The 57,272-nt window shown below is 62.5% G+C and carries 49 protein-coding genes, 1 tRNA gene and 2 pseudogenes (1 of these 52 only partly in view); 17 read left to right on the top strand and 35 right to left on the bottom strand.

The genetic code is table 11. The features are described from left to right. Positions 1-44: 44 nt before the first annotated feature. Entirely contained in the window at positions 45-425 is a 381-nt protein-coding gene (gene secG, locus LDB26_RS03320) for a preprotein translocase subunit SecG (RefSeq protein ID WP_021245624.1), read from the bottom strand. 253 nt (positions 426-678) lie between these two features. Beyond that, positions 679-1,419, bottom strand: a complete 741-nt coding sequence (gene tpiA, locus LDB26_RS03315) for a triose-phosphate isomerase (RefSeq protein WP_257540316.1) — start codon at positions 1,417-1,419, stop codon at positions 679-681. 157 nt (positions 1,420-1,576) lie between these two features. Between tpiA and LDB26_RS03310 the strand changes: the two genes are divergently transcribed. Both LDB26_RS03310 and trpE read left to right on the top strand, forming a co-directional pair. Further along, a complete protein-coding gene (locus tag LDB26_RS03310) occupies positions 1,577-3,532 on the top strand; it encodes a peptidylprolyl isomerase (protein WP_257540314.1) in 1,956 nt (651 codons plus the stop codon). Between the two features lies 1 nt (position 3,533). Next, positions 3,534-5,063: an anthranilate synthase component I gene (gene trpE, locus LDB26_RS03305; RefSeq protein ID WP_257540312.1), complete on the top strand. Its 1,530-nt coding sequence runs from the start codon at positions 3,534-3,536 to the stop codon at positions 5,061-5,063. A 13-nt stretch (positions 5,064-5,076) separates the two neighbouring features. On the opposite strand, the gene LDB26_RS03300 is transcribed toward trpE, so the two are convergent. Both LDB26_RS03300 and LDB26_RS03295 read right to left on the bottom strand, forming a co-directional pair. Then, positions 5,077-5,802 (bottom strand): extensin family protein, encoded by a 726-nt coding sequence (locus LDB26_RS03300; RefSeq protein ID WP_062064109.1) that lies wholly within the window; start codon positions 5,800-5,802, stop codon positions 5,077-5,079. Positions 5,803-5,804: 2 nt separating this feature from the next. Then, the gene (locus tag LDB26_RS03295; protein WP_062064107.1) at positions 5,805-6,569 is read right to left on the bottom strand and encodes an NUDIX domain-containing protein; all 765 of its coding nucleotides are present in this window, start codon (positions 6,567-6,569) and stop codon (positions 5,805-5,807) included. Positions 6,570-7,023: 454 nt separating this feature from the next. On the opposite strand from LDB26_RS03295, the gene LDB26_RS03290 reads away from it, so the two are divergent. After that, on the top strand, positions 7,024-8,037 hold the full coding sequence (locus LDB26_RS03290; protein ID WP_062064105.1) for a transglutaminase-like cysteine peptidase: 1,014 nt from the start codon (positions 7,024-7,026) through the stop codon (positions 8,035-8,037). A gap of 6 nt (positions 8,038-8,043) precedes the next feature. On the opposite strand, the gene LDB26_RS03285 is transcribed toward LDB26_RS03290, so the two are convergent. From LDB26_RS03285 to LDB26_RS03260, 6 genes are all read right to left on the bottom strand, one after another. Further along, complete coding sequence (locus tag LDB26_RS03285; RefSeq protein ID WP_062064103.1) at positions 8,044-9,333, bottom strand: HlyD family type I secretion periplasmic adaptor subunit; 1,290 nt, start codon at positions 9,331-9,333, stop codon at positions 8,044-8,046. Further along, complete coding sequence (locus tag LDB26_RS03280) at positions 9,330-10,355, bottom strand: cell wall hydrolase (protein WP_257540310.1); 1,026 nt, start codon at positions 10,353-10,355, stop codon at positions 9,330-9,332. The genes LDB26_RS03285 and LDB26_RS03280 overlap by 4 nt, the downstream gene beginning before the upstream one ends. Continuing rightward, positions 10,352-12,523, bottom strand: coding sequence for a type I secretion system permease/ATPase (locus LDB26_RS03275; protein ID WP_257540308.1), 2,172 nt, complete (start codon positions 12,521-12,523; stop codon positions 10,352-10,354). The genes LDB26_RS03280 and LDB26_RS03275 overlap by 4 nt, the downstream gene beginning before the upstream one ends. 37 nt (positions 12,524-12,560) lie before the next feature. Beyond that, positions 12,561-13,949, bottom strand: a complete 1,389-nt coding sequence (locus LDB26_RS03270; protein ID WP_257540306.1) for a TolC family protein — start codon at positions 13,947-13,949, stop codon at positions 12,561-12,563. Positions 13,950-13,965: 16 nt separating this feature from the next. Further along, positions 13,966-14,661: an OmpA family protein gene (locus LDB26_RS03265; protein WP_257540304.1), complete on the bottom strand. Its 696-nt coding sequence runs from the start codon at positions 14,659-14,661 to the stop codon at positions 13,966-13,968. Positions 14,662-14,729: 68 nt separating this feature from the next. Beyond that, a complete protein-coding gene (locus LDB26_RS03260; protein ID WP_257540302.1) occupies positions 14,730-23,582 on the bottom strand; it encodes a DUF5801 repeats-in-toxin domain-containing protein in 8,853 nt (2,950 codons plus the stop codon). Between the two features lie 488 nt (positions 23,583-24,070). On the opposite strand from LDB26_RS03260, the gene LDB26_RS03255 reads away from it, so the two are divergent. Further along, the gene (locus LDB26_RS03255; RefSeq protein WP_062064096.1) at positions 24,071-25,723 is read left to right on the top strand and encodes a sensor histidine kinase; all 1,653 of its coding nucleotides are present in this window, start codon (positions 24,071-24,073) and stop codon (positions 25,721-25,723) included. After that, positions 25,723-26,355 carry a response regulator transcription factor gene (locus tag LDB26_RS03250; protein ID WP_231746432.1) on the top strand — a complete coding sequence of 211 codons (633 nt, stop codon included), beginning with the start codon at positions 25,723-25,725 and terminating at the stop codon, positions 26,353-26,355. Before LDB26_RS03255 ends, LDB26_RS03250 begins: the two co-directional genes overlap by 1 nt. Before the next feature lie 37 nt (positions 26,356-26,392). Here LDB26_RS03250 and LDB26_RS03245 read toward each other — a convergent pair whose 3' ends face one another. From LDB26_RS03245 to LDB26_RS03215, 7 genes are all read right to left on the bottom strand, one after another. Then, entirely contained in the window at positions 26,393-26,908 is a 516-nt protein-coding gene (locus tag LDB26_RS03245) for a prepilin peptidase (protein WP_062064092.1), read from the bottom strand. Then, a complete protein-coding gene (locus tag LDB26_RS03240) occupies positions 26,905-27,264 on the bottom strand; it encodes a hypothetical protein (protein WP_257540300.1) in 360 nt (119 codons plus the stop codon). The genes LDB26_RS03245 and LDB26_RS03240 overlap by 4 nt, the downstream gene beginning before the upstream one ends. Positions 27,265-27,359: 95 nt before the next feature. Beyond that, positions 27,360-28,127: an IS21-like element helper ATPase IstB gene (istB, locus tag LDB26_RS03235; protein WP_213500153.1), complete on the bottom strand. Its 768-nt coding sequence runs from the start codon at positions 28,125-28,127 to the stop codon at positions 27,360-27,362. Then, a complete protein-coding gene (gene istA, locus LDB26_RS03230; protein ID WP_257541944.1) occupies positions 28,124-29,617 on the bottom strand; it encodes an IS21 family transposase in 1,494 nt (497 codons plus the stop codon). The genes istB and istA overlap by 4 nt, the downstream gene beginning before the upstream one ends. 401 nt (positions 29,618-30,018) lie before the next feature. Then, on the bottom strand, positions 30,019-30,813 hold the full coding sequence (locus tag LDB26_RS03225; protein ID WP_257540298.1) for a DUF2569 family protein: 795 nt from the start codon (positions 30,811-30,813) through the stop codon (positions 30,019-30,021). A 242-nt stretch (positions 30,814-31,055) separates the two neighbouring features. Further along, positions 31,056-31,613, bottom strand: coding sequence for a tetratricopeptide repeat protein (locus tag LDB26_RS03220; protein ID WP_062064071.1), 558 nt, complete (start codon positions 31,611-31,613; stop codon positions 31,056-31,058). 524 nt (positions 31,614-32,137) lie between these two features. Next, entirely contained in the window at positions 32,138-32,371 is a 234-nt protein-coding gene (locus tag LDB26_RS03215) for a hypothetical protein (RefSeq protein WP_257540296.1), read from the bottom strand. A 114-nt stretch (positions 32,372-32,485) separates the two neighbouring features. Between LDB26_RS03215 and LDB26_RS03210 the strand changes: the two are divergent. Then, positions 32,486-33,048, top strand: a pseudogene (locus LDB26_RS03210) (DUF899 family protein). Between the two features lie 167 nt (positions 33,049-33,215). Here the strand turns inward: LDB26_RS03210 and LDB26_RS03200 are convergent. Continuing rightward, positions 33,216-34,586, bottom strand: coding sequence for a FadR/GntR family transcriptional regulator (locus LDB26_RS03200; RefSeq protein ID WP_257540291.1), 1,371 nt, complete (start codon positions 34,584-34,586; stop codon positions 33,216-33,218). 231 nt (positions 34,587-34,817) lie between these two features. Here LDB26_RS03200 and LDB26_RS03195 point away from each other — a divergent pair, with 231 nt between their 5' ends. Further along, on the top strand, positions 34,818-36,398 hold the full coding sequence (locus LDB26_RS03195) for an amidase (protein ID WP_257540289.1): 1,581 nt from the start codon (positions 34,818-34,820) through the stop codon (positions 36,396-36,398). A gap of 13 nt (positions 36,399-36,411) precedes the next feature. Here the strand turns inward: LDB26_RS03195 and LDB26_RS21585 are convergent. Together LDB26_RS21585 and LDB26_RS03190 are read right to left on the bottom strand one after the other, a co-directional pair. Beyond that, positions 36,412-36,591, bottom strand: a pseudogene (locus tag LDB26_RS21585) (DUF6538 domain-containing protein); the annotation flags it as partial. A 129-nt stretch (positions 36,592-36,720) separates the two neighbouring features. Beyond that, a tRNA-Ala gene (locus LDB26_RS03190) sits at positions 36,721-36,796 on the bottom strand. A gap of 253 nt (positions 36,797-37,049) precedes the next feature. On the opposite strand from LDB26_RS03190, the gene LDB26_RS03185 reads away from it, so the two are divergent. Then, the gene (locus LDB26_RS03185; RefSeq protein ID WP_257540287.1) at positions 37,050-37,973 is read left to right on the top strand and encodes a DUF2171 domain-containing protein; all 924 of its coding nucleotides are present in this window, start codon (positions 37,050-37,052) and stop codon (positions 37,971-37,973) included. A gap of 114 nt (positions 37,974-38,087) precedes the next feature. On the opposite strand, the gene LDB26_RS03180 is transcribed toward LDB26_RS03185, so the two are convergent. From LDB26_RS03180 to LDB26_RS03155, 6 genes are all read right to left on the bottom strand, one after another. After that, positions 38,088-38,297 (bottom strand): dodecin, encoded by a 210-nt coding sequence (locus tag LDB26_RS03180; protein ID WP_062063986.1) that lies wholly within the window; start codon positions 38,295-38,297, stop codon positions 38,088-38,090. Between the two features lie 104 nt (positions 38,298-38,401). Next, complete coding sequence (gene queA / locus LDB26_RS03175) at positions 38,402-39,436, bottom strand: tRNA preQ1(34) S-adenosylmethionine ribosyltransferase-isomerase QueA (RefSeq protein WP_257540285.1); 1,035 nt, start codon at positions 39,434-39,436, stop codon at positions 38,402-38,404. Between the two features lie 24 nt (positions 39,437-39,460). Beyond that, a complete protein-coding gene (locus LDB26_RS03170) occupies positions 39,461-40,234 on the bottom strand; it encodes a peptidylprolyl isomerase (protein WP_062063982.1) in 774 nt (257 codons plus the stop codon). Between the two features lie 98 nt (positions 40,235-40,332). Further along, a complete protein-coding gene (gene coaD, locus LDB26_RS03165) occupies positions 40,333-40,839 on the bottom strand; it encodes a pantetheine-phosphate adenylyltransferase (RefSeq protein ID WP_062063980.1) in 507 nt (168 codons plus the stop codon). Positions 40,840-40,841: 2 nt separating this feature from the next. Next, the gene (locus LDB26_RS03160) at positions 40,842-41,753 is read right to left on the bottom strand and encodes a polyprenyl synthetase family protein (protein WP_062063978.1); all 912 of its coding nucleotides are present in this window, start codon (positions 41,751-41,753) and stop codon (positions 40,842-40,844) included. A 4-nt stretch (positions 41,754-41,757) separates the two neighbouring features. Beyond that, entirely contained in the window at positions 41,758-42,018 is a 261-nt protein-coding gene (locus tag LDB26_RS03155) for an exodeoxyribonuclease VII small subunit (RefSeq protein WP_257540283.1), read from the bottom strand. Positions 42,019-42,187: 169 nt separating this feature from the next. Here LDB26_RS03155 and LDB26_RS03150 point away from each other — a divergent pair, with 169 nt between their 5' ends. Further along, entirely contained in the window at positions 42,188-42,571 is a 384-nt protein-coding gene (locus tag LDB26_RS03150) for a hypothetical protein (protein WP_062063974.1), read from the top strand. 65 nt (positions 42,572-42,636) lie between these two features. Here the strand turns inward: LDB26_RS03150 and LDB26_RS03145 are convergent, their stop codons facing one another. Further along, positions 42,637-43,074, bottom strand: a complete 438-nt coding sequence (locus LDB26_RS03145) for a DUF805 domain-containing protein (RefSeq protein ID WP_062068579.1) — start codon at positions 43,072-43,074, stop codon at positions 42,637-42,639. A gap of 101 nt (positions 43,075-43,175) precedes the next feature. Here LDB26_RS03145 and purL point away from each other — a divergent pair, with 101 nt between their 5' ends. Beyond that, positions 43,176-45,350: a phosphoribosylformylglycinamidine synthase subunit PurL gene (gene purL, locus LDB26_RS03140; protein ID WP_257540281.1), complete on the top strand. Its 2,175-nt coding sequence runs from the start codon at positions 43,176-43,178 to the stop codon at positions 45,348-45,350. Positions 45,351-45,540: 190 nt separating this feature from the next. On the opposite strand, the gene LDB26_RS03135 is transcribed toward purL, so the two are convergent. Beyond that, positions 45,541-46,311 (bottom strand): methyltransferase domain-containing protein, encoded by a 771-nt coding sequence (locus tag LDB26_RS03135; protein WP_257540279.1) that lies wholly within the window; start codon positions 46,309-46,311, stop codon positions 45,541-45,543. A 74-nt stretch (positions 46,312-46,385) separates the two neighbouring features. Between LDB26_RS03135 and LDB26_RS03130 the strand changes: the two genes are divergently transcribed. The 3 genes from LDB26_RS03130 to bfr all read left to right on the top strand — a co-directional run bounded on the left by LDB26_RS03130 (position 46,386) and on the right by bfr (position 48,498). Continuing rightward, positions 46,386-47,630: a DUF418 domain-containing protein gene (locus tag LDB26_RS03130; protein WP_257540277.1), complete on the top strand. Its 1,245-nt coding sequence runs from the start codon at positions 46,386-46,388 to the stop codon at positions 47,628-47,630. A gap of 57 nt (positions 47,631-47,687) precedes the next feature. Continuing rightward, positions 47,688-47,858 (top strand): bacterioferritin-associated ferredoxin, encoded by a 171-nt coding sequence (locus LDB26_RS03125; protein WP_062063965.1) that lies wholly within the window; start codon positions 47,688-47,690, stop codon positions 47,856-47,858. A gap of 160 nt (positions 47,859-48,018) precedes the next feature. Next, entirely contained in the window at positions 48,019-48,498 is a 480-nt protein-coding gene (gene bfr / locus LDB26_RS03120; RefSeq protein ID WP_062063963.1) for a bacterioferritin, read from the top strand. Positions 48,499-48,651: 153 nt separating this feature from the next. Here the strand turns inward: bfr and LDB26_RS03115 are convergent, their stop codons facing one another. Next, positions 48,652-49,059 carry a (deoxy)nucleoside triphosphate pyrophosphohydrolase gene (locus LDB26_RS03115; protein ID WP_062063961.1) on the bottom strand — a complete coding sequence of 136 codons (408 nt, stop codon included), beginning with the start codon at positions 49,057-49,059 and terminating at the stop codon, positions 48,652-48,654. Between the two features lie 81 nt (positions 49,060-49,140). Here LDB26_RS03115 and LDB26_RS03110 point away from each other — a divergent pair, with 81 nt between their 5' ends. After that, entirely contained in the window at positions 49,141-49,326 is a 186-nt protein-coding gene (locus tag LDB26_RS03110; protein WP_257540275.1) for a Flp family type IVb pilin, read from the top strand. Between the two features lie 136 nt (positions 49,327-49,462). Then, positions 49,463-49,651, top strand: coding sequence for a Flp family type IVb pilin (locus tag LDB26_RS03105; protein ID WP_257540272.1), 189 nt, complete (start codon positions 49,463-49,465; stop codon positions 49,649-49,651). A gap of 72 nt (positions 49,652-49,723) precedes the next feature. Here LDB26_RS03105 and LDB26_RS03100 read toward each other — a convergent pair whose 3' ends face one another. The 5 genes from LDB26_RS03100 to LDB26_RS03080 form a co-directional block, all read right to left on the bottom strand. Then, on the bottom strand, positions 49,724-51,166 hold the full coding sequence (locus tag LDB26_RS03100) for a M48 family metalloprotease (RefSeq protein WP_373886187.1): 1,443 nt from the start codon (positions 51,164-51,166) through the stop codon (positions 49,724-49,726). Between the two features lie 226 nt (positions 51,167-51,392). Continuing rightward, positions 51,393-52,337, bottom strand: coding sequence for an acetyl-CoA carboxylase carboxyltransferase subunit alpha (locus LDB26_RS03095; RefSeq protein WP_257540270.1), 945 nt, complete (start codon positions 52,335-52,337; stop codon positions 51,393-51,395). Positions 52,338-52,348: 11 nt separating this feature from the next. Next, positions 52,349-53,266: a tyrosine recombinase gene (locus LDB26_RS03090; protein ID WP_257540268.1), complete on the bottom strand. Its 918-nt coding sequence runs from the start codon at positions 53,264-53,266 to the stop codon at positions 52,349-52,351. A 3-nt stretch (positions 53,267-53,269) separates the two neighbouring features. After that, complete coding sequence (locus LDB26_RS03085) at positions 53,270-55,084, bottom strand: hypothetical protein (protein ID WP_257540266.1); 1,815 nt, start codon at positions 55,082-55,084, stop codon at positions 53,270-53,272. A gap of 5 nt (positions 55,085-55,089) precedes the next feature. Further along, positions 55,090-55,275, bottom strand: coding sequence for a hypothetical protein (locus tag LDB26_RS03080; protein WP_062063948.1), 186 nt, complete (start codon positions 55,273-55,275; stop codon positions 55,090-55,092). A gap of 85 nt (positions 55,276-55,360) precedes the next feature. Here LDB26_RS03080 and LDB26_RS03075 point away from each other — a divergent pair, with 85 nt between their 5' ends. Together LDB26_RS03075 and aroB are read left to right on the top strand one after the other, a co-directional pair. After that, positions 55,361-55,909, top strand: coding sequence for a shikimate kinase (locus tag LDB26_RS03075; protein WP_257541957.1), 549 nt, complete (start codon positions 55,361-55,363; stop codon positions 55,907-55,909). Next, positions 55,900-57,015 (top strand): 3-dehydroquinate synthase, encoded by a 1,116-nt coding sequence (aroB, locus tag LDB26_RS03070; protein WP_062063946.1) that lies wholly within the window; start codon positions 55,900-55,902, stop codon positions 57,013-57,015. Before LDB26_RS03075 ends, aroB begins: the two co-directional genes overlap by 10 nt. Positions 57,016-57,111: 96 nt before the next feature. Here the strand turns inward: aroB and LDB26_RS03065 are convergent, their stop codons facing one another. After that, positions 57,112-57,272, bottom strand: partial view of a putative quinol monooxygenase gene (locus tag LDB26_RS03065; RefSeq protein WP_231746429.1) — the 3' portion only. 142 nt of this gene lie beyond the right edge of the window; 161 of the gene's 303 nt are visible here — the last part of the coding sequence; the start codon falls outside the window, past its right edge; it ends in the stop codon at positions 57,112-57,114.

The raw sequence follows: 57,272 nt of genomic DNA, 5'->3' as shown, positions 1-57,272 counted from the left end.
GAATCCCCACGCACGCAAAAAAGATCAATCGATCGACGAAAAGGTCAGTTGGCGAGCGGAACCGCGCCGTTGGAGGCGCTGCCGTTGCCGACCGCGCCGGCCGCGCCCGCCAGCGGATCGGCGTTGCCGCCGGCCGCCGGAGCCTGCTGCGGCGTGGCGGGGGCCTGCTTCACCAGCGAGGTGTCGATGCTGCTGGGCGCGTGGCGGACGGAGGCGATGACCGCCAGCGTGATCGACAGCGCGACGAATATAGTCGCGAGAATCGTGGTCGAGCGGGTGAGGAAATCCGCCGCCCCGCGCGCCGACATGAACCCCGCCGGAGAACCGCCGACGCCCAGCCCGCCGCCTTCCGACTTCTGCATCAGGATGACGGTGACGAGGCAGGCGGCGACAATGGCCTGCACGACGAGGAGGAAGGTGAACATGCGGTTGCGTTTCTGTCCGGTGAAGGGTGCGTTGCCGCGCACATAGCGTTGATAAGACGCGGGGGCAACCGGAAGGGTTCGGTTCGGGCGATAATAGGGTTTGCGGAGGAGCGGTTATGGGTGGTTTGCGGGCTCTCAAATCCGTTCGTCCTGAGTAGGAGCGAACGGAGTGAGGAATATCCGAAAATGGCCGTAACCGGTCCAGCGCGAAGCTATGATTTTGCTTCCCCCTCAGCAAGCATGACCCGAAGGTTCAGCCCGCCGCCGCGATCACGGGCGCGAATTTCGCGGCGGTGAGGCTCGCGCCGCCGACGAGGCCGCCGTCCACGTCCGCAATGGCCAACAGTTCGGCCGCATTGTCGCCGTTCATGGAGCCGCCATAGAGGATTCGCATTCCTTCCGCCTCTGCCCCGATCTTCGTGGCGAGCGCGGCGCGCAGGGCGCGGTGCATGGCTTCTACCGCTTCCATGGTGGGGATGCGGCCGGTGCCGATGGCCCAGATGGGTTCATAGGCGATGGCGAGCCAGTCCGCCGCCGCCCCTTCGGGCAGGGAGGCCAGAAGCTGCGCGGAGACAACCGATTCCGCATGGCCCGCGTCGCGCACGTCCAGACTTTCGCCCACGCACAGGATCACATGCAGCCCCGCCGCCTTCGCGGCCAGCGCCTTGGCGGCGACATCGCCGTCGGTTTCCCCCTGATCCTGCCGCCGCTCGCTATGGCCCACGATGGTCCAGCTTGCGCCCGCTTCGGCCAGCATCGCGGCGGACAGGCAGCCGGTATGCGCGCCGCTGTTCTTCATATGACAGTCCTGCGCGCCGATGAAGGCAGCGCCCCTGATAGCCTGCGCCGGAGCGATGAGCGTGGCGGGCAGGCACAGCCCCACCTCGACAACAGGGTGCCGCGCGGCGAGCGCGCCGATGGCTTCCACTTCGCCCAATTGCGCCTTGAGGCCGTTCATCTTCCAGTTGCCGACAACCAGCTTGCGCCTGCCCATCGATCATTTCCCCTTGAATATCCTGCTGCGTGTGGCGTGCGCGATGGACGGCGTGACGGCATTTGTCCAGCCTGCCCCATCCCGCCAGACCTTGCCGCCGCGTCGATCCGCCCTTAAAGCGGGCCGCCTCACCGCTGCTGTTCGGAAGCCTTTATTCATGCTCTCAACTTTCCGCCGCCTCATCCACTCCAAGTTCGGTGCGGTCTTTGCCATCCTGTTTCTGGGTGTGATCGCCGCCGCCTTCATCCTGGGGGATGTCACCAGCGGCAAGTTCGGCACCGGCAGCATGTTGGGCACCGGCGAAACCGTGGCGAAGGTCGGCGGATCGCGACTCACCGCGACGGAGTTGCAGGACCGGGTGCAGCGCGTGTTCGAAAATGCGCGCCGGTCCAATCCGGGGTTGCAGATTTCGGATTTCTTCGCGCAGGGCGGCGCGGCGCAGATCTACGACCAGCTGGTTTCCTCGCTCACCATCAAGGAATATGCGAAGGATCAGGGCGTCCATATCAGTAAGCGGCTGGTCGACGCGCAGATCGCGCAGATTCCCGCCTTTCAGGACGCGGCGGGCAATTTCAGCCAGGACCAGTTCCGCCAGCTTCTCGCCAGCCAGCGCATCACCGAACAGATGCTACGCGACGACATCAGCCGCGAGATTCTGGAAAAGCAGATGCTGGCCCCGCTGGGCCTGGGCGTGAAGCTGCCCGACAGCCTGGTGCTGCCCTATGCCTCGCTGTTGCTGGAAGCGCGTCAGGGCACGGTCGCGGCGATACCGGCCATGGCGTTCCTTGAGGACAAGGAGCCGACCGACGCGCAGCTCAATGAATTTTATAAGGCGAACGCCGCACGCTTCACCATCCCGGAACAACGCCGCATCCGCTACGCCGTGATCGACGCCGAACGCTTCGCGCAGGCGTCGCAGCCGACCGAGGCGGAGATCACAGCCGCCTATAATCAGAACAAAGGCGCTTATGCCGCCAAGGAAAACCGCAGCGTCGAACAGCTTGTGCTGCCGACCGAGGCGGCGGCCAAGGCCATTGCCGATCAGGTGAAGGGCGGCAAATCGCTCGCCATCGCGGCGCAGGGCGCGGGCCTTTCCGTTTCGACGGTCAAGGACCAGAGCCGCGAGGCGCTGACCGCTTCGGCGTCGAAGGCCGTCGCCGACGCCGCATTCGCCGCGAAGCAGGGCGATCTGGTGGGGCCGGTGCGCGGATCGCTGGGCTGGGTTCTGCTGCGCGTCACGGGCGTTCAGAGCGTCCCGGCCAAGGCCTTGGCGGCCGTGAAGGGCGAAATCGTCGAAACGCTGCGGGCGCAAAAGGAAAAACAGCTTCTGACCGATTTCACCGGCAAGATCGAGGACCAGATCGCCGATGGCGGCACCTTCGAGGAAGTGGTGAAGGATAATGGGCTAAAGCTGGAAACCACGCCGCTGCTGCTGGCGGACGGCAAGCAGGCGGAGGACCAGCTCCACGAACCCGCCGCCGACGTGAAGGCGCTGCTGGCGCCGGTCTTCGCCATGAGCGCGGATGACGACGCGCAACTCGTGCCGATCACGCCGGACAAGCGCTATGCGCTCGCCGCGCCGGGCGAGATCGTGGCGGCCGCGCCCCCGCCCCTCGCCAAGGTCAAGGCGCTGGTGGCGGTGCAATATAAGCTCAATCAGGGCAACCAGAAGGCGAAGAAGCTGGCGGAGGACATCCGCGCCAAGGTCGCCAAGGGCGCGAAACTGGCCGACGCCATCGCGCAGGCGGGCGTAAAGCTGCCCGCGCCGCAGGTGCTGGGAGGCCGCCGTGCCGACATCATGCGCGGGGAGCAGCGTCCCCCGGCAGAGGTGGCCATCCTGTTTTCCATGGCGCAAGGCAGCGTGAAGACGCTGCCGATCGGGCAGGACCGCGGCTATTTCATCGTGCAGCTGAACGCGATCAAGAGCGGCGACGCCAAGAGCCAGCCGGAATTACTGGCACAGGTCCGCGACCAACTGGGCAATGCAGTCGGCGAGGAATATGGCCAGCAGTTCGAGCGCGCTGTCGAAAAGGAGATCGGCGTCAGGCGCAACGCCAATGCCGTTGCAGGCGTTCAGCGCGCCCTGACCACGACCAACAGCAGCGCCCAGTAAGATGACGGCAGCGGCGGGGCAGACGGCGACGGACGGCATCGCGACCGCGCGCGAGGCGCTGGCGCAGGGCAAATCCGCTCTGGTGTGGCGGCGGCAGATTGCCGACACCGACACGCCCATTTCCGCTGCCCTCAAGCTGTTCGAGCCGGATCGCGGCGACTTTCTGCTGGAATCGGTGGAAGGCGGCGCGGTGCGGGGACGTTACAGCCTGATCGGGCTTGCCCCCGACCTTGTGTTCCGGGCGCAGGGTCAACAGGCGGAGATCAACCGCCAATGGGCGACCGACCGCGATGCATTCGTCACGCAGAAGGCGGGCGCGCTCGACGCCCTGCGCGCGCTGGTGGCGGAATGCCGGGCGGAGATGGACCCGGCGCTCCCCCCCGCGCTCGCCTGCCTCGTGGGCTATTTCGGCTATGAGACGATCGGACTGGTGGAAAAGCTGCCCCGTCCCGATCCCAATCCCATCGCCATCCCCGACATGCTGTTCGTGCGGCCGACGGTCGTGCTGGTGTTCGATCGCCTCGCCGACGCGCTCTATCTGGTCGCGCCGGTGTGGAAGGAAGATGTGAGCGATACCGACCGCGCGATTGCGGAAGCGCTGGACCGGATCGACGCGGTCGCCGCCCGCCTCGCAGCGCCGATCCCACAACAGGGCGCGTCGGCCGACATCGCCGACATCGCGCTGACCCCGGTGCTGGAGCCGGACCGCTATGCCGCGATGGTCCATCGGGCGAAGGATTATATCGTCGCGGGCGACGTGTTTCAGGTCGTGCTGGCGCAGCGTTTCACCAGCCCCTTCACTCTGCCGCCCATCGCGCTCTATCGCGCCTTGCGGCGGATCAACCCCTCGCCCTTCCTCTATTATCTCGACCTCCCCGGTTTTGCGCTGATCGGCTCCAGCCCGGAAATACTGGTCCGCGCGCGGGACGGGGAAGTCACCATCCGTCCCATTGCGGGCACGCGCCCACGCGGGAAAACGGCGGTGGAGGATGCGGCCAATCGCGAAAGCCTGCTCGCAGATCCCAAGGAGCGAGCGGAGCATCTGATGCTGCTGGACCTGGGCCGCAACGATGTCGGCCGGGTCGCGGCGGCGGGCAGCGTGACGGTCACGGACAGCTATACCGTCGAGTTCTACAGCCATGTCATGCACATCGTGTCGAACGTCGTCGGCCGGATCGCGCCCGGCAAGGATGCGCTCGATGCCCTGTTCGCGGGATTTCCGGCAGGCACCGTCTCCGGCGCGCCCAAGGTCCGCGCCTGCCAGATCATCGCGGAACTGGAACCCGAAACGCGCGGCGCCTATGCCGGATGCGTCGGCTATTTCGCGCCGGACGGCAATATGGACAGCTGCATCGTCCTACGCACCGCCGTGCTCAAGGATGGCGTCATGCATGTGCAGGCGGGCGCGGGCATCGTCGCCGACAGCGAAGCGGCCTATGAACAGCGCGAGTGCGAAGCAAAGGGTGGTGCACTGTTCGCCGCCGCGCGCGAAGCCGTGACGCTGGCCCGCGATTCCGGCTTCGGGCAGTAAAGTCCAGCCCGTCCTAACGGCACGCCCGCCAGCCGGTCGCGCCCCGTTCCGCCTGATCGAGGTGAAGGTGGTCGCGATGCGCCGCATTATAGTCGGGCGACAGCACCGTGGAGAACAAGCCGCAGGCCCCGTCCCGCACCGCGCGCAGGAAGGCCGCGTCCTTTCCCTCCCCGTTCCAGTCCGCCGCCACGGTGATCCTGCGCCCATCGTCCAGTACAAAGCCCGCTATGTCGATGGCGTCGGCAGTCGCATGTTCGCTGAACGCCCCCGTGTCGCGTCCATACATGCGGCGACAGCTATAGGCGCCGAAATGCGTGACCGTTCGCACCGGCTGGCCCAGCAGGCGCAGCGCGGCGGGCTGGACCACATGCCATTCCCATAGCCTGATCGCCGCCGCGACGGGACAGGACGGCGCGACAGACGCGGGCGACAGCGCGATGGCTTCCCGATCAGGGGCAAGGCGCACGCTGTCGCGAAAGGCGCAGCGCCCTTCCCCACCCGGCGGCATGGCGCGATAGGATATTCCAGCTTTGTCCAGCAGCGCCCGGCACAGCGCGGAATCGCGGGTCAACGCGGCCAGCTTGCGCCCGGTGAACAGTCCGACGGGCTGGGCAAGGTCGAGCTTCGTCCAGGGCAGATCCTGCGGCCGCTGGCGGATGAAAGCCCATCCCGCCAGCAACAGCGCAAGCAACAGGAGCAACAGGGCGAGCCGACGCATCAATCGGAATCTGGGACGCATCCCTAATGGCGCAAAGCGGTCGCAACCGGCTCCGACGTTACCGGATAACCCAGATATGTGGGAATGCATAAATGCGGCACGCCGTCACGATCCTCGATCCACGGCCTCACCTTGTCCGGCGGCGTCGCGGCGGCATGGGCCGCCAGCGCGTCAAACGTGTCGAACTGGGCCAGCCTTTCCAGATTGCGGCGAGTGGGAAAGAGGGTGCGGCCTTCCCCTCTCGCGCAGCGCGCCAATGTCGCGCGGGCGCTGCTCCAGAACAGGCGGGTGTTTTCGGTCGCGTCCACGCTTCCTTCCTGATCGTCGGGCGCCTTTGCCAGATAGAAACGGGCGTCAAAAATCCGCGCCGTCCTGACCGTGGGCAGCCAGCGCGTAAAGGGCACGAGCCGGTCCAGCGCCAGTTCCAGCCCATGGGCATCCACCAGCGCGGCCATGTCCGCGCCATCCGCCAGCGCCCGGCGCATCGCGGCCAGCAGGTCCGGTGCGGGTGGCGCGACAAAGCCTATGCCAAGACCGCTTTCCTCCAGCGTTTCGCGAATGGCAGCGATCCGCGCCGCCGCGTCGTCCAGTTCCAGCCCGTTGGCAAGGCGCGCCGCCAATGCCCGGTCCCCGTCGTCCACGGCCCCGCCCGGAAACACCAGCGCGCCCCCTGCAAAAGCCATGCTGCGCGCTCGCTCCATCATCAGGATGTCCGCCGGGCCTTGCGGCCTGTCGCGCACGACCACCACCGTTGCAGCGGGCCGTGCCAGATATTCCACGTCTGTCATGCTGTCCGATCTACGCTCCATCGGCGGCGACGGTAAAGGCCCGCCTGCATTTCCGATGCAGTGAAGATTTGCGAGAATCTTCCCGACTCGTGGAATATTCAAAGGAAAATGGTGGAGCCGAGGGCGGATTAGTCCTCAACCGTCTCTTGTATGAACATCAACCACTCACGCGCTTCGGGCATAACGACAATGCGATAGCCCATGATCAATCGCGTTTGGCGGTGCGCTCTTGGCGAGCCATAAGCCCAGCATCACATCGTCCAGCGGTAGTCCTCGTTGAGGGTCGGCCTTGTAGGCATCATAGGAAGGCCACGCCTTGCGCCATCGTTAACCAAGATGCCTCACCGAATTTTATGCTTCGTTCGCCATATCGAGCAGCATGTCTCGCTTTGTGTTCCTACCGGCGTGCCGCCTTACATGTGGCCTTTTGTTGGTCGCCGCCAGCGGACCTGCTATGGCGCAGAACCCTGCATCATCGTCCCGCATCCTTGCCAATGACATGATGAAGCCGCCGGCCATCGAGACCTATGCCGCCGTTTCCGCAAAGGCGAGGCTGGCGTCGGATCTGTTCGGCGGCTCCAATCGGCTTGCGGAAATCAGCGCAAGGCAGTCGATAAGCGTAGAAGCAGAGGCCCAGCCGCTCACCCTATCCTTCACGGCCATGCCTGTCGTCAATAACCAGCGGATCGCCGAATATGCGAACAAACTCCCCGGCTGGCAGTTGCTGGGGGTGACGCTTGTGCTGGATCGTCCAGCCCCGCTTTTCCGCACGCCTGACCTGATGCCCGCATTCATGCGGGGGCTGACGCCGGAAAGCCCTCCTCAACCCGCCCCCACGGCGGCGGCAGTTCAGCCAGCGAACTCCTTCACCGCTCTACCGCGATCCACACCCACTTTACTTTCGTCCACCCCACGATCCGGCCAACCGGACATTTTTGGATCGGTGGCGCTGCCCATAGGCCGCACATCGCTGGACCCGAAATGGGCGAGCGCATCGCAGCCCCTTCCTCGCGCCGGCATGTGGAGCACCCTCGTCCACAGCGCCAGGCAGGCCGGACGCCAGCAACAGGCCGAGATGGTCAATCGCTGGGTAAACCAGCGCCTGCGCTTCACAGATGACAGGATCGGAGCGGACCGCTGGGCTGCGGCCAGCCAGTCGCTCCAGCAGGGCAAGGGTGATTGCGAAGACTATGCCATCGCCAAAATGAAGCTGCTGGAAGCCGCGGGCTTCGACCAGCGGTCGATGTTCCTCGTGATCGTCAAGGATCTTGTCCGTAGGGCGGACCACGCGGTTCTGGCGGTACGGATTGATGGAGAACTGCTGGTGCTCGACAATATGACGGACAGGGTTTTGCCGTCTTCGCAGATCAGCGACTATCGCCCGATCATGAGCTTCAACACCTATGGCCGGTGGACGCACGGCTACCGGGTGACGACGCCCCGTACCGCGCAGTTCGCCGCGCGATAAGGGCGATCACCGCTCTCTCAGCGCCTCCTCACGCGCTTTCATCACCGGTTTCAAAAGGTAGGCGAGCACGGACTTGCGGCCCGTCAATATCTCCACGTCGCATACCATGCCCGGCGTAATCGGCAGGCGGTGACTGCCCGATCCCAGCCAGGCGCGGTCGGTTTCCACCACGACAGTGAAATAGGCTTCCCGCGTCGCTTCGTCATAAACGCTGTCGGCCGACACTTGCTGCACCGTGCCGCTTAATCCCCCATAGATGGAGAAATCATAAGCCGTCACCTTCACAACAGCCCTATCTCCCACCTTGATGAAGGCAATGTCATTGGGCTTCACGCGAGCCTCGACGAGCAGCTTTTCGCCGACGGGGACGATTTGCATGATCTTCTGCCCGGGACTGACGAAGCCGCCAATGGTCGTCACCTGCACATCGTTCACCACGCCATCGACCGGGGATCGAATTTCCGCCCTTTGCGCCCGGCCCCGCGCACCCCGCAAGGATTCGCTGTTAACGGCGATTTTCGCTTCCAACTGGCTGCGTTCGTTCAGCGCGTCCTGCTTGAACTGGAAATTGGCCTCAGCCAGTTGGGCCTGCGCTTCGCGAATGGCGGCGGCGGCACGCGACGCCTGCTGGCGGGCCGCGTCGAGACGACCCTGCGCGTCCACAAGCTCGCGACGCGCGTCCAGCAATTCGGTCTGCGGAACGATCGACTTCGCCGCCAGCGGCTCCAGCATCTCCACCCGTTTACGGGAAAGCTGCACGCTGCCGCCCAGACTGTTAATAGTCGCCTGCGCTTCGCCCATTTCGCGGCGGCGCTGCTCCACTTGCGCGGACAGGCCGGCCTGACGGCTGCGCAAGGCCGAATCGCGCACTTGCGCCAGCGCTTGTTCCTGCTGGCATTCGCTGCTGATGCGCCCGTTCGCACCGGGATCGCAAACGGTGGACGCACCCGTTCCCTCATTGGCCAGACGGTCGGCACGTGCGGTCAGGGATCGTGTTTCTGCCTGAATCTGCCCCAGTTCCGATGCCAGCATCGCGTCATCCAACCGGACAAGCAACTGACCCTTGGCAACCTTCTGCCCGGACCGGACTAGGATTTCCTCGATAGTGGTGGGTTCGGCGCTCTGGATGACCTGCGCCTTGCTGGACGGGATCACGCGGCCCTGCCCATGGGTCACTTCATCCACCGATGCGAGGCTCGCCCACAGAAGAAAGACGATCATGCCGCCGCCGCTATAGAGAATGACCTGTTGGCTGCCGGACTTTCCGCGAAGCCAGGCGATCCAGCGCGCAATCATGGGTTCACCCCTTTTTGTCCTTGTCCGTCGGCCAGCGCCATAGTCCGGCCAGCAGGCGCACCGCTGCCCTGTTGGGCAAGCATGGTGTCGAGAGAGCCACGCGTCTGCGAAGGGTCGGGAATGGAAAGTGTCCATCCCTTGCTGGGATCGAGCCGCCCGCCCAGATCGTTCGCCGCGCGCCGTTCGGGCAGGGCAGCGACCGACGGATAGTCGATCTGCGGCTCCGCAAGCTTTGCAAAGCGCGCCGGGTCTAAAACCGGTATATGCTCGCCGCCCGCATAATGGCCGGTAAAAGCACGGGGCAAACCCCAGCCGCCCGGCCAGCGATAGAAGATGTGCACCCCGATCTGCGCGATCTTGGCAAGGTGCGGCGCCCAACGCGGAAACACATAATCGGCATGATAGTGGGTCGCGGTACCCACGCCCGGATAAACCTTGCCAGCCAACGCCTGCGCGGCGATGCGGCGCGCCTTTTCCCACAAATCGGGTAAGGGCCGCCTCGCCAGCGCTCCGTCGCAAACGAAGCTGAATTGGCACACCGCAGCGTCGAACCGTTCATAAACGACGCCACACACCGTCTTGGCGAAGGCGGGATGCCGCACGCGGTTCAACACGACCTGCGCCACCGCTCGCTGCCCGTCCTCCGGCTCCCGCGCTGCTTCATAATAAATGGCTTGCGTCAGGCATTGCAGCGCACGTTCATGGTCCGCTTCCGCACCGATCGCCGCCCGAAAGGACGCCGCCGGGCGGATGGCGTCGCTGGCGAAGCGAAGGCGGCTGTTTTCCTGCCGCGCGGCATCGCCCTCCACCCCCTCGGCAACTTCGGTCTCTTCAGTCAGTTGGACCAACGCCGCATATTGACGAGGTATGATGCGCCCGGATGGCGCAATGCTAACCGCAATGCCCGGCTCCACCGCCCTTTCCGGGCCGAAGTTCCACAGGGCGGCCATAGCGGCCAGTGCCGCCGCCGGAGCCGCCAGCAAGGCGCTGCGGAACAGCGGGCGTGAACCTACCCTGCTCATTGCATCTTTCCCTTGGAAAGATCCTGAAGCTGCCCGATGATGCGGTCTCGCGGGCCATCGGCCACCACCATACCCTGATCAATTACCAGAACACGGTCGACCAGATTGAGCAACCCATGCCGGTGGGTCGACACGATCAGGGTTTGATCCGGCTGCAACGCCTTTTCGAGATGGTCGATGAAGAGCGTCTCGGTTTGCTGATCCATCGCGCCGGTCGGTTCATCCAGAAACAGCAAATGGCACGGGTCAACTAGCGCGCGTGCCAGCACCAGGAAGCTGCGCTGCCCGCCGGACAGGCGGCTGCCGCGTTCCCCGATATGCAGATCAAACCCCGCGGCATCCCGGCCGAAGAAACGCCCCGCACCCGAACGCTCCAACGCCTCCAGCAACCGTTCATCGTCCGCCTGATGCGCGCCAAGCATCAGATTTTCGCGAATCGACCCACTGAACAGTTCCGCGTCCTGCCCGACATAGCGGAAGGCGGAGCGCAGTTCGTGTGGGTGATATTGGCGGCTGTCGATATCATCCACCAGCATCAGTCCAGCGCTGGGCGGATAAAGCCCGCACAGCACCCGGCCCAGCGTCGACTTGCCCGACGCGACCCGGCCGATGATGCCGATCCGCTCGCCCGGTTCGATATGCAGATTGATACCCTTCAAGCTCGGCTGGCTTGCTCCCGGATAGGCGAAAGCCATATCCTGCGCCGTTATCGCCCCTTTGCGGAATTTCGGAATGATGCCGCGCGCACCATCAAGCCGTTCGTCAGGCTGGTCGATCAGCGTTTGCAGGCTATCGAGCGTGGTCATCGCCTGCCGCGCCCGTACGATCACGAAGGCCAACTGCCCGACCGGAGCGAGCGACCGCCCCGCCAGCATCACAATGGCGATGATCGCGCCCATCGTGATGTCGCCTGCCGCGAACATGTAGAAGCCTCCGATCACCAAGGCGATGCTCGTCACCTGCTGGCACAGCGCGGCCAGCGTTACGGAGGTCGCGCTCAAACGACGCAGTTTCTCCTGCGTCACGGCGCTCATCCGTGCATAGCGCCGCCAGCGGTCCAACATCCGCCCCTCGGCCCGGCAGGCCTTCAGCGTTTCGATGCCGCCAATGGCTTCAACCAGGGTGGAGCTTTGCAGACTGGCGTCGGCCTGGGCGTCACGCGACAGGCGCCCCATCGAGCGCTGAAGGAAATAGCCCGCCGTCGCCATGATCCCCATCATCACAACCGGCACCATCGCGAGCCAACCGCCCAGCAGGGCGATCAGCCCCACAAAGACAGCAAGGAACGCTACGTCCACGATCAGGACGACTGTGGTCGAGGCAAAGAATTCCCGCACCAGTTCGAATTCCGACACGCGCCGCGCCAGAGCGCCGGTGCTGCCAGCCCGGTTGGTGAGCGGGACATTCAACACCCTTTCAAAGAGGCGCTGCGACAGTCGTTCATCAATCTGCCGCCCCGCTTCATCGACCAGCCGCGCGCGTGCCAGGCGAAGCGCGAAATCCAGCATGAAGGCGAGCAGCACGCCGACACCCAGCACCCACAGGCTCGCCGCTGCCTTGTTGGGGATGATCCGGTCATAGACGTTCATCGTGAAAAGCGGCAGCGCGAAAGCCAGCAGGTTGATGATCGTCGCCGCCAGCATGACGTAGAGGAAGGAACCGCGCACACGCCACACTTCCCGCCAGAACCAGTGCTGGCGCACCCGTTCATCCCACGGCCGTTCCTCGGCGCGCTCGCGCCCATGATCGGCCATGACGACCAGAGCTTCGCCCGTGAAACGGTGGGCGAGCTGGTCCGATGCCACCCAGATCGGTTCGTCCATGCCAGGCAGATGCACCAGCGCATCGCCACCCTGCACATCCATGAGCAGCAGATAGCGCCCCTCTGTCAGTGGCAGGATGGCGGGCAGATCATGCGCCCGCCATTTGTCCAGCCGTCCCCGCACATGATCGGTCAGCAACCCGACCTGATCGAGCGCGGCCTCCGCCTGATGAAAGGGCAGGCGTCCCCTCTCATCGAGCGCAAGTCCCGCCCGCAGGCCGATGATGGCAGGCGAACGGTCGAAATGCCGCGCCACATCGGCGATACATTCGACCAGTTCGTCATCAGACGTCAGCGCATCGCCCAGCCATTCGGCCAGACCGCTCACACGGCTTCGTTTCAACATTTTCTACCCCGCGGCGCTTTCGCGCCCCTGTATGAACTCAGCCCGGATAACGGCGTCTCTGCAATTCGGCAGGGGGCAGGTCGGGCACATGATATTTCTTGCGCGCATAGGCATCCGCGCCCGTAGGCGCCGCCACTCCCAGAGCGTCCAAAAGTTTATTGGATGCTGCAAGAATTTGATATTGCGCGAATATCTCGGAAAACCGAGCCGTTTCAGACCGCACCTGCGTATTGAAGCGAGTATTCTGGGAATCCAGCACGTCGAGCAACGACCGCCGTCCCACATTGAACTGTTCCCGATAGGACACCAACAGCGCGTCGGACACCGTGCCCTGCCGCTGCAGGTCCACCAACCGCTTCTTTTCCGTATCCCAGCGGTTCCAGGCGGTGCGGACATCATCTTCCGCCTCGCGCTGACGCTGGCTAAGGCGGAAGCGCGCTTCGCTGGCCCGCCGGTTCATTTCCTGCACCTTGGCGCGATTGATACCGCCATTATAGAGCTGCCAGCGCAGGACCACCCGGCCTTGCACATCATTGGTGTTGCCGCGGAAACCGTCCACATCCTGACCGACCCGGCCGCGGCCTTCCAGTGTTACCGTCGGCCCGAGTTCCGCTTTCGCTTCATCCACGACGGCATGGGCAGCCTGAATGTCCGCCTCCGCTTCACGGATCAGCGGATTTTCGGTGCGGGCAGATGCGATGGCTTCGTCCAGCGTCGGCGGCACGGCGGCTGTCACGGAATCCGGCATCGCCACCTGATCGATGGACAGGCCGGTCAGGGTGCGGAAGGAAATGGCGGCATTGACCATATCCTGTTCCGCCTCGCTCTTTCGCACCAGTGCCGACTGAAGCCGTTCCTCGGCCTGCTGCTGATCGGCGATGCTGATGGAACCGCGCGAAACGCCTTCGTTCAGGTCGCCCAGCAGCTTACGGTGAAAGGCGATATTATCTTCCGAAGCGGCGACGATCCGCTGCTGGAGCATATAGTCGAGATATTGGCGCGTGACATTCAGCGCCACGAACTGCGCCCGTTCTCCGACACGCAGGGCCGCGCCGTCCGTGCGCGCCGCCTGCCGCCGCTTTTCCGCGCTGCGATAGCCGGAATCGAACACGGTCTGTTCAATGACTCCGTTGGCTTCCAGCGGATAGAGCGTCTGGTCATCAAGGTTCAGCGAACGGCGCGTGCGGTTTTCCAGGCGGCGGACGCCCGCCGACCCTTCGACGCTGATGCGCGGCAGGAACAGGCCCTGTGCCTGCTCGCGCTCAAATTCGATCGCTTCCTTGTTCTGGATGGCCTGATTGATCTCAGGATGACTGTCGATCGCTGTTTCGATTGCGCTTTTGAGGTCCGTCGTCTGGGACCAGGCCGCTCCGCTCATCGCCGCGATACCAAGAGCAATCAGGCTGCCGCATGTCTTAATGGTCATTTTCTCCACCCCTTGTTTATTGTGCTGTCGCGGCAGTCACTTCGACCCGACGGTTCATCGGTTCGCGGACGCCATCCTGGGTTTCGATTTTCAGCAGCGTTTCGCCGCGCCCATCCACGGTCATGGAGCCGGCCGGTATGCCCGCCTGTTCAAGCATGGATGCGACATTGCGCGCACGGCGCAGGGACAGGCTGTCATTATAAACGTTGGTGCCCGACGTGTCAGTGTAGCCCGTCACGGTCAGGTTCGCCCAACCGCACTGGGCAGCGGACTGGGCCAGCGTGGTGATCGTATCCGCACCTTCGGGGAGCGGCACATCCTGGTTCCAGTCGAAGAAGATTGACACCGCCGCCGCCGATACACAGTCCAGCGCGGGTGGGGCTGGCGGCGCAGGAGACGCCGGCGGCGGTGGCGCCGCCGAAAGGCGGGCCACAAAGGCGTCGCACTTGTTGATGCTGTCGGCATCCTTCGTGCCAGATTTCAGAAAACCCAGCGCGATGCCGCACTGATTCTTGCCTTCGACCGCCCAGGTGAAACGGCTATCCTGCGCCGCGCGCGTCGCCGGATCGCCGACCGCCGCGACCGCTATATCATAGCGACTTTGCAGCTCTCCCTTGAGCGATGATTTATCCAGTTGCAGCAAGGGCGAAGCTGGCGCCGCCCATGCCGTCAAAGGCATCATGACAGCCGCCACGCTGACCGATGCGATCATTCCGATCCCATATCGCATAACTACTCTCCCCATATTCCCCGCGAGACAGTGTAATTCCCGGCCTTCCGTCAGCCGTGCGCGACAGCCATCGCCTCGTGCATGGCCATCGCGGCGTCGAATGCCCCGCCCGCGCCATGCGCGAGCGCCGCCAGATGCCCGCCGTCGAGCAATTCGGCCGCACCGGCGTTGAAAACCGGAATGGCGTGCGGTCCGGCCGGAAGCGCGGCGAGCAGCGCTTCGATATTCGGCGCATCGCCTTGGCCCAGTGCCTCCGTTACGACCTGCGCGGCTGTCGCGGCATTGTCCGCGATCGCGGCTTGATGGGCGGGCAGCATCGCCGCCGCACCATCGAAATTCGCCAGGTTGATCGGTTGCGCCAGCAGCGCCTGATGTTCGAGCGGCGCGGACTGATCCGATCCGCCTGCATTGTCAGCCGATGCGGTGGCCGCCCCGTCACCTCCGGCAAGACCGGCATGATCGACGGATGCCTCCTCCGCGCCATGACTCGTCCGTTCGGCCGCTTGTGTCTGAGCGCCGTCACGCGGATCGTCAGCCAATGCATCCGAAGGCGAGGTGGTGGCTGAAGCGATTGGCGTGAGCGCTTCGAATCCGCCCTGAGCGGCCGCCAACTGATCGGCGTCACCTGCCCGTGCCCCGTCCTGATGCTGCACGAGAGGATCAACATGTTCGGGAGCCAGCTTAAGGTCGGCCGCCGCGATGAGGCTCGCCGCGATCAGCGCCTGATTGAGTCCCGACGCCACCGTCGATGCCGCCGCGATCTTGCTGCTGTCGGTGTCCCTGGTCGCGGTGGCAAAGACGACATCGCCAACAGCGCCGGTGCTTCCGTCCGTCTTTGTGTAGGTCGCTTCACCCACCACTTTCACATCGCCATTGGCGGTCGTATAGGCCTGCCCGTCCGATATGAGCTGGATCGACTGGATGCCCGCATCGGTCAGCGAGACATATTCGCCCGCATCGACCTTTCCATCGCTGTTGGCGTCCTGCCACACGCCGAATTCGTTGAAGGCCGCGTCGCCCGCGTCAAGCAAGCCGTTGCCATTGCTGTCATAGGCAAGGCGCAGCCCTTCAAGGTCCGTCTGCGCGCCAGCCGCATCGTCGGTGAAGACGATGTCATGGCCACCACCTGTGGCATGGGCAAGCAGTCCATCATCGGGCGCCACCCAGGCCGTCGCCACTTCCCCGCTGCCATAATCATGGGTCACGCCTGCCGCGAGGCCGGCAAACTCCAATCCATCGCCGTCCATATCCAGGACGACGGGCGGCGTCGGATTTGCCGCATCGACAAAGACATTGAGCGTCGACGTTGATGTCACGTCGCCGTCCTTGTCGGTGGCCTGAACCGTGAAGTTCAGGTCGATGTCGGAAGGAAGGATGGTCTTGCCGATATCCAGCGAGATAAAGCGCACGCCCTGTCCGCTGCCGCCGACACCTTCCACCACGACCCGGTTGAATTCCGACATCACGGGGTCGATGAGGGTCGACGTGCCCGTGACATTCAAATTGGTGAAAACCACCTCCGAAGTGCCTGCCACGTCGTTGTAGACCGTCACCTTGATCAGCAGCGATCCGTTGATATTATCATTCTTCAAGACGATCGAACTCACCATTTCGGGATTCACGGTCGACGCCTGATCGCCGGGCTGTCCCGGATCGTGAAATTCGATGGTGAAGCTTTCGCCGTTGCCGACAAATTGATTGTCGACGCCAAAGCCGTTGGTGGACGAATTCACGCCCTTTCCGCTGCCGCTGAACTCGACGCTGCCATCGACTGTCTGGACGAAGGGCGTCGGCCCGCCAGCCGAAAGGCCCAACAGGGAGATGGTCTCGGTCGTCGCGGCTTGCGGCGTAACCAGTGTGAACACCGAGGTGCCGTCCGCATTGACCTGCAAGGTAAAGACGGTGACGGGCGGATTACCGCCTGCGCCATCGGGATCGGTCGTCGCGGTGAGCAAGGCCCCGCTGGCGTTCTGAACCGTCGAATAGGTGATACCGGGAAGAGCCGGCGCCGTGATCGCGAACGATCCATGGCCGTCCGCACCGGGATTATAGGTGAAGGTTCCATTACCCACGACATTGGCGCCGTTAACCACGGTAATGTTTGAGAAGCTCCCCAGGCTGCCCGCGTCATCGAAGAAGGTGATCGCGTTGGCGATGTTGGCGGTGGCGAGTGCCGTGTCGCCATCTCCATCCGTTACCGTAGCCGTCAGCGTAATCAGATTCGCGGTGGCAATCGACAGGGACTGGTTCGGACCGCTATCGGGCGAATGAAGCACCGCGCGCTGCTGGTCCAGCGTGACCACGCCCGATGCGTCGACGCTGAGTTCGAACACTATGGGTCCGCCCACGGCGGTGCCCGCACCGGCGCCCGCGCGGCCCACTACCTTGCTCCCTTCCAGGAACAGGAAGACCTGATTGCCGGTCGCTGTATCGAAAATGCCGGAGGCTGCACCGGTCGCGCTTAAGCCCAGCACATAGTTGCCCACGGAACCCGCACCGTCCGCGCCATAGCTGGGCGTGAACAGTCCGGAAAAATTGGCGGTATCATTAGTGGACAGGGACGTTTCATCGACTGTCAATTCCCCGGCGGCGGCAGGCCCGACGGTCAAAGTCGGACTGTCATCGTCAATCGTGACGCTGATGGAACCGTTGGCGCTTTCGCCTTCCGCGTCCGTCACCGTGACGCCGATGGAAAGCGACTTGTCGTCCTCGCTGGCGGGGTCGCTATGCTTGATGGGCGCAAGCAATTCGAAGCGATAGGCGCCTGTCGCCACATCCGTGATCTGCAAGGTGAAGATGTCCGCGCCGTTCGTGGCGTCCTGCCCTGTCAGCATGTGCGTAACAGGATCCCACACCGTCTCGATCACATGCCCCGACAGGGTCCGAAGTCCCGTATCCGCCACCGCCGTCAGCGCGATATTGCCCGCGCCATCCGCGCCGAAGCTCAAGCCGGCCAACGTGCCCGTCTTGACCACATCCGCCCCCGGAGCATCGCCCGTCGCAGGCGCGGCGATGCCGCCGCTCAACCCATCCTCGTCCACCGTGAACGAGGCAGCGGCTGCGGAAATCGTCGGCCCGCTATCGGTCAACTGGACCGAGAAAGTGGCCGTGTCGGTATCCCCGTCGCCATCCCTGATGGTGTAGGTGAAGGTTTCGACCACCGAAGCATAGGGCGCGCCGATATTGTGGCCCGAAGTATAAACCAGATTGCCGCCGACGATCGCCACAGTGCCGCCCAAGCTTCCTGTCGCGATGGTGATGGCGGGCGAACCCTGACCATCCGCGCCGAACGCATCATTGCCAAGCAAGCCCGAAACCGTGCCGATCACCACCGCCGATGCATTGTCATCGACGCTCGCAAGCAAGCCGTCATCCGTCGCTGCCGGAACATCGTCGGACACGGTCAGGTTGACCGTGGCGGTAGCGCTGTCGCCATCCTGATCGGATGCCACCACGCCGATATTGCCCAGCGCCACCAGATCATCCAGATTAATGCCGGGGTGGCTGTCATAATTGTCGAGCAGCGTCGCTGTCACCGTCACGGTGCCGTTCAGCCCCGCTCCGATAGAGGCAGGCGCCGACAGCGCCAGCGACACGATCTTCGTGCCGGTGCCCACAGGACCGTCCCAGCCCTCGATCAGCGTGCCCGACACACGGTTCCACGTCAGACCGCCGCCCAGCGCGCCGGTCCCCGCCGCAAAGGCAAAGCCCGTCAGCGCATCCGATCCGGCCGTGAAGCTCACCGTGCCTGACGCAAAATCAGGGTTGCCGGGCGTCGTCCCGTCCGCCAGATTCTGATCGTCCAGCGCCAGGGTGAGCGGACCGCCCGCCGCCGGCCCCGCGCCATCGGCAATGGCGATGGTCTGCGTGTCCTGCGCCACGTCGCCGTCCGCATCCGTCACCTTCACCGTGAAGCTCAGCGACGGATTGAGATCATTGTCCAGATTGTTGCTGGACACAAAGCTCCATGTCCCATTGACGTTGACCGTCAGCGTGCCCAGCCCCGTATTGATCGGCGCGCCGATGGCATAGCTGTTCGCGCCCACCACCACGACCGTACTCGCGCCCGGCTGGTCCGCGCCGATCACCTGCGACCAGGTGCCCGTCGCCGCCGCCCCTTCCACAACACTCGTCTGGCCATCGACCATCAACGTCGGAACATCGTCGGACACGGTCAGGTTGACCGTGGCGGTGGCGCTGTCGCCATCCTGATCGGATGCCACCACGCCGATATTGCCCAGCGCCACCAGATCATCCAGATTAATGCCGGGGTGGCTGTCATAATTGTCGAGCAGCGTCGCTGTCACCGTCACGGTGCCGTTCAGCCCCGCTCCGATAGAGGCAGGCGCCGACAGCGCCAGCGACACGATCTTCGTGCCGGTGCCCACAGGACCGTCCCAGCCCTCGATCAGCGTGCCCGACACACGGTTCCACGTCAGACCGCCGCCCAGCGCGCCGGTCCCCGCCGCAAAGGCAAAGCCCGTCAGCGCATCCGATCCGGCCGTGAAGCTCACCGTGCCTGACGCAAAATCAGGGTTGCCGGGCGTCGTCCCGTCCGCCAGATTCTGATCGTCCAGCGCCAGGGTGAGCGGACCGCCCGCCGCCGGCCCCGCGCCATCGGCAATGGCGATGGTCTGCGTGTCCTGCGCCACGTCGCCGTCCACATCCGTCACCTTCACCGTGAAGCTCAGCGACGGATTGAGATCATTGTCCAGATTGTTGCTGGACACAAAGCTCCATGTCCCATTGGCGTTGACCGTCAGCGTGCCCAGCCCCGTATTGATCGGCGCGCCGATGGCATAGCTGTTCGCGCCCACCACCACGACCGTGCTCGCCCCCGGCTGGTCCGCGCCGATCACCTGCGACCAGGTGCCCGTCGCCGTCGCCCCTTCCACAACACTTATCTGGCCATCGACCGTCAACGTCGGCGCATCGTCCAGCACCGTCACATTGATATGATCCGTGGGCGACACGTCCCCATCGCTGTCCGTCACGCGAACCGCAAAGCTGTCGCCCGCCTTGGGATCCGCCGCGCCGCTGATGCCGTCGCCATCGCCCGGATCATTGTCGGGATGGGTCGGGTCATTATCGGTAAGCGTATAGCTGTAGCTGTAATGCCCGGCGCCATCGGACGTAACGGTCAATTGTCCGCCAGCGCCCGCCACCACGATCGGCGATCCGGCGGTGGCCGCGGTCACGTCGATCCAGTTTCCATCCTTGTCCTGCACCTCAACCTTGGCCAGCGCATCCCCGCCAGTGGCGATGGTCATGGTGCCGCTGTCGGTTTCCAGATCGCTTGCTGCCTGCGTCCCGTCCGGCAGGCCCGCTTCCGATACGGTAAGATCGGAAACCCGCACCGTGGGTTCCGAATCCCCCGCCAGCGTGATCGTCACCGTGGCCGTGGACTGATCCCCGTCTCTATCCGTGATCGTATAGGTAAAGCTGTCCTGCCCCTCCGCGCCTGCTGCGGGCGTATAGAGGAAGACGCCATTGCCCTGATAGACCACCGTGCCCTTGGCGGCGGCGCTTTCCAGAACCACGCCGCTGGCAAGGTTGACGCCGTCCGCACCCGCCACGTCATTGGCGAAGACATTGATCAACACCGGTGCATTTTCGCTGGGCTGCGTCGCGCTGTCGTCATTCGCGACCGGAACGTCATCGACCACGCGAATGTCGAGGCTGGCATTGTCCGTCGATCCGTCCGTGTCGGTGACGATCACCGCGAAGCTCTCGGTCAGGCTCCCGTCATTGCCGCCGGTGTGCAGCAGGGTGTTGTCGTTCAGCGTATAGGTGTAGGAAACTTCGCCGCCAATGACATCGCCGTCCGCGCCGATCACGGGCGTGAAGCCGGTGATCTGCAAACTGCCATAAGCGTTGGAGATCGTCGCTCCGGTGAAGGCGCCGTTCGCGAAGATCGACTGGCCGCCGACCGTGATCGTCGACACGCCGTCCAACGCGCTCAGGGTGAAGCTGCCGGTCTGGGCCAGCGCCGCCGCGTCGGGCGAACTGCCCTCGGCCAGATCATTCTCGAAGACGGTTTCTTCCGCGCCCTGTCCATCAAGGCCGGTAATGGTCACGCCGTCATTGCGGCCCTGAATGGTGATGGTCAGCGTCGCGGACGAGGTGTCTCCATCCCCGTCAGTCAGCGTATAGGTAAAGGTTTCGGTCAGGGTCTGATTCGAATCCAGTCCCTGAACGACGCCATTCCCATTGTTCAGCACATAGCGGTAGCTTCCGTCCGCTTCGATCTGAAGCGTGCCATAAGCGCCCGCGATCAGGGCACCTACAGCGCCTGCCGTGCCCCCAAAGGCAATGCCCGTGACAGCCGCGCCATCCGCGCCCGGCACATCCGCGACGCCATCTGTCCCATTAGCGTCCGTGCCGCCCGAACCCGTCATGACATTGCCGTCGGCTACCAGCGGTCCGTCTTCCCGCACGGAATCGACGTCATTCGCCGCTGTCGGCACATCGTCGAGGATGGTGATGACCAGCGTGTCGGTGGCGCTATCGCCATCGACGTCGGTGATGGTCACCTGAAAGCTGTCGGTGACATCGTCGCCGGTCGTACTGTCCGTCAGCGTATAGGAATAGTCGATCCCACCATCCGTCAGGCCGGTGATCGTCAGCACGCCCTTGTCGGTGACGATGGTCTGTCCGGGGGCGGTGACGACCGTGCCATTGATCGTAATCGTCGACGGACCATCGGGTGAAGAATAGGTGATCGTGCCGTTTGTGGTTTCTACATCCGCTGCGGCGTTGGAACCGACCGGATCGTCCAGCCCGGCTTCATCGACCACCGTTCCATCCCCCACGCGGGGAATGGAGATGATGACGACCTGGCTGTCGGCTATGTCGATCCGAAGCGTCGCGGCGCTCAGGTCGCCATCCCCATCCCGCAGCGTGTATGTGAAGCTGTCGCTGACGCCGCCTGGCGTGCCCGCCGCGCGGACATAGCTGTAGCTGCCATCGGCGTTGAGCGTCAGCGTGCCATAAGCACCGGCAATCGCCGTGCCCACGCTTCCCGCCGCGACCTGCGCCGTTCCCCCGGCACCTGCGGCCACGCCCGCCACGACCGCCCCATCAGCGCCTTTCACATCAGCGCCGGCAGCCCCGGATACAGTCCCCGCTCCGGTAATGACATTGCCGCCTTCCGGCCCATAGCTGCCCGCCGCGACGCCATCTACGTCGTCATGGGCCGTGGGCACATCATCGACGATCCGGATATCCAGCGTTGCACTATCGCTCGATCCGTTGCGATCGGTGGCCACCACGTCGAAGCTCTGGAAGAGACTGTCCGCCCCCGGCGTGCTGTGATCCAGACTATTGTCGGTCAGCACATAGGTGTAGGTGAACGTACCGGCCGTCACCGCGCCCCCCGCCTCGGAGGTCGGAGTAAAACCCGTGATGGTCAATGTGCCCTGTGGCGTCGTGATGACCTGTCCGGCCACGAAGCCACCATTGGACAGCACCGCCACGCCACCGATGGTGACGGTCGCCAGCCCATCGGCCGCGGCGATGGAAAAGGATCCCTGCTGCGTCAGCGCCGCCGCGTCGGGCGAACTGCCGTCCGCCAGATCGCTTTCCAGAACGACCTCTTCAGCGCCGTTCACGCCCGGATCCCGATCCAGCCCTGTGATCGTGACGCCGTCATCCGCGCCGTTGATGGTGATGGTCAGCGTCGCGGTCGACGTGTCGCCGTCCCCATCGGTGATGGTGTAGTTGAAATTTTCCGTCAGGGTCTGGCCTGGGACCAGCGCCTGAACCGCCGGATTTCCATTGGCCAGCGTATAGCTGTAACTGCCATCGGCGTTGAGAGTGAGAACACCATAGCTGCCCTGGAAAGTGCCGGTGGTCGAAACCACCGCACCATCGGCACCCTGCACATCGGCCACGCCGTCCGTGCCATTGGCGTCCCCGCCACCGACCCCCGTCAGCACGTTGCCATCCGCGACCAGGGGACCGTCCTCGGTCACGCTGTCGACATCGTTGACGGCGGTCGGAACGTCGTCCGCAATGAAGATGGTGAGCGTGGCGGTGGCCTGATCGCCATCCGCGTCGGTAACCACGACCGTGAAGATTTCGGCCGGAGGCGGGCCGATGATGTTGTCGGTCAGGGTATAGCTGTAACCGATCGTCCCATTGTTCATGGACGTGATGGTCAGGACACCAATATCCGTCGTGATCGTCTGCCCCACGGCGGTCACAACAACGCCGTTGATGGTCACTGTCGCTGGCTGATCCTGCGACGAAATGACGATGGTGCCGCTAGTTGTCTCGCTATTGCCTGCCGAGGCGGAACCGGCGGGTTCACCTTCGCGCGGCCCCAGCCCCGCTTCACTAACGTTCGCGCTCGCATCGCTGACACCCGCCGGTTGATTTGGTGTGACAATCGTTACTTCCGGCTGATCGTCGTCGTCGGGCGCGACGGGGATGATTTCACGCTGTTCGGGCTGCGTGAAGACAAGCTCGGTCGGTGGCAACAGATCGCCTAGTCCATGACGGTCACCGATGTCCCCTGGAGGACCGGCGAAATTGCCGCCGGAGCTTTGTGGGGGACCAGCCGCGGGTTGCGGCTCTTCGCCGACCAGCAGCGCGGCAAGGTTGATGGTGGGAACTTCGACGTCGCCAAGAACAAGCCGTGGCACGAACACCGCACCGTCCTCGATCAATATTTGGGTGCCATCCGGCAACGCCACCACCAGATCACGGCCGACCACATGGATCTGGTTCAGGTCCGTTCCGGCGGGCAGGACAACCACGCCGTCCGGCCCGGGGGTGATGTGCTGCATTCTGCCGGGTTGTGACATCGCCATCTGTACACGCAATGCGGCGGACACCTCATTGCCCAGTGCTGGCTGACGATCATCGGCTGCAGAGACATCCCAATCGCGCTCGAAATCCATCTGACTTCCCCAACATGTCGTTGCGGGGCCCTGGAAAGCAGCGCGCGGAAAACCAATCACCCGAATGCGTCAAGGCGTCGGGATCGTATTTTGCCGCGTTTTTTGGCATTAGCGGATCAGCTATTGCCCTTTTTGCGCTATCTTTCGCTGGATCGACTTTCCAAAGTCACCCAACCCCGGATTAATCATTATTAAAGTGTTTTATCTGACCCGATATCCAATCCTAAGATAAGGCAAATCCAGAGTCATGCTAATTCAAGTTTTGTTAACCATTTTAAACGACTTGCTATAGGAAAATTACTTTGGTTATATTGCGAAAGATATAGTTTTTTATTTATCATCTATACCTTTCATACTATCGGCGCCACCTGTCATGGTTAACCGTCGATACCGAAACGAACGACTCGGAGAAGGGCGCAGTGGAACGACTCGCAAGGCTTTCAGGACTGACTTTGGGTCGCATAGCGGCATGGGTCAGCCGCTCGCCCATGATCATCCTGGCCGTCGCGCGGATTGCCGTGGCCTTCCTCGCACAGACGAGCCTGGAGGCCATTGGCGGCCAATATCCGGACATGGCGCCGACGCTGGTTTATGTGTCGTTCGCCCTTCTGGCCTGGGCAGTCCTTTTCCCGGCGGTCCTGTTCCTGCCGACGCGGATCGAAATGGCCGTCCGACCGGTGATCCTGTTGATCGATTTCCAATTGCTGATGGTGATCGTTGCGCTGCTCCGACAGTTGGAACTGCCAGCGCTGGGGGCCACGCTCATCCTTCTCTGGGCGGTGCATGAACGGCTGGGGAGAACGATCGCGACCATGATCGCGGGAGGCGTGATCCTGCTGGTGCTCTTGCGCCATCATTATGAGCCATGGGGGATGCACGCATTTCGTTCGGACATATTGATCAAGATCGATGGCGCGACCGTGCTGATCGGATGTTTGGGCGCGCTGGCGCTCATGGGCGTGATGGTGCGCCGCGGACACTTGCAGCATTGGGCGGACCGGCTTCAGGCCGTAGGTGGCAATATGCACAGCCTGCCTACCTCAGCCCTGCTGGAGGAGCTGTCACGCATCGGCGACGCGCGCAAGGTCGGGCTGATCTGGCGTAATCTGGACAACGGCGAAGTGCGCTGCTTCGCATGGGACAGCGGCGCCTGCGATACGCCCAGCCTGCCCGACGCGCTCGTATCGGAACTGTTGAATTCCCGGATTGCCGACACGCCGTTCCTGTTCAACCGGCAATCGGAGGAAGTGCTCGTCAGAAACAGCATAGGCACGCTGCGTTTCCGATCGGTGCCGGAATTGATCGAGGCGCAATCCCGCATTTTCGGCATGGCTTATGGTGTCGGCTTTCCTATCGCCGCCGGAGATATTTCCGGCACGGTGCTCATCGAAACACGCCATGGCTGGACCGCCGGCGCCCTCGATCAGCTGGTTTCCATTCAGGAAGGCGTCGAATCCTTTTTCGAGCGCTTCTACTTCCTTTCCGCCTGGCGCGAGCGGTCCTTTGCGGAGGCTCGGCAGGCATTGAGCCGCGACCTGCATGACAGCGTGCTACAGACGCTGGCGGCGATGCGGATGCGTCTGGCCACGATGCGCGGTCAAATTGAAGGACAAAAGCCGATCGACATCACGCGAGACATACAAGACCTGGAAGATCTGGTCATCCGCGAGCAAGCTGAACTGCGGGCACTTCTGAACGAAAGCGCCCGCACCGTGCATGAGCGGCAGGACCTTGTCGCGCGGATCAGGCAATGCGCCGTGACCGCCTCAAGCCAATGGGGCATCGATTGTCATCCGCTCTTCGATCAGGACGAAATCCTCGTATCCCGCACCATCGCCATCCAGGTCGAATTCCTCATCCGCGAGATGGCGGCCAACGCCGTCCAACATGCCAAGGCGCGTAGGCTATCAATCGCCATATCTGTCGCGGATGGCCATCTGATGATTGCATTTCGCGATGATTCCGGACGGCGCAAAGGTGAAATCCCGCTTACAGACGACGGTAAGGAGTTGATTGTGCAGTCCCGTTCCCTGACGCAGCGATTGACTTCCATTGGAGGAAGAGCTTATTTTGACAAACTGGACAAAAGCTCCCTGTTAAGTATTCAGATACCTATAACCAAAGATAGGTCGTCAATATAATGGCCAAGCTTATCGTAGTCGACGATCATCCAATATTTCTGGATGGCCTCACTCAATTTCTGAAAAGCAATGGCCACGATGTTCTGGGCAGTGCCAAGTCGGAACGGGAAGCCATGGAACTTGTCGCGAGCAAGGAAGCCGACATCCTCATCCTGGACCTCAGCATGAAGGACGGGGGCGGCCTGTCCGTCCTCGGTGAAGTGCGCGCCAGCGGATATTCAATGCCCGCAATCTTTCTGACCGTTTACATTTCCCCGGCGCAGACACTGGCCGCGGTCGCAATGGGTGTGAACGGTATCGTGCTCAAGGAAAGTGATCCGCAGGAATTGCTCGCCTGCATCGCCAAGGTCGAAGCCGGCGAAAATTGCATCGACCCAGCGATCATGGACAGGGCGTTGCGCTACAGCGTCAATGCCAAGAGCAAGAAACCCAAGTCCGTCCACCTGCTGACCGAACGGGAGAAGGAAATTTCGCAACTCATTCGCGCAGGTCTGCGTAATCGAGCCATTGCTGAAAAATGCGGCCTGACCGAAGGCACGGTCAAGGTCCATCTGCACAGCATTTTCCAGAAGCTTGGCGTCAAGTCGCGCGCCGAACTGATCGTTTCGATGATCCCCGAAGAAACGCACTAAACGCAAAGATTGCGTCTTCGAGCACGTTCGTTGCCTGTCAATTCACTCGCATATAGGACGGAAGTCCACCGGCAGGCGATGGATGCGGCCCGTAAAGATACAGGCAGGCAATCACGCCTGCGGCAATGGCCAAGCCGTAGGGAATCGGTCCCTTAGCTTTCAAGGCAGGATTTCCACCCTCCTTGTTCCCGGCTGGGACAAGCCGGCGCAACAGGATGAAAACCAGCGCCAGCATACCGCCCAATATCGTTACATGGACGACCAGAGGCAGCAGGCCCTTGAACGAGAACCACAGGGCGCTCGCCGCCAGCAATTTCACATCGCCGCCACCAAGCCACTGGCGGGAAAAGAAGAAGGCGCCCATCCCCAGCACGACAAGGAAGGACAGCGCGTTGGACCACAAGGCCGCAGTAAAGCCGACAACGGCCACCCACGCGCCGAACAGGAGGATCAGCGCCACGGGAAAGGCATTTGAAATCCGCAACATCATAACATCCTGCACAGCGGCCAGGATCAACAGCAGCGTCACCAGAGCCAGAATGATGTGCGTCATGGTTCCCCCTTCTTTTCCTCGATCCCGGCAGCGAATGCCTGCATCTGCCCCGCCCGCCGAACGGCATCGGCCAGACGCAGCGCCTGATCCTCCCCAACCGGTTCCACAGCATCCCGCAAAGGCAATCCAGCTTTCGCCCGCGCGCTATCTTCATTGTTGCGATAGCGAGGGTTTGATCCGTCCCGGCTTACCGCTTCGGCGAACAGATTGGCCGCCTCTTTCGCCCGCCCTTGCCGCAGCAGAGAGACGCCATAATTATTGGCGATGCGTGCCGGGCGATCCGTCAGGCGGAAAGCCGTTTCATAAGCCGAACCGCTCCTGGCCCATTTGTCAACGGCGGAGCAAAAGTCGGCCATGGGGCGGCGTAAAACCAGGCCATCGTGTTACACGCCGGGGGGAGTGGCGTGAGGGCGTAGCCCGAGGGCCACTCCCCCCGGCATTGGCTTGCTTTTCAGGGTCTGATTTTGGCCTTGCGGGCCCGGCTGTGAGCGAGGCGATAGCTTTCGCCGTTCATCTCGAGGATGCTGACGTGATGGGTCAGGCGATCGAGGAGCGCGCCTGTGAGACGCTCGGATCCGAAGGTTTCGGTCCATTCGTCGAAGGGCAGGTTGCTGGTGATCAAGGTGGAGCCGCGTTCGTAACGCTGGGAGATCAGCTCGAACAGCAGTTCGGCGCCGGTCTTGGAGAGCGGTACGAAGCCCAGTTCGTCGATGATGAGCAGTTTGTATCCGACCATCTGCTTCTGGAAGCGCAGGAGACGCCGCTCGTCGCGCGCCTCCATCATTTCGCTGACCAGCGCCGCCGCAGTGGTGAAGCCCACCGACAGCCCTTTCTGGCATGCTGCCAGTCCGAGCCCCAACGCTACGTGCGTCTTTCCGGTGCCCGATGGCCCCAGAGCGATGGCGTTCTCACGCCGCTCGATCCACTCGCAGCGCGCCATCTCGAGCACCTGCATCTTGTTGAGCCTGGGGATGACGGTGAAGTCGAAGCTGTCGAGGCTTTTGACGGCGGGGAAGCGCGCGGCCTTGATGCGCCGCTCGACCATACGACGCTCCCTGTCGATCATCTCCATCTCGACAAGGCGGGCGAGGAAGCGGATATGATCGACGCCTTCAGCGGCACATTGCCGGGCGAGCTTGTGGTGCTCTCGCAGGCACGTAGGCAGCTTGAGTGCCTTGAGATTGTGAGCGAGAAGAAGCTCCGGGGTCTGATCGCTCATGCGGCCTCCTGCTGGTCGGAGAGCAGGCTCAGATAGGCTCTGGCAAAGGTCTTCTCGACCGTTGTGCGTGGCAGGAAGGGATAGACGTCCAGGTCCAGCCTGGGCGGTACGCGTTCGACCCGGCACAGGGCGAGGTGCTTGACGGCATCGAAGCCGATGGCGCCAAGATCAATGGCCTGTTCCACCGCCGCCTGGAGATCGGCGAGGGTGAACGTTTCCAACAGGCGCAGCACCTGTACATATTCACGCCTGCCATGCTTGTGCATGCGGCCTTCCATCAACCGCTGCAGTGTCGTGAACGCTTCGGGCAAATCCCAGCCCTGCAAAGGCGCGGCCTGGTCGAATGCGTTGATCTTCTGCTCGATCAGCGGGAGATAGTGGAGCGGGGCGAAGATAACCTCCTCGCGGGCATAGCAACGAGAATGACGGGCGATAACTTCGCTGCGGCATCCGATCACCACTTCATCGACATAGGCCCTGATCCAGACCTCCTGATGGCCCCAGACTACCGGAACCGAATAATCGTTGGTCCTGTAGCGCACCAGAGATTGCGAGGAGACCCGCCCGCTCGTCTGATCGCAGGCCTCGAAGGGTGTAGCGGGCAGAGGCTGCATGGCCGCCAGATCGCGCTGCAAGCGCTCATCGATCGTCTCGCTCTCCCCGCGCACCTTCTCCTGCTGGCGCTTGCGACATTGCTCCTCCAGCCATAGGTTGAAGGCCTCCCAGGTCGGGAACTTCGGGATCGGCACCATGAAATTGCGGCGGCAGTAACCTACCAGCCCTTCCACATTGCCTTTCTCGTTCCCCTTGCCCGGACGGGCATAGCGGTCGCGGATCACATAATGCGACAGGAAAGCGCTGAACAGCGTGGCACGCTTGCGCGTGCCGTCTGGCAGGATTTTCGCCACAAGGCAGCGATCGTTGTCGTAAACGATGGAACGCGGCACCGCGCCGAAGAACGCGAAGGCATGAACGTGTCCGTCAACCCAAGCCTCCGCCACCGCCGCCGGATAGGCCCGCACATAGCAGGCATCACTGTGCGGCAGATCGAGTGCGAAGAAGTAGGCCTTCTGCTGCACCCCGCCGATCTCCACCAGCGCTTCCCCGAAATCGGCCTGCGCATCCCCCGCCGGGTGGGCCAGCGGCACGAACATCTCCCGGCTGCGTTGCTCACGCTCGCGGATGTAATCCTTGATGATCGTATAGCCGCCGGTGAAACCATGCTCGGCGCGCAAGCGGTCGAATACCCGCTTCGCCGTATGGCGCTGTTTGCGCGGGACGCAGCGGTCCCCTTCAAGCCATCCATCAATGATCGCCACAAACCCGTCCAGCTTCGGGCGCTGCGGGACAGATTGACGCCGGTAACCCGGTGGCGATGAAAACGACAGCATCTTGCGCACCGTGTCGCGCGACACATTGAAACGCTTCGCCGCCGCCCGCTGGCTCATGCCATCCGCGCAAGCCAAACGGACCTGAAGATAAAGTTCCACGCTGTAGATCCCCACACCTCCCTGACTTGGCAGAAAGGCTTCAAGGTGGACGACTTTTACGCCGCCCGCAGCAGGACTATCCCGCCGCTAGCGTGGTCGAATATTGCTCCGCCGTTCTCAATTTACACCGAATCAATATACTATAACTTTAGATATATAACAGTATAAATCGTAGTTAATACTGACTATCACTAAGAGTTTCCGTGCCCAGGATAGTGACGTCAAAATACTCCGTCACGCAATGAGAAATTGGTTAACAGCGTGAAATATGTGGAAAAAGAAGGCAGTGATACCATCTGCGAACCCTTGCGCTGAATGACGGTTTTGGGTGGGAGTGGACGATCCGCTTTCCACCCCTCGTGGGTGCGAGCGTCCGCAACCTCTGCCTCGCGTTCCGCTTTTCAGGCAGGCAGACGGTGTCGGAACGTCAGGTTCACCCGCTCCGACAAGAGCAGATAGGGTAGCCAGATCGCCGCGCTGATGAACACTTTCTTGAGATTGCCGGATAGCAATTCGACCATCGCATCCTGCACATCATGGGGCATGGCCCCCATCAGCGCCGCCCCTTTGGCAATGCCGATCTGCGCCAGAAGGTCCACACCCCAGACCAGCAACAGGAAGCGAGGGAACAGGGGATGCATCCGCAGCGCCATGGCGAAAGCGAACAGATACAGGCTGCTGATGATGGCGCAATCGGCCAGCATCAGCATGTAGATGCCCGTGAACCAGTGCGGCGCATGGCTGCCCAGCGCGGGCATAGCGGTCAGGAACTCGGTCGTGCGGATCGGGACATTGATGAGCAACCCGATCAGCAGCGACGCCATCAGGCCGAACAACCCATGATGCGACATGTCGCGCGCCGTCAAGCAATCGACGCGCCGCCAGCATCCGACCTGAGCCAGCCGGATGGAGGGCTGGTCGAACAGCGCCCCGCGCGGAAACAACCGCAACCCCCATGCCAATGCGACCAGAGGCAATCCCACGACCACCAGATATGGCAGGAAAGCGGCCGCCGTGGCTACCGCCCCGTGTCTCAGCGGCGTCGCAGGGAAAGCGATGCGGATGCCGCACATCAAGGCGGCAACGACAACCCATCCGGTCACGATGCCGCACATGTTCAATTCGATCATGTTCACAGCCGCAACACTTTTGGCATACAGGGTTCGACCCAATGCGAACCACCCCGTCTTCATCATCTGCCAATTGCCTTGCATGCGCGCATAATCATCACAAGTTGGTTAACAAACAGCAAACGCACAAGGCCGCAATTGGTTCATAAGAACATGAAATCCACACCGTCAGCACATGTTAAAGAGCCATATCAACTGCGCTCCTGCATAACGGATCGAAAAACGATACTGCATATGTCAATCGCGATATATGAATATTGATATTCAGTCTTTATTTGACTTCGAAATCCGTCTCTGCCCAGGTCATATTAATCCTTCGCTGCTGGGATCTGCGTCAATCTTTCAACGATGCGCTCCATTCGCTTGCTTCGATCGCTATTCTTTCCCGTTGTCCTGCGGAAGCTGTCCAATGCATATTCCGCCGTGGATCTCGCGATATCGATCCGCTCGCGCGAAATATAGAAATCGATGATATTTTCCAATGCCAGCTGTGTATTCTGGTCATCTTCGCCACGTGTTCGAAGATAGGCTTCGAATATCTGGCGGAATAATCGCTCCGCTTCCGCATCGTGATGAAGCGCATCCAGATGCAACGCCAGATCATTTTCCGAAATCAATGTGCGGGGATCATCCCCGCCAAATAATTCCTCCGCGATAGACAAGGCTTTGCGCGCTTGCTCGACGCCTTCGGCGCTGCCGCCCGCCTCATAGGCCCTTTGCGCGGATGCTGTGAGGGATCTCCATTCCTGTTCCCGCGCTTCCGTGACATCGGGGATATACGGGGTTTGTGCTTCCGCGGACAGCGGCAACCCCACGAGCAGCAATATCCCAAAACCAATCGATCTTGCCCGGCCATAAATTGACATAGCCCCTCCGCTCTTTTCCCATGCAGCCCCGGACGGAATCACCGACCGCCCGTTGTCGTCAGCGCCTTCAATATCCGCGACAGCCGTCGGGAATAAAGGGAAATGGGTGGGAAGGACGACCGCTGGCCCGACGATTTGTTGGCTGCGCGACTTGTGCTGGCGCAGGATCGCCCTCGCCGCGATCCCGGCTGCCCGGATGGTGGGGATTGGCTTGCAGGTGTCGGAATGCTGGAAATGAACTTACCAGCTTGGAGGTCGATCTTGCGGATGACCGCTTTGCCGATCTGAAAAAGACGGGTGCCGTCGGATGCCGCCCCCGCATCGGCGGGAAGTCGACTGTACGCACGAGCTCGCCGCTGTTGGAATGGAGGGCGTTCACCTTGTCGGCGCGAACCAGATATAGCGCCCGTCGAAGCTGAGACCATGGACAGTGTCGATGCCGGGCAAGGGACCGTATTCACGAGTGATTTCTGCGGCCGATATTTTCATGTTTGCACTCCTATCATCATTTGCGTCGACAGAAGCTAACCAAACGTCAGCGCGACCGGGCGTAACAAGCTTGTCGGGAAACCCGGCATCTGCCGTGCCATCCAGCGACAGGCACGGCCGCGTTCCAGGGAGTCGACCTTGCCGGCGGTCGCCAGTAAATCCGGCTCGAGCTCGTCGGAGTGGAGCATGACGTTCTCCATGGCAGCAGACAAGCCGAGCGGTCCGACCCGTTGGATCACGCTGTCGGCCACACCGAGCCTGATGGCCATGGCGCTGGTCTCGGCGTTCGACGCCCCGCCGCTTGCCTTGTGCGCGGCGAGACGAACGTTTCGCGCGAGGACTGGTTGAGCGCGCGCAACGCACTGTTCGAGAAGGAACGCGCCATGACCCACGCCGCCCTCGATACACCACGTACCAATCGTCGAGCACTGCCTTGGGTGCGGGTGGACAAGGACTATCTCTTCGAGAGACCAGATGGCGCGTGCACCTTGGCCGATCTGTTCGACGGTCACAGCCAGCTCGCCATCTATCCCTTCATGCTGACACCAAGCTCCGAGCATCTCAGCCCCGGCTGCTCCTACACAATGGATCATGCCAATGCCGCCCGGCGGCATTTCGAGCATGCTGACCTCGCCTTCGCCGCCCCCGCTCCCATCGAGTGGATCGAGGTGGTCAGGGCGAGAATGGGCTGGAGCTTCCCTTGGGTGTCATCGGGTGAAGGCGATTTCAACCACGATTTCGGCGTATCGTTCACCAGGAGGATCGCGAGACTGCCCCCGCCTTCTACAATTACGGGCTGAAGATACAGCGCAGCGCGGACATGTTCGGGCCAAGCCTGTTCGTGAAGGATGAGGCGGGCGCCATATTCCACAGCTACTCGACCTATCATCGCAGGACAGAGCTGCTGATGGGCGCGATGAACTGGCCCGACAACAAACATGCTTAAAATCATATACTTATTATAATTTTAGGCCGAGCCGAAATCGAAACTAAACGATATTACTATTTTTTGGACCGATCGCTCGCATCCGTTCCACCATCAGCCTGAAGGGCAATCAGCCGACTTGGCTACTCTTCAGACGTCGGTCCAAAGGCATCTAAGCCTATTAGAATTCAGCGATTCGCTAAATATCGGCCTTCAATCATCCAGTACTGGATGATTGCGCGTTGTGCACGCGAACTATCTTTCCGAACGATCGATGTCACTACCGCTTCAAGAGCCTGCAGCGCCGCATGACGATCGGGCTCAGTTGGCGATTGCACTTCGGTATGATCATATTCGAATTCTCGCAAAGTGTTCACCAAGAATAACCCGACGATATTGTTCGCACCGCGACAGATTTCGGTGAGAGCCGACGCACCGGTCGCCCAAAATTCGCTCGGCATCTTCTTTGCCATGGCACGAAACGCCGCCTCCAGATGCGGAATATGTCCCGGCAAAAACTCTGGGACATGGCGAAGAAGAATTTCCCGCCGCAAGTTTCGCGCCTGCGCGCAACTTGCGCCCGCTTCCTGCAAATGGTTGACCATGGCTTGGGTGGCATATTCAGCATCGGGCGTGCCGATGACCAGCCCACCGTGAGCCCCACGCTGCATCGAAGCTGCTCGATGCAATTCGAGCAGGCGCACGGCTTGGCGGATGACAGGTCGGCTGACTCCATAAGCCTTCATGAGTTGGGGCTCCGACCCGAGCCGGTCTCCGGCTACCCAGCCCCTGTTTCGCATGTCGCGCAAGATCGCGCGTACTACCCATTCGGCCTTGCGAGATTGTGGTAAAGGCCGTTCGGCCTCACCTTCCGATTGGGCACTCCTCTGGACCTCACGTTCGACGAGACTGAGGTTCTCGTCATGAAGGCGAATACTTGCCTCCACGTCGCCGGCAATGAAAGCTTCCAGCTTTTTGTGCGTCATTTCCCAATAGAGCCGATATCTTTCGCTGGTCGAGCGATACACGTTCGTGTCCACCGTAAGATCGAGCAACAATTGGTTTACCACTTGCGTGGAAAGGGCAAGCGCAGCTCCACCCGCGCTTGCCGCGATGATCGTCCGGAGCTGGAGATGGCGATAAGCCTCCGACGCAAAATTGATCTTCGCCAGCCGTGCCGCTTCGGCTCTGAGGTAATCGGCAGTGGCGAGGCTGAGTCCGTCTTTCGATGATAATGCGGTAAGCCAATGATTGGCCCGCGTCGATAATTCGCACAGTTCGGCAGTCGCCCCTTGAAACTGAAGATATATGGCAGCCGTGCGCGCGGCGGAACTGCTATCGGGGGCACCGATGATAATTCCCCCGCCCACGCCGCGGCGTGAAAAGGCGATGCCTTTTTCTTCCAGCAGAAGCACCGCTTGGCGCAGCATCGCCTCGGTCACCCCATATCGGGCCCTTAATTGCGTGGCTGAACCGAAGAGCGAGCCGGCCTGCAATCCCGACCTTGCCTGGTCCTGGGCAATCTGACGGGCCAGTACCGCCGCTTTCGCTTCAGCCAAATGACGCTTCCTTTCAACGCATTTTCCAAATCCGGATCGGCAACATCCCGCGCAACCATTACCCTCTCATGCGCTTGAAAGGCAACGGATCCGCGCCTCTTCCTTCTCGCCCAAGCGCATCGCGGCAGCGTAAACAGCCATTTAATTAGGTATGTTATTGTAACAATCATATCGACAAACTCAAATTTAATGGGATAAATAGGTTTGTTAATTAGATTCGAGGAGCGGGTGATGGGTAAGGACGACAGGGATAGCGGCATCAACATCAACATTTCCCGGCGCTTGATGTTGGGCGGCATGGCCTGTGCGGCCACCGCACCTCTCCTGGGGAACGTCGCGCGGGCGGCCACATCGACCGGCGATGAACTCACCTGGCTGCCCGCGACGCGTTTGCGCGACATGATAGCCAAAAAGGAAGTCTCCGCGCTGGAAGTCACCAACCATTTCCTGGCGCGGATCGAACGGCTGAATCCGCAACTTCACGCCTTTGTTCATGTCGACCCGGACGGTGCTCGCCGCGCAGCGCGCGAGGCCGACAAGGCAGTGGCAAATGGTAAGCCGCTGGGGCCCCTACATGGTGTGCCGATGGGGATAAAGGACCAGATCTGGGCGAAGGGACTGCCCTCCACATGTGGCTCACAGGTGTTTGCCAATTTCCGGCCGAGCTTTGACGGCACGATCGTCGAACGCCTCCGCGCCGCCGGCGCGATCATCGTGGGAACGACGAACATGCCCGAATTCGCGGCATGGCCCCGCTCGAAATCCTATGTGGCGGGGGAAGCCGTCAACCCATGGGATACTTCGCGCATTCCAGGGGCATCGAGTGGCGGCAGCGGAGCCGCAGTGGCGGCTGGCATGGTGCCTGTCGCAATCGGAACGGATGGTGGCGGCTCGACCCGCATCCCTGCCTCATTATGCGGCCTCGTCGGTGTCCTGCCGACATTTGGGCGCGTTCCCGGCTATGGAGGTTTTCACTGCGGCCTGCGGGGAAGCGCAGGACCGATGGCGCGGTCGGTGCGCGACGCGGCGGTGGTGCTACAGATTATCTCCGGACCGGACCCGCGAATGAGCCGGGCCATTCAAACCCCCGCCCCAGACGGGCTAACCGGGCTCGAAACAGGCGTGCGTGGCATGAGGGTCGCATGGTCACCCGATTTCGGCAGGCTAAAGCCCGATCCGGCGGTTCTTGCCTCGGCTCAATTGGCCGCACATGCGCTTGCAGGAGCGGGAGCCGACGTCACGATGTCGACGGCTCTGATTTCGCATCCTTGGGGCAATGGCGACTTGCTGGCCGACCTTCAGCGGGCGGTCGGGCAGGGCGGATTCGAGATGGAACCCGTAGGCGACGTGCCGGATACCAGCATGATGGAAAAATGGCTGATCGAGAGCAGTGTTACCGGCATTCCCTGCTTCGAGCTTCCGCCGATCAAGAAATTCCTGGCGGAGCATAGTGGACTGCTGTCGCCCCCGCAGCGCCTGATGAGCAAGTTTCCACCCAACCTCAATGGCTTGCCCAGTGATAAGGAATTGCATGGGCAACTTGATCCGATCTTCGCCAAGCATGACGTTATCTGTTCGCCGACGATGCTTACGGTCGCGCCCTCGGTGCCGTCCGGCTGGGCGATCCCTTATGACAATATGTATATGGGCACCGATTTCACCTTTATCGCGAATACCATGGGCTATCCCGCTGTAACGGTGCCTTACCTCGGCTCCGTTAGCCTCGCATCAGCGCCGCTCTCGCTACTCTTTGCCACGCAACCTAGCGGCCGAATGACCGCAAAACGTCGACGTCATGTCCTGACATCATAGGGTTCTCAATCCCCTAGCCAAAGCGGCAGGCCGCGCCCATTTCAACGTCTGTGGCCCGGATACGAACCAGCAGGAGGCGCTTCGCTTCCGCCCTGTCTTTCATATTGAGGGAGATCTTCCATTCCGACCGGGGCTTGCCGGTTTTCGTGCGGATGATCGCCCACAATTCTGCGGGCACCATGCGCCGGAAATAATAGGTGCTACCGACCTGTTAGAGATACGTACACATTGCTACGCTGCTCCTGTTACAAACGTAACAGGCAACCGTGAAAACCCGTTGTTTTCCAATGGCTTTTCTTTCCGACAACCCTTTCAGGAGGGTTGGTGGAGCCGAGGGGGATCGAACCCCTGACCTCGTCATTGCGAACGACGCGCTCTCCCAGCTGAGCTACGGCCCCAAGGAGCGCAGCCTATAAGCGAGCCTTCCACGCCATGCAACGGTCTTTTTTGCGAGAAGAATCGGCCTCTTCCGTTGATCTCGATCAAGCCTTTGCCGCCTGTCGCGCCGCCCGTTCGGCAGGCTGGTGGAAAGAAGCGATGTTACCCCTGCGTAACGCCCGGAACGAAGGATCGCGCCGCTCATTGGTGGGATGACGGCGCTTGCAACAGGCAAGGGAAAAGCCGCCGCAACAGCAGGCAAGGAGAAGGAACATGGGTTACCAGAGCGGACGCCGCTACGGTGACGATCTTTATACCGGGCTTTATACCGGGCAGCCGCGCGCCCGCGAGTGGCGCGATGATCGCGGCTATCGCTATGGCGCGCGGGGCCAGTTCGGCGGTGGGCGATCCTATCGTTCGGCGCCAACCGATTATGATCCCGACGAACGCGGCTTCTTCGACCGGGCGGGCGATGAAATCCGCAGCTGGTTCGGCGATGAGGAAGCCGAACGCAGACGCGACTATGACGAATATTTCAACCGCCCCTATGGCGATCCGCGCGACCAGAGCAGCCGCGTGGGCTATGCTTCCACTTCGGGCAGCGATCGTTATCTGCCGGGGCGGGGCTATGCGCCTTATACCGGCGACCGTAGCGGCTTGGGCGGCGAGGATCACGGATCTCGCGTCCGCGCCTATGGACCGCAACATGATTATGGCGAGCATCACGACGCCAGCTATTATGCATGGCGCCAGCAGCGGATCGAGGAGTTGGACCGCGACTATGCCGAATATCGGCGCGAAAACCGGGAACGCTTCAACAGCGAGTTCGGGACCTGGCGCAACCGGCGGGGCGAACAGCGCCAGGCGCTGGCCCAGGTGCGCGAACATATGGAAGTGGTCGGCAGCGATGGCGAACATGTCGGCACTGTCGACAAGCTGCGCGGCGACCGCATGATCCTGACCCGGACTGACGAAGATGCAGGCGGTGTGCATCATTCCGTTCCATCCTCCTGGATCAAATCCGTCGACGCGCAGAGGGTGATATTGGAAAAGTCGGCCGATCAGGCGCAGGCCGCCTGGCGCACGGAAGGCGAGAAGAACGCCTTGTTCGGAGAGCGCGATATCGACCCCGCCGCATGGAGCGGCGAAGGATTGTCGACGGACAACGCCCCCTATCAAAAGAACCGCGACCGCTGAAACCGCGGCAGGTTACGAAGGGAAGGGTCCGGTCTTTTGGCCGGACCCTTTTTCATGCCGCCAGATGAAGGCTTGCCTTTTCCGGAGCGTAAATCCCAACGCGCATCCCTGCGATCAGTCGGTCAGCGTGAAGCCGAGTTTCAGCGTGGCCTGATATTGGGTTGCGCCGTCCCGGTCGATGAAGCCGCGCACCGCGACCAGTTCGAACCAGCGGATATTGCGGAGCGTTTCCCTGGCGCGGGTCAAGCCGTTCTGGATGGCGTCATCGGTGCTCTTGCGGGATGTGCCGACGATCTCGACGAGCTTGTAGACATGGTCCTCCATCGCATCCTCTCCTTCGTTATCCTTGAGAGAAGGCTATGCCTGCCCCACCCGGCTGACAAGCGTGATATGGCCGTCTTGCCGGCGTTGCGCCGAAAAGCCCGGTCCTATCCTTGAGGCAACAGCAGCGACGAATCCCCGTAGCTGTAGAAGCGATAGCCCTGCGATATGGCGTGGGCATATGCCGCCTGCATCCGATCCCGTCCCATCAGCGCGCTGACCAGCATGAACAAGGTCGATTTGGGCAAGTGAAAATTGGTCATCAGGCCGTCCACCGCCCGGAACCGATAGCCCGGCGTGATGAAGATGCGCGTTTCGTCCTCGAACGGACGGATGACGCCATCCTCTCCCGCCGCGCTTTCCAGCAAGCGCAGGCTGGTGGTGCCCACCGCGATCAGTCGTCCGCCCCCGGCCCTCGCCGCATTCAGCCGGTCCGCAGTCGCCGCGTCGATCCGGCCCCATTCGGCATGCATCCGGTGATCGTCCGTGTCATCCGCCTTCACCGGCAGGAATGTCCCGGCGCCGACATGCAGCGTCAGGGTCTCGGTCGCGACCCCCGCTTTCGCCAGCCCCTCCATCAGTTCCGGCGTGAAATGGAGCGCGGCCGTAGGCGCGGCCACCGCCCCGTCCTTTTGCGCGAACATCGTCTGATAATCAGCCCTGTCGCGCTCATCGGTGGGGCGCTTGCTGGCGATGTAGGGGGGCAAGGGCATCCGCCCCGCCCGTTCCAGCAGCAATTCGACCGGCTCATCGCCCTCGAAGCTCAGTGTGACGCCGCCATCTTCGTCGCGAGACCCGGCAATAGCGGTGACGCCTGCGCCGAAGTCGATCCGGTCGCCGTCGCGCACCCGCTTGGCATTGCGGAGGAACGCCTGCCATTGCCGCAGCCCCAGTCGCTTGTGCAGCGTCGCGCCGACCTTCGCCTGCCCGCGTATGCCTTCAAGCTGCGCCGGAATCACCCGCGTATCGTTGAATACCAACACGTCGCCCTTGCGGAGCAAGGCAGGCAGATCGCGCACGACCCCGTCCGCGATCGGCGCATCCCCCGCCACAAGCATCAGCCGCGCCGAATCGCGCGGAGATGCCGGGCGCAGCGCAATGCGCTCGGGCGGCAAGTCGAAATCGAACAGGTCTACGCGCATGGAAGTCGCCGCGCGGGCCGCCGCTTATGGCTGCGGTGAGGATTGCGGCTGGGCCGGGGCGGGCTGCGCGGAGGGCAGCACCGACGGCACGTTCGCCGCAGGAACAGCCGGAGCGATGGGCGCCGTCACTGGCGGTTTGCCATCGCTTTCGATCGACGCCTGCAGGATGGTCGTGGGGTTGGCGGGCGGCTCACCCGGCGCAATCGCATCGGCATATTGCATCCCTTCGATCACGCGGCCGAAGACGGTATACTTCTTGTCGAGCTGAAGCCGGGGCAGCAGCACGATGAAGAACTGGCTGTTGGCGCTGTCCTCCGACTGGGCGCGCGCCATCGACACCGCGCCGCGCACATGGGGCAGCCAGTTGAATTCCTGCTTCAGGTCCGGCAGCGTCGAACCGCCCGTGCCATCGCCCTTGGGATCGCCGCCCTGCGCCATGAAGCCGGGGATCACGCGATGGAACTTAAGGCCATTGTAAAAGCCCTGCCGCGTCAGTTCCTTGATCCGTTCCACATGCGTGGGCGCGACATCGGGACGAAGCTGAATCCGCACGCGGCCGCCAGTGGACAGGTCCAGATCCCACACATTCTGCGGATCGACCGGGATGCTGGCGGGGGGAAGTTGGGGCGTGCCGGACTGTTCCAGCGCCTTGGCGTTCTTTTCCGCGACGGCGGACATTTCCGCCTTCTTCAGTTCCTCGCCCTGTCCCTGTCCGCCGCCCTGCGCCAGAGCCGCGCCGCTGGACGCATAGAGGGCGAAACCGATCGCCACGGTCTTGAGCGCCGAAGTAAACCGCATGGATAAGCTTTCCCTAACTCTCTATTGACCGATGGCGAAGTTGCCCCCTGATAGCGCGCTCTTCGCGATTGGCAACTGAACGAAGGCTGAGCGGTGCGTTATCCGCCCTTGCGTCCCAACGCCGCGACGCGTTTTTCCACTTCCTCGCACACGGTCGGGCTGACGAATTTATGGATGGGGCCGCCGTAAAGCGCGATTTCCTTGACCAGGCGCGACGCAATCGGCTGCAACGACACGTCCGCCATCAGGAAAACAGTCTCGACGCGGCCATTGATCTGCTGGTTCATTCCCGCCATCTGATATTCATATTCGAAGTCCGCGACGGCGCGCAGACCCCGGATGATGATGCTGGCCTGCTGCGATTCGGCAAAGTCCATCAGCAGCGAGTTGAAGCCGGTAACGACGATTTCCGTATCGATACCGGCGCATTCGCGGCGCACCATATCCAGCCGCTCCTCGTCACTGAACATCGGCGATTTGGAAATATTGGTCGTGACGCCGATCACCAGCTTGTCGACCAGCTTCGCCCCGCGCCGGATGATGTCCATATGACCCAGCGTGATGGGATCGAATGTGCCGGGATAGACCCCCACCCTTTGTTTCATGCCTACCGATCCCTTTCCACGATATAATCGGCAATGGCGCACAGCAGATCAGCCCGCTTGCCGAAACCATGCAGATGCGCCTTGGCCTGATCGACCAGCAATTGCGCCTGCTCCCTCGCCCGATCGGCGCCCAGCAGGGAAACGAAGGTTTCCTTGCCCGCTGACGCATCCTTGCCCAGCGCCTTGCCCGCGGCGGCCGTATCACCTTCGACATCGAGCAGGTCGTCCGCGATCTGGAAGGCGAGGCCAATGTCGCGCGCATAGCCGTGCAGCCCCGTGCGCCCTTCCGGCGGGATGCGCGCCATGATCGCTGCGGCATCGACGCAAAAGCCGATCAGCGCCCCGGTCTTGAGATTTTGGAGCCGCGTCACGGTGGCAAGGTCGAAGCGGCTGTCTTCCGCCGCCAGATCCATCATCTGGCCGCCCGCCATGCCCGCCGCCCCGCTGGCAAGCGCAAGCGCCTTCACAAGCTCCACCCGCACGAAAGGCGCCGGGTGCGTCTGCTCGTCGGCCAATATCTCAAAGGCGAAACTTTGCAGGCAGTCACCCACCAGAATCGCGGCCGCTTCGTCATAGGCCTTGTGGACGGTCGGCTTGCCGCGCCGCATATCGTCATCGTCCATCGCAGGCAGATCGTCATGCACCAATGAATAAACATGGATGCACTCGACCGCCAGTCCTACACGCAGCGCCGATTCAGGCGAGATATTGAACAGGTCGCATGCCGCCCGCACCAGCAGCGGGCGCAGGCGCTTGCCTCCGCCGATGGCCGCATGACGCATCGCGTCATAAAGGCGCGCCCTCGCATCGTCCGGCACGGCGAGCAAAGTGTCGAAGGCGCGGTCGATCGCGGCCGAAATCAGGGCCGACTGCTGGGCAATCAACGCACCTGCGGAGGCGCCGCCTCCCTTCATCCCGTCAACCCGCGCCGAAGGGCTGTGCGCCGGTGACGGCGCCGCTCGCGTCGAGCGTGAGTTTCTGGATGCGCGCCTCTGCCGCCTGCAATCGTTCCATGCACTGCTTCCGCAACGCCTCGCCCTCGCTGTAGAGCGAGATCGATTCGTCCAGCGGCACGTCTCCATTTTCCAGCCGTCGCACGATGGATTCGAGCGCGCGGAGCGCCTCCTCGAACGAAAGCGTGCTGGGGTCGGTCGGCTGCGTCATGCTCTCTTCGGCCATGGCCCTGCATTGGCCTTCACCGCCCGCGCGGTCAAGTCCGCATGGCACCCGTGGCCCCATCATGCGGCCCTGTCATGGTTCCGTCACGCTGACGCATAAGAATATAACAGGCAAATTCACTATTTTTGCGTTGACGTCACTTGTTGCAAGTGCACATAGAAGGCCCGCTATGAAATATTATCTCCCCCTGACCGCCGTCGCGGCCCTGACCTTGCTGTCGGCCTGCAACAAGAATGATGAACCCGAAGTCGTGGGCGGCCCCGCCGACCCGATGGCTTCGCAGCTTGCCAACGCCGCGCCGGTGGAACTCCCGCCGTCGGTGAAGAACAGCTTCCAGTATCGCTGCAAGGACAACAGCCTCGTCTTCGTCGACTTCCTGAGCGACGACAAGACCGCGAACCTGCGTACTGAAAAAACCGGGTCGCCGACCAAGCTGGTCGCCGCCGAAGCCGGCCAGCCGTTCGAAGCCACCGATGGCTACAAGATTGAAGGCAATGGCAAGCAGGTCACCATCACCCTGCCGGGCAAGAGCGCGCTGGGCTGCAAGGCCTGAGTCCTGAATCTCCGTGATAGCAAAAAGGCCGGACCTTTCATCGAGGTCCGGCCTTTTTTATGCCCTTACGATCTGCGGATCAGTTCCGGCTCGCCCACCTCGATCGGATCGGGGCCGAAGCGATTGGCGCCACGCGTCCCACTCATGATGAAGAAAACCAGCAGGATGATACCGCCGATCAACGGCAGGAGGATCAGCAGCAGCCACCATCCGCTGCGGTCCGTGTCATGCAGCCGCCTGACCGACACCGCGAGCTGCGGGATGAACATCGCCAGCACGAACAGTCCCGTCAGCGGCCCGGCCTGGGTCCGGTAACCCGCATCGACCCACCATGGGCCATGATCGACCCACCGCTGCGTCACGTTGAGGCCCAACATGGTTTCGACGATGCTGATCACGATCGCGGCGAGGATCAGGAACAGTGCGAACATCCAATATTCCTTCGGTCGCGCCCTTCCCGAAAATCTCGCATAGCGGCGCAGCGGCAACAGCATCCATTCCATGACGGTCTCCTCCCCTTTCCAACGCACGACCCATAGCATGTTTTCCACACAGGACGCCGCAAGGATTGTCTATCCGCGCCCACGCGGCTAAAGGCGCGCTCATGTCCAGCACCGCCACCCAGATCACGCCCGAAATCGTCGCCGAACACGGGCTTTCCCCGGAAGAATATGATCGCGTCCTGAATGCGCTCGGCCGGGAACCGAATCTCACCGAACTTGGCATCTTTTCGGTCATGTGGTCGGAGCATTGCTCCTACAAATCGAGCCGCATCCACTTGAAAAAACTGCCCACCGAAGGGCCACAGGTCATTTGCGGCCCTGGCGAAAATGCGGGCGTCGTCGATATTGGCGACGGGCAGGCGGCGATCTTCAAGATGGAGAGTCACAACCACCCGTCTTACATCGAACCCTATCAAGGTGCGGCGACCGGTGTGGGCGGCATATTGCGCGACGTGTTCACCATGGGCGCGCGCCCGATCGCGAACATGAACGCGCTGCGCTTCGGACGGCCCGATCACCCCAAGATGAAGCATCTCATTTCCGGCGTAGTCCATGGCATCGGCGGCTACGGCAATTGCGTGGGTGTGCCCACCGTGGGTGGCGAGGTGAATTTCCACCCCGCCTATGACGGCAACATCCTGGTCAACGCGATGACCGTGGGCGTCGCTGACACCGACAAGATCTTCTATTCGGCGGCGTCGGGCGTCGGCAACCCGATCGTCTATGTCGGGTCCAAGACCGGCCGCGACGGCATCCACGGCGCGACCATGGCCTCCGCCGATTTCGGCGATGATGCCGATGCGAAACGCCCCACCGTGCAGGTCGGCGATCCCTTCACCGAAAAGCTGCTGATCGAAGCCTGTCTCGAACTCATGGCGTCGGACGCCATCGTCGCGATTCAGGACATGGGCGCGGCAGGCCTCACCTCTTCCAGCGTCGAAATGGCGTCCAAGGGCGGCGTCGGCCTGCTGCTCGACATGAATAAGGTGCCGCAACGCGAAACCGGCATGAGCGCCTATGAAATGATGCTGTCGGAATCGCAGGAGCGCATGTTGATGGTGCTCCAGCCCGGCAAGGAAGCCTTTGCCGAAGCCATCTTCCGCAAGTGGGAACTGGACTTCGCGGTCATCGGCGAAGTCACCGATACGGGCCGCATGGTCCTCGTCCACCATGGCGAAACGGTGTGCGACATTCCGCTCGCCCCGCTGGCCGACGACGCGCCGCTTTATGACCGCCCCGCCATGCCGAAGGACGAATATAAGGCATGGTCCGGCGTTCAGCCGCTGGGCGACATTCCGGCGTCCGACATCGGCGCGGACCTCGTGAAGTTGATGGGCAGCCCCGACATCGCGTCGCGCCGTTGGATCTGGGAGCAATATGACCACATGGTCGGCGCCGACACGGTGCAGCGTCCCGGCGGCGATGCGGCAGTTGTGCGCGTCCACGGCTCGCAAAAGGGAATCGCGATCAGCACCGACTGCACCCCGCGCTATTGCTATGCCGATCCCTATGAGGGCGGCAAGCAGGCCATCGCAGAATGCTATCGCAACATTTCGGCAGTCGGCGCGACACCGCTCGCCGTCACCAATTGCCTCAACTTCGCCAATCCGCAGCGGCCGGAAATCATGGCGCAGTTCACCGGCTGCCTGGAAGGCATGGGCGACGCCTGCCGCGCGCTCGACTTCCCAATCGTGTCAGGCAATGTCAGCCTCTATAATGAGTCCAAGGCAACAGGCGGCGGCTCTGCCATCCTGCCCACGCCCGCCATCGGCGGAATCGGATTGCTCAAGGACATCGACGTCATGGCGACCGTCGCCTTCAAGGCGGAAGGCGACGCCATCTGGCTGATCGGCGCAGAAGGCACGCATCTGGGTCAGTCCATCTGGCTGCGCGAAATAGCGGGCCGGGAAGCGGGCGAAGCGCCCAAGGTCGACCTCAAGGCGGAACGCGCCAACGCCGAAACCGTCCGCGCGCTCATCGCGGAAGGCAAGGTCACGGCGGTCCATGACATTTCTGACGGCGGCCTTCTGGTCGCAGTCGTGGAAATGGCGTTGGCCGGCAACATCGGCGCGGAACTGAGCGCGAATCTCACGACCGCCACCGCATTCGGCGAGGATCAGAGCCGTTACATCGTCACCACACCCGAAGGCACCGCCATCCCCGGCGCGACCCGCATCGGCACCTGCCAAGGTGACAAGATTGTGGGCGTGACGCTGGACGCCCTGCGTGGGGCGCATGAAGGCTTCTTCCCGAACCTGATGGATGCGGAACTGTAAGGACGGAGGGGAGCTTTCCTCCTTTCACCAACTCATGTTTTGATGAGGCGGGGATGTTCGAAAGCGACCAGTTTCGGCTATTCCGGACACCCGTATCGACAAGCTCAGTGGTTACTCAGGATGAACGGGGTGAGGAAAGCTGCCGTTCCGCAATCCATCCGTCCCAGATCCGCGCGACGATGATGCTGCATCAGGCGCCCGAGCGCGTCACGCGTCCGAAGAGCACCTGATAGCCATCATCCCCGCCCTGCGCCTCAAACGCGGCCATCACTCGTCGCAAATCACTGGGGTTTAACGGTTTTCTTCCCTCGCTCGGTACTACTGCGCCGATGCCCTTGAGGTGTGCGATCAATCCCATGGCGCCTCCGCAAGGCAGCGCATATTCCTCGTCAAAAGCAAAGGCATCGCCAAAGGGCGTCAGAATCGCGCGCAAATCGTTCAGATCGGGATAGTCCGGCACGCCCGCCGCCAGCCCGCACGCCGCATGGGCGGCACGCCACCGGGCGAAACTGCCCCGCCCCATCGTGGAGAAGATCAGGCTTCCCCCCGGCCGGAGTAACCCCGCCAGCCGTCCGACCGCTCCTCCCATATCGTCGAACCACTGGAAGGCGAGGCTGGAGAGGATAAGATCGAACCATTCGCCATCGAACGCCGGAATCTCCCCATCCATCGGCAGGAAGGTTCCCGCGACCAAACCGCCCGCCGAGGCCCGTGCTAGCATTTCGGGCGACAAATCCGTCGCCACCAGTTCCGCGCCGGGCCAGCGCGCCTGAATATCCCGCGTCAGGAAGCCCGTGCCGCAGCCGATCTCCAATATGCGCTCAACACCGGCGGGCTTCTGCCGCTTCGCCAGATCCGCGACCAGCGCCGCCGCCAGCCGCTGCGGCCCGGCATGATCGTCATAGCGCGCCGCAGCCGCGCCGAACGCATCGCTTATCCGTTGCTTGCGGCCCATGTTCATGGCTAGTCGCATGGCAGAGCCTTCCGCGCTTTGCCAGCTTCTTTACCAAGCCAAACTCTTTACAAGGACCGTTGATGACTGCGCCTTCCTCCCGCCTCCTTTCGATGGACGTGCTGCGCGGCTGTGCGGTCATGGGCATCCTCTGGATGAACATCACGGCCTTCGCCCTGCCCCAACCCGCCTATTTCAATCCGGCGGTATCGGGTCCGCTTTCGGCCAGCGATGTCACTTTCTGGACAGTCGGTTTCCTGTTCTTTGACGGCAAGATGCGCGGTCTTTTCGCCCTGCTGTTCGGCGCGTCCATGCTGCTGCTGATCGACCGGGAGGAAATGGCCGGACGCGATGGCCGCCGTGCCCAGATGGTGCGGGCCGCATGGCTGTTTCTGTTCGGCCTCGCCCATTATCTGCTGCTCTGGTGGGGCGACATATTGATGACCTATGCGATCGTGGGGCTGGTTGCTCTGTTGTTTATCCGGCACGAGCCGTTGTCGCTGGTGAAATGGGCGTTTCTCTTCTTCCTGATCCATTTCCTGCTCTGCGTCGCTTTTCTGCTCAGCCTTTATAGCTGGTCCCACGCGGCATCCGCGCCCGGAACCGCCGCCGATATCCGCGACGGCTTCACTCATTTCATCGCGCCCTATTCCGATCCGCGCAGCGCCGCCGTCCTTGCCGAGACCGCAACTTACCGAAGCGGATTCGTCGATATCGTCCGGCATCATCTGGCGGGCTATCCGGGCCAGTGGTTCTGGTCGTTCCTGTTCACCGCGCTCGAAACATTGGGCTTCATGCTGCTGGGCATGGCGATGCTGAAGGGTGGTTTCCTGACAGGACGCTGGAGCGCGGAGCAATATTGGCGGACGGCGCGGCATTGTTTCCTGATCGGCCTGCCACCCATGGCCGCGCTGGTCCTGTGGGTGGTCCTCAGCCGATTCGCGGCGCTTCCGGCGTTGGGCAGCATGATGGCCTGGTCCTTCCCCTTCCGCATTCCGCTGACGGTGGGATGGGCGGCGCTGATCCTGTGGCTTCTCGCCGGGCGCGGCCAAAGCCGAATCACGTCCGCCATCGCCGCCGCCGGACGCATGGCGTTCAGCAATTATCTGGGCACCAGCCTGGTGATGACAGCGATCTTCTATGGCTGGGGCCTTGGCCTGTTCGGGCAGGTCCGGCCCGCCGCCCTGCCCCTGTTCGTGCTGGGGGGATGGGCCGTCATGCTGCTGTGGTCGCCGCTCTGGCTGAAGCGATTCGGTTCCGGGCCGCTGGAATGGCTATGGCGCAGCCTCGCCAAGGGACGGCTGCAAAAGATTCGCAAAAACATCTGATGGGACTATTGCGACCTATTATCATCTGCGCTATCTGCTTGGTCAGGAGTGCGAGACATGGTCGTTTGCGTTTGTAATGCCATTCGGGAAAAGGATCTGAAGGACGCCGTGCGCGATGGCGCGGATACGCCATGCAACGCCTATGCCCGTTTCGGCCGCCGCCCCAAATGCGGCCAGTGCGTTTCCTTTGCCCGCACCATCATCGCCGCAGAGCGGGCCACCGCTTAAAAGCATTGCGAGGCAGGTGCATGAATAGCCGTCTTCCAATCGCAAACCCGAAGCAATAGCCTTACAAAAAATGGCGGATTTTCAAGGGTTTTTGGCTTAACAACCAGTCCCGATCGCCTTATAATGCCCGGCACTTTCCAATAACCGGAGCATTCCCCCCATGAAGGGCGATCCCAAAGTCATCGATTATTTGAACGAGGTTCTCAAGAACGAGCTGACCGCGATCAATCAATATTTCCTCCATTATCGCATGCTCGATCATTGGGGCATCAAGAAGCTCGCCAAGTTCGAATATGAAGAGTCGATCGACGAGATGAAACATGCCGACAAGGTGGCGGAACGCATCCTGTTCCTTGACGGCCTGCCTAATTTCCAGCTGCTCGGCCGCCTCAAGATCGGCGAAACGGTGGAAGAAGTGCTCAAGTCCGATCTCGAACTGGAATATGAGGCTCTGCCGACGCTCAAGGATGGCATCGCTTATTGCGAGTCGATCCGCGACTATGTGTCGCGCGATCTGTTTCAGTCCATCCTTGAAAGCGAGGAAGAGCATATCGACACGCTGGAAACGCAGTTCGAGATGATCGATCGGATGGGCCTGCAAAACTACATCCAGTTGCAGAGCGAGGCCGCCGAGGGATAACGGAAACACTCAAGCGGTGCCGATGGCGGTAGTGATAAGGTAGCCAACCCCTCTCCTTTGGGGAGAGGGGTGCAAAGATTTGGCAGCGTGCCGCTTAGCATAGCGGGGTGAGGGCATGCGATCCGCAGGATCGCAGCTCTGGTAGCTTCCCTTCTAAATCAACGACTCCAACAGCCCGATCAGCGGCAGGTCGGCGGGCGGCATGTCCAGCGCATACATCTGCGCTGGGCGCGCCCATTTGAGCGCCGTGGCATGGCGGGCTTCGGGCACGCCATGCCATTTACGGCACACATAGAGCAGCAGCAACAGATGGCGCTCCCCCAGCGGCGCGCTCGCGAAGGTCGCGGGGGCCAGGCAGCTTGCATGGGTGCTGATGCCCAGTTCCTCCTCCAATTCCCGCACCAGCGCCGCTTCGGGCGTTTCCTGCGGCTCCACCTTTCCGCCGGGAAATTCCCACAGGTTCGGCAAGGACGTGTGAGGCGGCCGCTGTTGCAGGAGCACGCGTCCGTCCGCATCGACCAGCGCCGCGGCCACAACCAGGAGGGGAGAAATCTGCATCATGTCGGTCCAACGAAAGGGCTTTGTTAACCGCGCCTCCTTTACACAGCCAGCCGGGACTGTCTGCAACGGACTGGAATGTAAATGCGGGGGCTGATCGACATTATTGCCCGATGCGCCCTGGCGCGATGCCAGCGCGGCGCGACGGCAATTGAATATGCACTGATCCTTGCGTTTATTTTTCTCGCAATTGTTTCCTCCGTCAGTCAATTCGCAAGCAAGTCCATCGCAATGTGGGATCATGTGGCAGAAAAGGTTAATTCCCACTAACCATCAATATTTGACAAAATGGACCTGTCATTAAGTTTTTTTCAACTGAAGCCCCTTAAATCGGGTTCTGCTTATCTTCCGGTCAAAGAAGACAAGCCGGGTAGTTGAATAATTTCCTCGGGTATGGAGACAAGACATGCAGTTTATTCGTAAGATGCTGAAGAATGAAGAAGGCGCGACCGCCATTGAATATGGCCTGATCGCCGCTCTGATCGCCGTTGCCGCTATTGGCGCGATGAGTTCGCTGGGCAGCAATCTGCGCGGCACCTTCCAGACGGTGGCTGACAATATGTCGGATGCGGCTGGCACCAGCACGGGCGGTTAATCGCTGGTGGTCGCTTAATCTATAAAAGGCAGGAGAAGAAATTCTCCTGCCTTTTCTTATATCTATCTACAGTCAAACCACGATTTTCACCCGTTGCCCCGGCCGCAGCACCGATTGCGCCGTCAGCGCGTTGATCGTCAGGAACCGTTCCAGCGGATAGTCGGAATAGGCCATCCGCTTCGCCAGCGACTGCACGGTGTCGCCCGCCTTTACAGTGACGACCTCCACCCGGCGCGGCCGGATCGCGGCGGCGTCCTGCGCGGACAGGCGCTGCACGGACTGCACCATGGGCGCGAACGGCCCCACGCCCTGCCCCGCGCCGGTCAGCAGCAGGAAATGATAGGCTTTGCCCCCCCCGAAATCATAAGCGAACACCGTCGCGTCGACCTGGCCCGACTGGGTATTGGCCCGCACCGTGCGCCATGCCGCGGGCAATCCGTTGACCGTGGTGCGGCTGACATCGCCTGCCGGCGCTTTCCCGCCGCCCAGTCTGGCGAGCACGGCGTCGATATAGGCGGCCAGATTACCCGAATAGGATGCGCTGCTGAATTGCGCCTGCCCGCTCGATCCCGCGACGGTCACGGCGCTCGCGCCATTTTCCATGCCGAAACCGGATGGCGCGGTAAAAGCGAGGCGCATGTCGGGGTGGCGGAAGCGGCTGCCTTCGATCACGCCCTGCTTGGGATCGTCGCCATAAAGCACGCCATCCACCGCATTCAGGAAGGCGTCGCGATTGCGGACGGTGCCAGTGGAGCCACTGCGCTGTGCTTCCCGCGCGGCGCGGCCGACGCGGGATGCCGGGTCGGGGTGCGTGCTCGCCCATTCCGGCATGGAACCCGCATTGCCCGTCACACGGCTGTCCAGGCTGCTCTGCGCGGCGAGCGAGGCCAGCATATCGGACAGGGCGCGCGGATCATAGCCGCCCGACGCCAGATAGCGGATGCCCAGATCGTCCGCCTCATATTCCTGCGAGCGGGAGAATTTGAGCGTCAGCAACTGGCTGCCCGTCCCGATCCCCTTTTGCAGCAGGCCGCCAATCGCCGAATCGCCCAGCAGCGCGCCCGTCAGAACCTGAAGCAAGGCGCCGCCCACGGCGTTGCGCTGGGCCGTTTTCTGCCGCCGCTGGCCGTGCTGGGCGGCAACATGGCCGATTTCATGGCCGAGCACGCCCGCCAGTTCCGCCTCGTCGTTCATCAGGGCCATGAGCTGGCGGGTGACGTAGACATAGCCGCCGGGGATCGCGAAGGCGTTGTTCACCGGCGAATTGAGCAACGTGACGGTAAAGTCGCTCTGCGCGTTGGAAAGACCCGACTGGACGGCGATGCGGCGGCCCACGCCCTCCACATATTTCGCCTGCGGTCCCGCATAGGCGCCGCCGAACTCTTCCAGCAGTTGCGGATGCTGCTTCGCGCCTGCTTCCTTTTCCTGCGGGTTGATCGAAGATACGGTGCGGATGGCGCGCTGCTGCCCGATCACGGATGGCGCGGCGGCCATGGCCCCCACCAGCGTCAGCATTCCTGTTGCGGCGCAAGTCCAGACATATCGTTTCTTCACAGCTAACAGCCCCTTTCCGCTCTCATAATGGCGGAACGATAAAGGACTGTCACTGTTTCCGGAAGGGTGAGGTAAACGCGATGCCAATCCTCTGAGAGGGAACTGACGGAGACGTATCTCCGCTATCGAGAGGGCGCTACCCCTCCACCACCGCTTCGCGGCGGTCCCCCTTCCTTGAAGAACGGATTTAGGCGCCGATGGCTAGGAACTTGTCGGCGCGGTCCGTGCGTAGCGCCGCGGCATCCATGCCGGACAAGGCATCCAGTTCCTCGCCTATCGCGGCGGCGAGGTTGGCGACGGCGACGGCCGGCTCGCGGTGCGCCCCGCCCAGCGGTTCCGGCACGATGCGGTCGATCACGCCCAGCGCATGCAGATGCTGCGCCGTGACTTGCATGGCGGTGGCGGCGTCGCTTGCCTTGTCGGCAGTGCGCCACAGGATCGAGGCGCAACCCTCGGGCGAAATCACCGAATAGACCGCATGTTCAAACATCAGGACGCGATTCGCGGCCGCCAACGCCACAGCCCCGCCCGATCCGCCTTCACCCACAACAGCGGCCACCATCGGCACGCCAAGGGCAAGACATTGTTCGGTGGAGCGGGCAATGGCTTCGGCCTGCCCGCGCTCCTCCGCCTGCACGCCGGGGAACGCGCCGGACGTATCGACCAGCGTGACGACCGGTAGGCCAAAGCGGTCCGCAAGCTGCATCAGGCGGATCGCCTTGCGATAGCCTTCCGGTTTGGCCATGCCGAAATTATGGCGAACACGGCTGGCGGTATCGTCGCCCTTTTCATGGCCGATCACGACGACACGCCGCTCGCCCAGCGTGGCAAGGCCGCCCAATATCGCCTGATCGTCGGCAAAGGCGCGGTCCCCCGCCAGCGGCATGAAATCGTCGAACATGCCCGCGACATAATCCTTGAAATGCGGGCGCTCGGGATGACGTGCAACCTGCGTCTTCTGCCACGGCGTCAGCTTGGCGTAGCTGTCCGCCAGCATCTTGGCAGCGCGCTGCTCCAACTTGTCGATTTCACCATCTATGTCGATGTCGCCCCCATTGGCGGTGGCGCGCAGTTCGATGATGCGGGCCTCAAGCTCCGCGATCGGCTTTTCAAATTCCAGAAAGCTTACCATGGGCGAAGGCGTTAAGGCGCAGACGCTTCGCCGTCAACGCGCCGATGGGCCATCGTCGCCAAAGGATGGCGGCTGTTGACCAGTTCGACCAGTCGGCGGCTGTCGACATGAGTGTAAATCTGCGTGGTGCCGATGTCAGCATGGCCCAGCATGGATTGCAGCGCGCGCAGGTCCGCCCCGCCTTCCAGCAAATGTGTGGCGAAGGCGTGGCGCAGAACATGGGGGCTGACCCGATCCGGCGCGATCCCGGCGGCGGCGGCCAGCGCCTTGATCAGTTGATAGAGGCGAATGCGGCTCAAATGGCTCTTGCCGGAGGGAAACAGCCAGGGGCTGTCCGCGGGCACATGGGCCAGCCATGCGGCGACCGCTGCCCGCGCCCGGTCGGAGATCGGGACAAGCCGCTCCCGCCCGCCCTTGCCTTTGAGGATCAGAAAGGGCCTGTCCGTCGCCAGCGCGCGGCGTGGCAGTGAAACCAGTTCGGTGGCGCGCAGGCCGGAGCCGTAGAGCAGTTCGATCAGCGCGGCGAGCCGCAGGTCGAGCGGCGAAGGATGTGAAACTGCGATTCGTTCCTCAATCTGGTGGAATAGCCTTTCGACATCCTGCACGGAGAGAATTTTCGGCAGCGGACGGCGCGTGACCGGGCGAGGAAGGCTGGCGGACGGATTATCGCCCCGCAGCCCCTCTTCTTCCAGAAAGGCGTAGAAAGCGCGCAGAGCCGACGCCTTTCGCGCGACCGAGGACGCAGCAAGTTCCGCCCAGGCCTCCGGCAATGCGGCCAGCCGCTCCGCGCTCGCCTCCGCAAGACCACCCGCGATTCGCCCCGCTCCTTCCAGATCGGTGCGATAGGCCAGCAGCGTGTTGCGCGAAGCCCCCCGTTCCGCCGCCATCATTTCCAGAAAGCGGTCGATCAGGACGGCGTCGTCATTCATGGATCAGGCGCGGGTCAGCGCTTCCGCCGCGATCATCCGTGCTTCGGGATCCAGCCCCACACGATGCAATGCGGCGACGATGTGGAACAGATGACCGGGCGGCAGACGTCCCCATTCCGCCGCCTGCATGCCGACAGCGGCGAGCAGGGCGACGGTTCCCTTCTCTCCCCGCTGGGCCGCGGCCCCGATCGCCCTTGCCCACCGGCTGTTGGCGGCAAGGGTGAAGCCATTATCCTGCGCCAGCGCGGCAGCATCGGATGATGAAAGCCGCGACAGGCCCGCCAAGGCGGCGACAAGCAGACCTCCACGCGCGGGACCGGCGTCGTCGATAAAGCCGGACACGCGGCTCTGGCTGACTTCGACAAGCGCACTGGGCGCGCCGACAGCGAGCAACGCCCAAAGATCGGACGCGCCATCGCCATCCAGCGTTCCCGCCGCGCGCGCCCAGAGCGCTGCATTGCGATCATATCCCGCCGTCAGCATCGCCGCGACCAGGCTGGCCGCATCGCGCGCTTCCACCTGCGCGACGGGCAGTGCCGCCGCCGCCCGCGCGGTGGCGATCAGGCCGACATAATCAGGCCGCGCGCTGTCCTGCCAGATGGTGTGCATCCCCTGCAACCGGGCGGCGACGGTCGGCCCTCCATAAGCGGCGCGCAAGGCGTCGACCCTGTCGCCAAGCGCAGCCGGCGCATCGCCTTCCGCGCCCAACTCGCTGTAAAAGCCGACCAGCGCCCGGCTCGAAAACACGCCAAGGCGCGCCGCCATATCCGCGCCCGGCTGACGCCGAACCACGGAGAGAGCAGGCGCGCGCGCTTCCCACGCCCGAACATGCGGCCCAACCGTCGCATAGAGATTTGCCGGGATTTCGACATTCAGCGCCGTCGCGAGACCGAACCGCCACGCTGTCAGCCGGTCGATCCCGTCCCATTCGATCTTCACTGACCGGCGGGCGTTGAATCCGGTGCCGACCATCTTTTCCGCCAGCCGATAGTCGATCCCACGCACGATACCGCGACGCCGCGTCTGGTTGAGCGCGCCGCTGGCCGACCCCTGATCACCGGAAAGCGCCGCGCAGATCGCCCGGGTCATGTCCCAACCTGGTTCCTTGCTGACCTTCAGCGCGCCCGCAGACAGCGGGCACAGTCCCGCCGGGTCCGCCGTCGCCAGATAGGTCTGCATGGCGACCGCATAGAGGCGCGGCGTGAAGCGGTCCGCATCCACGCTCTGCACCAGCAGGCGAGCGCTGTCGGCCTCCCCCATACGCAGCAACAGCCAGGCGCGTTCCGCCACCCAGTCCGCGCCGTCGATGCCGCGCGGGGTATCCGTCGCGGTCAGCAGCGTCCGGCGCAGCAGAATGGAACCCCAGCGCGACACGATCGGCGCGCGCGTCTCCTTCATCAAAATAGCGAGGAACTGGCCGGATTCCGATCCGAACGCATCAGGCTCCAGTCCCAATGTCTGCGGCGTCAGCGGGCCAATGCGATCCAGCGAGCGGCGGGCGCTTTGCGGGAGATCATATTTCGCCTTCTGGGCAGCGAGTTCCGCTGCGCTCAGTTCTTGCGCCGCGCTGTTGTTCGCCGTCGCCTCATCCGGGAGGGTTAGGGAAAGAGCGGGCGGCGGTGTCGCGGGGGCAGGCGTGGCCGGTGAAGGCGATGAGGCGCGTCCGGGTTGCGATGGCGAGGGTGTAGGCGAGGTCGGCGCGTCGCCAAAACCCGGAGGCAGCAAGGATTCAGGCGCATCCTGCGCCACAACCGGCAGAGCCAGCGCAAGGGCAAGCGTACCCAGCGTCCACTTCGCATTCCCCCGACGACACGGCATCGGCTTTATTTGCCCAGCTTTTCGGCGGAGATAACCTTTTCCACGCGCTGCTGCGGTTGTTCGCCGCCGCGCGACCAGAGGAAAGCTATCAGCGCAATCAACAGGATCACCAATATGACGGGAATGATGGGCAACCGCGTCCGGCGACGGGATCTACCTTCGAAACTGCTGTAGGAACGATTGTTCTTCATGTGTCCTTCTGCGGCCCTTTGCCGGTTCAAGAAAGGAAAGTTGCGATTTGCCTCAGTGACGGCTGGCTGTATAGCCCCGGTCGCCATGCAGCGAAACAGCAAATCCACGGCAGCCGCCCTGAAGCGCGGACCGATCGTTCTGGTCGGCATGATGGGTGTCGGCAAATCCACGGTGGGGCGGCGCCTTGCCGCGCGCATCGGCCTTGCGTTCGTCGATGCCGATGAAGAGATCGAAAAGGCCGCCGGGATGAGCGTTAGCGAGATTTTCGAACGCTTCGGCGAAGCGCATTTCCGCGACGGCGAACGCCGGGTGATCGCGCGCCTGATGGATGGCGCGCCAAAGGTCATCGCAACGGGTGGCGGCGCGTTCATGCAAGACGACACGCGCGCCCTGATCCTCGATCAGGCGACCGCCATATGGCTGGACGCCGACATCGACATATTGGTCGACCGCGTGTCCCGCCGCGAAGGGCGTCCCCTGCTCAAGGGGAAAGACCCGCGCGTGGTGCTGACTGAACTGGCGGCCGTTCGCAATCCGGTCTACGCGCTCGCTCCCATTCATGTGAAAAGCATCGCCGCGCCGCATGAAGTCGCGGTCGAACGGATATTGGAGCAACTTCCAGCATGGCAATAGTGCAAGTCGCGCTGGACGCGCGCAGTTACGACATCATGATCGAACAGGGCGCGCTGGATCGTGCGGGCAGCTATCTGGCGGGTTATGCGCGCAAGGGGCGGCTGGTTGTCGTGACCGACGCGCATGTCGCCGCCGCGCAACTTCCCCGGCTGGAGGCGAGCCTGCGCGCCGCCAATGTGAGCGTCGAGCCGATCATCCTGCCACCCGGCGAGCCGACCAAAAGCTGGCGGCACCTGGAAAGCCTGCTGGACGACCTCCTCGCGCTGGAGATCGAGCGTGGCGATCATATCGTGGCGCTGGGCGGCGGCGTGATCGGCGATCTGGTGGGCTTCGCCGCGTCGATCCTGAAGCGCGGATGCCATTTCATTCAGGTGCCCACGACCCTGCTCGCGCAGGTCGATAGTTCGGTCGGCGGCAAGACCGCCATCAATGCCAAGGCCGGCAAGAATCTGATCGGCAGCTTCTATCAGCCTGCCCTTGTCCTGATCGACCCGTCGACGCTCGACAGCCTGCCGCCACGCGAAACGCGGGCCGGTTATGCGGAGGTCGTGAAATATGGCCTGATCGACGATCCCGATTTCTTCGTCTGGTGCGAGCGGGAGGGGAACAAGCTGCTGGCGGGCGACCCCAAAGCCCGCGAATATGCGATCGAACGCAGCGTCCGGGCCAAAGCCGCCATCGTCGCCGACGACGAACGCGAAACATCGGGCCGTCGCGCCCTCCTCAACCTTGGCCATACCTTCGGCCATGCGCTGGAAGCCGATACGGGCTTTTCCGACACGCTGCTGCATGGCGAAGGCGTGGCGGCAGGCATGGCGCTGGCCTTCCGCTACTCGGCTCGGCTCGGCCTCTGCCCGGCGAGCGAAGCAGAGCGCGTGACGGCGCATCTCAAGGCAGTGGGCCTGCCATATGATCTTGCCAGCGCGCATGTGCAGGCGGATGGTGCGGCGCTGGTCGCACACATGCTCCACGACAAGAAGATGGCGGCTGGCACCCTTCCCTTCCTGCTGGCGCGGGGGATCGGCCGATCATTCCTGTCGAAGGATGTGGCGCTGGCCGATGTGGCGGCATTCCTTGATGAGGAGCGCACCACCGCCGGGGAGTGAGGACGAACCCTTGTTGGTTTTGGCGGCAATCGGCCATTTTTTTTGCTAACAAGGCTGGCTTAGTCGGTGTTTGAAAGCGGACCAACGGGGCGCGGATCAAGTCCAACGTGGCTCGTCAACATCATAGACACGCAAATCGCGATTGCCGATACCAAGATCAGGCCATGCCGCCCGCCATTCAGCGATATGATCCGATGAGAAATGGCGATCCAATGCCACTTGGTCGGTCCACAATTCTTTGACGTGGATGAGGCCGG

It is taken from the genome of Sphingobium sp. CFD-1 (assembly GCF_024611115.1).
Lineage (GTDB): Bacteria > Pseudomonadota > Alphaproteobacteria > Sphingomonadales > Sphingomonadaceae > Sphingobium > Sphingobium baderi_A.
This window is presented reverse-complemented; position numbering and strand designations above follow the sequence as displayed.

Coding starts and splice junctions, on each gene's coding strand:
- secG (WP_021245624.1), bottom strand. CDS start 425: ATGTTCACCTTCCTCCTCGTCGTGCAGGCCATTGTCGCCGCCTGCCTC.
- tpiA (WP_257540316.1), bottom strand. CDS start 1,419: ATGGGCAGGCGCAAGCTGGTTGTCGGCAACTGGAAGATGAACGGCCTC.
- LDB26_RS03310 (WP_257540314.1), top strand. CDS start 1,577: ATGCTCTCAACTTTCCGCCGCCTCATCCACTCCAAGTTCGGTGCGGTC.
- trpE (WP_257540312.1), top strand. CDS start 3,534: ATGACGGCAGCGGCGGGGCAGACGGCGACGGACGGCATCGCGACCGCG.
- LDB26_RS03300 (WP_062064109.1), bottom strand. CDS start 5,802: ATGCGTCCCAGATTCCGATTGATGCGTCGGCTCGCCCTGTTGCTCCTG.
- LDB26_RS03295 (WP_062064107.1), bottom strand. CDS start 6,569: ATGACAGACGTGGAATATCTGGCACGGCCCGCTGCAACGGTGGTGGTC.
- LDB26_RS03290 (WP_062064105.1), top strand. CDS start 7,024: ATGGCGCAGAACCCTGCATCATCGTCCCGCATCCTTGCCAATGACATG.
- LDB26_RS03285 (WP_062064103.1), bottom strand. CDS start 9,333: ATGATTGCGCGCTGGATCGCCTGGCTTCGCGGAAAGTCCGGCAGCCAA.
- LDB26_RS03280 (WP_257540310.1), bottom strand. CDS start 10,355: ATGAGCAGGGTAGGTTCACGCCCGCTGTTCCGCAGCGCCTTGCTGGCG.
- LDB26_RS03275 (WP_257540308.1), bottom strand. CDS start 12,523: ATGTTGAAACGAAGCCGTGTGAGCGGTCTGGCCGAATGGCTGGGCGAT.
- LDB26_RS03270 (WP_257540306.1), bottom strand. CDS start 13,949: ATGACCATTAAGACATGCGGCAGCCTGATTGCTCTTGGTATCGCGGCG.
- LDB26_RS03265 (WP_257540304.1), bottom strand. CDS start 14,661: ATGATCGCATCGGTCAGCGTGGCGGCTGTCATGATGCCTTTGACGGCA.
- LDB26_RS03260 (WP_257540302.1), bottom strand. CDS start 23,582: ATGGATTTCGAGCGCGATTGGGATGTCTCTGCAGCCGATGATCGTCAG.
- LDB26_RS03255 (WP_062064096.1), top strand. CDS start 24,071: ATGATCATCCTGGCCGTCGCGCGGATTGCCGTGGCCTTCCTCGCACAG.
- LDB26_RS03250 (WP_231746432.1), top strand. CDS start 25,723: ATGGCCAAGCTTATCGTAGTCGACGATCATCCAATATTTCTGGATGGC.
- LDB26_RS03245 (WP_062064092.1), bottom strand. CDS start 26,908: ATGACGCACATCATTCTGGCTCTGGTGACGCTGCTGTTGATCCTGGCC.
- LDB26_RS03240 (WP_257540300.1), bottom strand. CDS start 27,264: ATGGCCGACTTTTGCTCCGCCGTTGACAAATGGGCCAGGAGCGGTTCG.
- istB (WP_213500153.1), bottom strand. CDS start 28,127: ATGAGCGATCAGACCCCGGAGCTTCTTCTCGCTCACAATCTCAAGGCA.
- LDB26_RS03225 (WP_257540298.1), bottom strand. CDS start 30,813: ATGATGAAGACGGGGTGGTTCGCATTGGGTCGAACCCTGTATGCCAAA.
- LDB26_RS03220 (WP_062064071.1), bottom strand. CDS start 31,613: ATGTCAATTTATGGCCGGGCAAGATCGATTGGTTTTGGGATATTGCTG.
- LDB26_RS03215 (WP_257540296.1), bottom strand. CDS start 32,371: ATGGCCATCAGGCTCGGTGTGGCCGACAGCGTGATCCAACGGGTCGGA.
- LDB26_RS03195 (WP_257540289.1), top strand. CDS start 34,818: ATGGGTAAGGACGACAGGGATAGCGGCATCAACATCAACATTTCCCGG.
- LDB26_RS03185 (WP_257540287.1), top strand. CDS start 37,050: ATGGGTTACCAGAGCGGACGCCGCTACGGTGACGATCTTTATACCGGG.
- LDB26_RS03180 (WP_062063986.1), bottom strand. CDS start 38,297: ATGGAGGACCATGTCTACAAGCTCGTCGAGATCGTCGGCACATCCCGC.
- queA (WP_257540285.1), bottom strand. CDS start 39,436: ATGCGCGTAGACCTGTTCGATTTCGACTTGCCGCCCGAGCGCATTGCG.
- LDB26_RS03170 (WP_062063982.1), bottom strand. CDS start 40,234: ATGCGGTTTACTTCGGCGCTCAAGACCGTGGCGATCGGTTTCGCCCTC.
- coaD (WP_062063980.1), bottom strand. CDS start 40,839: ATGAAACAAAGGGTGGGGGTCTATCCCGGCACATTCGATCCCATCACG.
- LDB26_RS03160 (WP_062063978.1), bottom strand. CDS start 41,753: ATGAAGGGAGGCGGCGCCTCCGCAGGTGCGTTGATTGCCCAGCAGTCG.
- LDB26_RS03155 (WP_257540283.1), bottom strand. CDS start 42,018: ATGGCCGAAGAGAGCATGACGCAGCCGACCGACCCCAGCACGCTTTCG.
- LDB26_RS03150 (WP_062063974.1), top strand. CDS start 42,188: ATGAAATATTATCTCCCCCTGACCGCCGTCGCGGCCCTGACCTTGCTG.
- LDB26_RS03145 (WP_062068579.1), bottom strand. CDS start 43,074: ATGGAATGGATGCTGTTGCCGCTGCGCCGCTATGCGAGATTTTCGGGA.
- purL (WP_257540281.1), top strand. CDS start 43,176: ATGTCCAGCACCGCCACCCAGATCACGCCCGAAATCGTCGCCGAACAC.
- LDB26_RS03135 (WP_257540279.1), bottom strand. CDS start 46,311: ATGAACATGGGCCGCAAGCAACGGATAAGCGATGCGTTCGGCGCGGCT.
- LDB26_RS03130 (WP_257540277.1), top strand. CDS start 46,386: ATGACTGCGCCTTCCTCCCGCCTCCTTTCGATGGACGTGCTGCGCGGC.
- LDB26_RS03125 (WP_062063965.1), top strand. CDS start 47,688: ATGGTCGTTTGCGTTTGTAATGCCATTCGGGAAAAGGATCTGAAGGAC.
- bfr (WP_062063963.1), top strand. CDS start 48,019: ATGAAGGGCGATCCCAAAGTCATCGATTATTTGAACGAGGTTCTCAAG.
- LDB26_RS03115 (WP_062063961.1), bottom strand. CDS start 49,059: ATGATGCAGATTTCTCCCCTCCTGGTTGTGGCCGCGGCGCTGGTCGAT.
- LDB26_RS03110 (WP_257540275.1), top strand. CDS start 49,141: ATGCGGGGGCTGATCGACATTATTGCCCGATGCGCCCTGGCGCGATGC.
- LDB26_RS03105 (WP_257540272.1), top strand. CDS start 49,463: ATGCAGTTTATTCGTAAGATGCTGAAGAATGAAGAAGGCGCGACCGCC.
- LDB26_RS03100 (WP_373886187.1), bottom strand. CDS start 51,166: ATGCTGACGCTGGTGGGGGCCATGGCCGCCGCGCCATCCGTGATCGGG.
- LDB26_RS03095 (WP_257540270.1), bottom strand. CDS start 52,337: ATGGTAAGCTTTCTGGAATTTGAAAAGCCGATCGCGGAGCTTGAGGCC.
- LDB26_RS03090 (WP_257540268.1), bottom strand. CDS start 53,266: ATGAATGACGACGCCGTCCTGATCGACCGCTTTCTGGAAATGATGGCG.
- LDB26_RS03085 (WP_257540266.1), bottom strand. CDS start 55,084: ATGCCGTGTCGTCGGGGGAATGCGAAGTGGACGCTGGGTACGCTTGCC.
- LDB26_RS03080 (WP_062063948.1), bottom strand. CDS start 55,275: ATGAAGAACAATCGTTCCTACAGCAGTTTCGAAGGTAGATCCCGTCGC.
- LDB26_RS03075 (WP_257541957.1), top strand. CDS start 55,361: ATGCAGCGAAACAGCAAATCCACGGCAGCCGCCCTGAAGCGCGGACCG.
- aroB (WP_062063946.1), top strand. CDS start 55,900: ATGGCAATAGTGCAAGTCGCGCTGGACGCGCGCAGTTACGACATCATG.